This is a genomic window from Pseudomonas sp. RA_105y_Pfl2_P56, from assembly GCF_963970845.1.
Lineage (GTDB): Bacteria > Pseudomonadota > Gammaproteobacteria > Pseudomonadales > Pseudomonadaceae > Aquipseudomonas > Aquipseudomonas baetica_A.
Genome location: NZ_CAXAPL010000015.1, coordinates 56284 through 111842, shown reverse-complemented (window position 1 = coordinate 111842; position 55559 = coordinate 56284). Strand labels below are relative to the sequence as shown.

Here is a 55559-nt window from a genome sequence, read left to right as displayed (position 1 = left end):
TTGATGGCTGACGGCGACCACGGCGGTGGAGCCGATCTGCTTGCGCTGTTCTTCGCCAAACAGGAAGTCCAGCTCATGTTCACGCAGGGTGCCGCTGACACTTTTGCCTTCGGTGAGCAAGCCGCCGATGGCGGTTTGCGCGTCGGCGTGGCTGACCCAGCGGCCGACCGGGGCCGGGTTGTCGCCAAGCAGGATGAGGCTGACAAAAGGCACCTGAAAGTCCTGGCGCAGGCTATCTTCGACGCAGATGACCACGTCTTCGAGGCTGCTGGCGTCCATCAGGGCGAGGATCAGGCGGCGGGTCTTGTCAAACAGCCGGTCGTTGTCGCGGGCGACGTCCATCAACTGCGAAAGGCGATGACGCATCTCGATGTTGCGGTCGCGCAGAATGGTCATCTGGCGTTCGACCAGCGACACGGTGTCACCGCGTTGGTGGGGAATGCGCATCGCCGGCAGCAGTTCCTGGTGTTCGACGAAGAAGTCCGGATGAGCCTCAAGGTATGCGGCAACCGCTGCCGCCTCCAGGCTCTCGGACGCTGATTCGTCGGACTGTCGGGCGGGTACCTGAGGCTTATCGGTCATGGCTTCTGCTCACTCAAAGACGCACTTGTCCTTCGTATACACGTACTGCCGGACCGGTCATCAGCACCGGTTGGCCAGGGCCTGCCCATTCAATGGACAGACGCCCGCCGGGCAAGTCGATCAACAGCGGCGAATCCATCCACCCCTGACTGATTGCAGCAACCGCCGCGGCACAAGCGCCGGTGCCGCAGGCCTGGGTTTCCCCGGCGCCACGTTCCCAGACGCGCAACTGCGCGCGGTGGCGGTCGATGACCTGGAGGAAACCGACATTGACCCGCGCCGGGAAGCGCGGGTGGTGTTCGATTTTCGGCCCCAGTTCATGCACCGGTGCATTGTTGATGTCCTGCACACGCAGCACGGCGTGTGGGTTACCCATCGACACGGCGGCCAGTTCGACCGTGGTGCCGTCGACTTCGAGCTGATAGCTGATAGCCTGCGCCGGTGCTTCGAACGGAATGTCCGCCGGCACCAGGCGTGGAGCGCCCATGTTCACACCGATCTGGCCGTCGTTACGCACGTCCAGTTCGATGATGCCGCCCTTGGTCTCGACGCGGATCTGGCGTTTGGCGGTCAGACGCTTGTCGAGCACGAAGCGGGCGAAGCAGCGCGCACCGTTGCCGCACTGCTCAACTTCGGAGCCATCGGAATTGAAGATCCGGTAGCGGAAATCCACGTCCGGATTGCTCGGCGCTTCGACGATCAGCAACTGGTCGAAACCGATGCCGGTGTGCCTGTCGCCCCACTGCTTGGCGTGTTTGGGCTGAATGTGCGCGTGCTGGCTGACCAGGTCGAGAACCATGAAGTCATTGCCCAGGCCGTGCATTTTGGTAAAACGCAGCAGCATGGGTTACTCCGGCAGCAGGCTTTCGCCGGCAAACAGCTCGGCCACGGTTTCGCGGCGGCGCACTTCAAATACCTTGTCACCGTCTACCAACACTTCGGCGGCACGGCCACGGGTGTTGTAGTTGGAGCTCATCACGAAGCCGTAGGCACCGGCCGAATGCACGGTCAGCAAGTCGCCTTCTTCCAGCGCGAGCTCACGGTCCTTGGCGAGGAAGTCGCCGGTTTCGCAAATCGGGCCGACGATGTCGTACTTGCGCGCGGCCGTGTCGCGTGGTTTGACGGCGGTGACGTCCATCCAGGCCTGATACAGCGCCGGGCGGATCAGGTCGTTCATGGCCGCGTCGACGATGGCGAAGTCTTTGTGTTCGGTATGCTTGAGGTATTCGACCTGCGTCAGCAGCACGCCAGCGTTGGCGACGATGAAACGGCCCGGCTCGAACACCAGCGCCAGATCGCGACCGTCCAGGCGCTCGCGCACGGCTTTGATGTAGTCAGCGGCCAATGGCGGCTCTTCATCGCGATAACGCACACCCAAACCACCACCGAGATCGATGTGGCGCAGGTGAATGCCGCAATCGCCGAGACGGTCGACCAGAGCCAGCAAGCGATCGAGCGCGTCGATGAAGGGCGGCAGCGTCGTCAGTTGCGAGCCGATGTGGCAATCGACACCGATCACTTCCAGGTTCGGCAGATGCGCGGCGCGCACGTACACGTCTTCGGCGTCGGCAATGGCGATGCCGAACTTGTTCTCTTTGAGACCGGTGGAAATGTACGGGTGGGTGCCGGCGTCGACGTCCGGGTTCACACGCAATGAAACCGGGGCGCGAACGCCCAGCTCGGCGGCGACGACTTGCAGGCGTTCGAGTTCGTCAGTGGATTCGACGTTGAAGCAGTGCACGCCGACTTCCAGGGCACGACGCATGTCGTCACGGGTTTTGCCAACGCCGGAGAACACGATCTTGTCGGGGCTGCCGCCAGCGGCGAGTACGCGCTCCAGTTCCCCACGCGAAACGATGTCGAAACCGGCGCCGAGGCGGGCCAGGACATTCAGAACGCCGAGGTTGGAGTTGGCTTTGACGGCAAAGCAAACCAGGTGCGGCATGCCGGCCAGCGCATCGGCGAAGGCCAGATACTGGGCTTCGATGTGTGCGCGCGAATAAACGTAGGTGGGCGTACCGAAACGGTCGGCGATGGCGGACAGCGCCACACCTTCCGCGAACAGCTCCCCGCCACGGTAGTTAAAAGCGTCCATGGCGATCCCTTATTGGTAAACGTCGTGCTTGTGTGCTTTGGACGGCTGCTTTTGCGAAGACTGGGCTTGCTCGGCCGGGTCCTGATCGTCATCCGGCAGGTACAGCGGGCCTTTTTGACCACAGGCCGAAACGAGGCAGGCAACCGCGACGAGCGCAGCAAGGGAAGAGATCAGGCGCTTCATGGCGAAATCCTTGAAAATGCGTTAATTGCGCCGGAGTATACCGGCCACCCGGCAGCTTGCCTATGCGACGGGGTTCCCGTCCGGCGGGGGCACGGATACGCATCATGCCCTGTGGGAGTGGGCTCGCTCGCAAAAGCGGTGTGTCAGGCCGAGAACAGGTTGAACTTGCCGGCCTCTTCGCGAGCAAGCCCGCTCCCGCCGGTAGTGCGTTTGGTCCTTGGTCGTTATCCTTTGCAATCGGCCGGCGGCGTCCGTATCTTTCGGCGCTTGAGCCTGATCAGACATTTTTTGAGGTTGCCGCAATGAGTTTGTCCGAAGCCCGTTTCCACGATCTGGTCGATGAAACCCAGGAAAAACTGGAAGACATCTTTGATGAAAGTGACCTGGATATCGATCTGGAAAGTTCGGCCGGCGTGCTGAGCGTCAAGTTCGAAAACGGCTCGCAGCTGATCTTCAGTCGTCAGGAGCCATTGCGTCAGCTATGGCTGGCGGCCGTGTCCGGTGGTTTCCACTTCGACTACGACGAAGAGAGCGAGCGCTGGATGTGCGACAAGAGCGAAGAGCAGTTGGGCGAAATGCTCGAGCGCATCGTCAAGCAGCAGGCCGGTGCCGAATTCGACTTCGAAGGTCTGTGATTCCGTGACTGACACCGCTCCCGTTCGTCCGCCCAAGCCGCTCTACAGCAACATCAGTCCGGCGGTGCCTTCGCCGTGTAGCGGGGTGTGCCGGCTGGACGAACAAAAGGTCTGCCTCGGCTGTTTCCGGCATGTCGAAGATATTCGTGAGTGGCGTTCGGCAGACGATGAGCGGCGGCGGGTGATTTGCGCGCAGGCACAGCAACGTCGCGCCACAAGGGCGTGACTTGTATATTTTTTGAGCTGTGATAGTGTCCGAACACGCCTCAACCCATCGAGGCCTGATGAAAACCCCGTCTTTTTTTGGCGGGGTTTTGCTTTTTTTGTGTGCAGAAGAAAGGAGTCTGCTCGGATCATGACCGCACCTTCCATCACCCTTACTCGTCTGGACGTGCAGCGTCTGGAACGCCTGATCGACAGCCTGGACGACACGCTGCCGGGCGTTATCGCGCTGCAAACCGAACTGGATCGCGCCGATACCCTGGTCAGCCACGAAGAAGTGCCTGCCGATGTCGTCACGATGAACTCCCGCGTGCATTGCCGCGAAGAAAGCAGCGGCAAGGATTATCACCTGACGTTGGTTTATCCCAAGGATGCCAACGCCGATGAAGGCAAGATCTCGATTCTGGCGCCGGTTGGCAGTGCGCTGCTGGGCCTGAAGGTCGGTCAGCACATCGACTGGCCGGCACCCGGTGGCAAGACCCTGAAACTGACCTTGCTGGAAGTCGAATCGCAGCCGGCCAACGGCGGCGATTTCCGCGAATAAGCCTGCCTCAGACCTGTTCGAGCGCCTCGTTCAGGGCGCGCTCCAGATCCGCCTTGTAGCGTAGATACAGATTGCTTGAACTTTGCCCATCACCGAGCAGGCCCGACAGGTCCAGGTCGGTGATGTAGCAGCGATAGCGCTCGGTCTCGCGGCGCTGTTCGACGATTTCCCGGGCGACCACGCTGAACAGTTGGTCGCCATGTTCCAGCTCGCTGAATTCCCGTTGATTGCAATACAGCGTGACCTGCACTTGCCCCGGTGCGGCTTTGCCGACAATTGCCTGCACGTCGTAGAACGGTTTGTTGATCGGTGTCTGCGGTGCTGGCCGCGCTTCGACCCGCCGCGCCCGTCCCGGGCCAGACGGCAATAACTGGTAATACAACGTCTCGAAGCTGGCAGCGGAGCCGGCATCCATCGGCAGCACCGCTTCACGCCGGAACTGGATCGATTGCAGGAATCGTTGCAGCGGCACCAGCAGACTCTGTTCGTCGTGATACGGCAAATGTTGTTGCCACAATGCGTTGAACTCATCCAGCACGTACAACTCGGCCTGTTGCTCGGTGATCCGGTAGAACACCTGAATGGACTCGGGCTGACCCATCGGCAGGATCAGCGCCAGGTCATGTTCATCGAGCGCCATCGGGTCCAGATGCAACGGACTGTAGCTCGGCTGTTCTTCGCCGAGGTAGTCGAGCAAGGCGGGCAGGGTGGCAAGGGCGACATGGTTGACCTGGCCGGGCACCAACTCCAGAACGTGATAGTGCTGCTGCACCTGAATCAGGTAGCGGTGATTCAACTCGCTGAGCAACAGATGCTGTGCCGTGTCGACGATTTCTTCAACACGGCGGGCGATGAACTGCGCGCGGTTGTGGCAGAAACAACGCACCTTCAGCGACGGTTGCATCGGCCCGCGAGGCAGGTTGTTGAGATAGTCGCGCAGGCAATCAAGCAACGCATGAGGGCCGTCGAAGCGGTTGACCAGCACTTCGTTCCAGCTATTGAGCGTGACCTGATCGAGGGTCAGCACGAGGTTTTCGCGTACCCCGGCGTAGCTCAGCGAGTCGGTGCGTTCGGTGGTCATCACGATGTTCAGGTCACGGTGATGCTTGAGCGGGTCGACGCCGACATTGACCAGAATCAGCACTTCGCCGGGCACGGCGGCGCGCAGCAAGGGCTCTTCCGCCACCGTGGGCAAGGGCAGGGCGATGCTCTGTTGCAGGCTGCCGAGCAGGTTGAACAGCTCGAACTCGCTCAGGTCACTCGTGCCCGGGTGCAGGGCCAGTCGGGTACTGCTGTCAATCACGCCGTTGCGGTGGCACCAGGTCAGCAGTTCGAGTAGCTGGCGACTGCGCTTGATCGGCGCGAAGTGTTCCCACTCAAGTGCCGTGAGGCTGCCGTTGTACAACCCCCACTGGGTTTGCCCCGGCTCTTTTTTGTTCGGCGACTGCACCAGCGTCAGGGTGTCTTCGGCCAGATCGGGGGCGATGCCGGGGTTGATGAACTCGACCTTGTCAGCCTTGCGCTCGAAGGCTGCATATAGACGACGACCGAGAACGTTGAGGTCGCGTTTGTTGATCAGGCTGACGGTCTGTTCGGTACGGGCGAACTGGGTCAGGAAGCGATAGCTGTAATTCAACTCGTTGACCAGCGCCCGGCGTTCGGCGCTGACCTGACGGACTTTCCACTGGCTACGGCTATCGAGCAGCGCCAGTTGCCGTTGATCCCAATGCCACTCGCTGGCCAGACGTTCGAGCAAGGCGCGCTGCCAACTCTGAGTGCGGCTATTGCCAGTGAGTTTGCGGTTGACCTTCAGGTACAGCGCTCGGCGCACCAGTTCCAGGCGCTCTGGCTCGTTGCGGGCTGTAAGGTATTCCTCTATGCGCCGGTACACGACCATGTACGGGTCCAGTTCATCCAGATCCAGCCGGTTGGCGAACACCGCTTGCTTGAAGCGCAGGCTCAGGCAATGCACCTTGGGGTGTTCGCTGGCGTAGACCTCGGTCAGCAGCAGTTTGAGCACCGACTTGTAGGGTGACTCGATGCCCTTGAACAGCTGCCACAACCCGGCGCCGATGAACTCCCCCGGCGGAATCGTCGCCAGATGTCCGAGGTCGAGGGTCTCGTCGGCGCGGATGAAGCGCTTGGAAATCAGCGTGTGAGTGTAAGTATCGTAGGCCGTTTCTTGGTAAACCGGCACCAGCCACCAGATTGGCGTGCGCCCGGCCAGCCAGATTGCGGTGCGGTAGAACTCGTCCAGCAGCAGATAGTGCTGAGTGGTGCCGCAGTCTTCGGAACTGAGCTGGGTGTCGCGCTCACCTTTGACGAAGCGGACCGGATCGATCAGGAAAAAATGCGCCTCGGCGCCCTGGGTAGCCGCCCAGGTTTCCAGCAACTGACATTTTTTGCGCAACTCGGCGAGTTCGCTTTCGTTCAGGTCCGGCGCGTGGCAGACCCACACGTCCATGTCGCTCTGATCGGCCTGGGCCAGCGTGCCGAGGCTGCCCATCAGGAACAGGCCGTGAATCGGGCGCGGTGGATTACTGCCGTGGCGCGGCTTGTAGGAGAACGATCGGGTCAGGCGTTGGGCTTCGGCGAGGGCGTTGGCGTCTGGCTCGTAATTGGACAGGCCCGCCGGCGTGCTGCCTGAAACGTAGCCCGGCAGCAGCGGATGATTGACATGAAAGAACAGCGGCAACAGCGTCAGCACGCTTTGCTGGCGCGTCGACAGACCTTCCAGTGCGCGGCCCAGACGACCTTCATTGAGTTTGAGAAAACGCGCACGCAGTTGGCTGAGGACCTTGCGGTCAATTCCCTCGTCCAGGTCGGGGCGGATTTCGTGGGTGCGCGTCATGTCAGCTCAAACCGGCTCGCGGGCTCGGACGTTAAGGGGCTCGGAATGTGGGGCAGTTTAGCCTTTGCGCAGAGGGACTTTTAAGCTGAATTTGTTTTTTGACGTCAGATTTATATCGCGAGGTGATGGCTGGCGAACGGATGGGCCCGCGGAAATCCCGTGGCAGGAGTTCCCGTGGGCAAAGTCGGGAAGGGTCAGGCGGTTTCTTGCTCTCTCAGAATCGTCAGCACGGTTTGCACGTTTTGCGCAGCATCGCGACCCAGGCTGGTCAGATACCCGCCATCAGGCTGGTCGGTCAGTTCTTTTTCGAAGAGGCGTTTGGCAGCGGCGATGTGTTTCGGGGCAGCGGTCTGATGAATTTTCAAACCTTCCTGGGAACTGTCCAGGTTGAAGAGTGCGAGGACTTCCAGTTCGGCAACCAGCTCAGGGGTAAGCGACATAAGGACTCCAGACTTTCTAGGAATTGGACGACAGCGCCCCTAAGGTGAACCTGCCGGCGCGGACTGTCCAGTGTGCGCGTCAGGGTTTTTGTCTGGGGGCGAATTCCAGTGTAGTCAGGGGCTGGCAGAAGGCCGGATGGAGGGGTGAGAAATTGTGTGTGAGCGAGCCTGCTCGCGAATGCGGCGCGTCAGGCACCGCATATTTCCAATGGTTCGGCCTTTTCGCGAGCAGGCCCCCACAGGGCAAGCGGCGACTATTGCTTTTCGGGTGGCAACTCAGGCAGCGCACGCAACGCGGTCTCATACCATTCGGTATTGAAGGCGCGGTCGTCATCGAGCATGGCGTCGATTTCGTAGGCCAGAACGTGGGCCATCAAGTTGAGGATATCCTCACGCTCGTAACCGACCAGGGTCAACTTGTTGAAGGTTGCCTTGGCCGCAGGCGGGTTGTCGCTTTCGATCTGGTTTTCGATGGCTTCGATCAGCGTGGTCTCGGTGAACTCTTCGTCGTCGTCAGTATTGATGTCTGTCGGCTCGCTCATGGCAGGCTCCTCAAGGAAAGTCGCCAGTTTACCCGCATTCAGTGGCGTGATGCTGCTGGCGGGAATCGCGTATGCGATCTATAAACAGGCACTGCCCACTCCCCCCGCACGGCCTGGAGGCTATGTGATGTTCAAGCTTTATGGATTCTCTGTCAGTAACTACTACAACATGGTCAAGCTGGCGTTGATGGAAAAAGGCCTGCCGTTCGAAGAGGTCACGTTTTACCCCGCGCAGACCCCGGATTCGCTGGCGATCAGCCCGCGCGGCAAAGTGCCGGTGCTGGGCGTCGACGGCGGGTTCATCAATGAAACAGCGATCATTCTCGAATACCTCGAACAGACGCACAAAGGCACGCCGCTGCTGCCAAGCGATCCATTCGAGCGCGCGCAGGTGCTGGCGATTGCCAAAGAGATCGAGTTGTATATCGAGCTGCCGGGACGCGCCTGTTATGGCGAAGCCTTCTTCGGCATGACGCTGCCGGAGGCGATCAAGGAAAAGACCGGGACCGAGTTGCTGCTGGGTTTTGCGGCGCTGGGCCGACATGGCAAATTCGCCCCGTATGTGGCCGGCGACAGCCTGAGCATCGCGGATCTGTACTTCCTCTACAGCGTGCCGTTGTCCTGCGCAGTAGGGCAGAAGTTGTTCGGCATTGATTTGCTGGCAGAGATGCCGCAGGCGAAAGCGCTACTGGAGCGGCTTGAGCAGAATCCGCATGTGCAGAAAATTGCGGCGGATAAAGAGGCGGCGATGCCGGCGTTTTTGGCGATGATCGCGGCCAAGAAGTAGGTTCTGTAGCGTTTTCACGTCACCCTTCGCAAGCAAGCCCGCTCCCGCACAGAACCTGTGGTGAACACCCAATGTGTGAACACCATAAATTCCCTGCGGGAGCGGGCTTGCTCGCGAAGCTTTAGGCCTTTTGGCGGCTGGCGATCAGTGCCTGTCCGCGCGCAACCGCTGCCTTGACCTGCGCTGGCGCAGTGCCGCCGATGTGGTCACGGGCATTCACCGAGCCTTCCAGGGTCAGCACGGCAAACACGTCCTGCTCGATCTGATCGCTGAACTGACGCAGTTCTTCCAGGCTCATCTCGGCCAGATCCTTGCCGGTGTCGACGCCGTACTTCACGGCGTGGCCGACGATTTCGTGGCAATCACGGAACGGCAGGCCACGGCGTACGAGGTAGTCGGCCAGATCGGTTGCGGTGGAGAAACCGCGCAGCGCCGCTTCACGCATGATCGCGTGTTTCGGCTTGATCGCCGGGATCATGTCGGCGAACGCACGCAGCGAATCGCGCAGCGTGTCGGCGGCGTCGAACAGCGGCTCTTTGTCTTCCTGATTGTCCTTGTTGTAGGCCAGCGGCTGGCCTTTCATCAAGGTCAGCAAGCCCATCAGCGCACCGAACACACGGCCGGTCTTGCCGCGCACCAGTTCTGGCACGTCGGGGTTTTTCTTTTGCGGCATGATCGAACTGCCGGTGCAGAAACGATCCGGCAAATCGATGAACTGGAATTGCGCGCTGGTCCACAGCACCAGCTCTTCGGAGAAACGCGACAGGTGCATCATCGCGATGCTCGCGGCCGAACAGAATTCGATGGCGAAATCACGATCGGATACGTTGTCCAGCGAGTTGCCGCCCACGGCGTCGAAGCCCAGCAGTTGCGCGGTGTATTCGCGGTCGATCGGGTAGGTGGTGCCAGCGAGTGCGGCGCTGCCCAGGGGCATGCGGTTGGTGCGCTTGCGGCAGTCGACCAGGCGTTCGTAGTCGCGGCTGAGCATTTCGAACCAGGCCAGCATGTGGTGCCCGAAGGTCACTGGCTGTGCAGTCTGCAAATGGGTGAAGCCCGGCATGATGCTCGCGGCTTCGCGCTCGGCTTGCTCCAGCAGGCCTTTTTGCAGGCGGGTGATTTCGGCGAGGATCAGGTCGATCTCGTCACGCAGCCACAGGCGGATGTCGGTGGCGACCTGGTCGTTGCGGCTGCGCCCGGTATGCAACTTCTTGCCAGTGATACCGATGCGATCAGTCAGGCGCGCTTCGATGTTCATGTGCACGTCTTCGAGTTTGATGCGCCAGTCGAACTGGCCGGCTTCGATTTCGCCCTGAATGGTCTTCAGGCCGTCGATGATGCTGTCGCGCTCGGCATCTGTCAGCACACCGACCTTGGCCAGCATGGTGGCGTGGGCGATCGAGCCCATGATGTCGTGGCGATACAGGCGCTGGTCGAAAGTGACGGAGGCGGTGAAGCGGGCGACGAAGGCGTCGACGGGTTCACTGAAGCGGCCGCCCCAGGACTGATTGGTCTTGTCAGTGCTCATGAATTCGCTCGTATCGGCTTGAAGAAAAAGGCGTGAAACGCTGGCGCGGATAATAACAGGGTTGCCATTGCTGTCGCTGACACTGGTCGATACGTTTTTTTCTCATCTGCTCGTCCATAGTCGTCGCGGTCGCCGGGGGATTTGCGCAAGGATATTTTCCGATTGAGCAATATCGGCCCGACGAGCGTCTACAGTTGGACATAAGGGTCGGCGCGAGTGCAGATCGCGAAAGGGTCTGGCCGCCGACTGATAATAAGGGGGTGGGTGTATTGTCCTTGGACAAACGGCGTGAAAAACGCGGGAAACAGCGGGCTTTGAGCAGTACGACCCGGACACTGGCAAATATTGCTGGCCGACGTACGGCACTTTTTGGTGCTCGGACTAGTCTTAGCGTGGATCGCGGTGACGGACGTCACTCCACCTGTCTACGCTATCCTTGTGCGAGACTCACGCAGGAATCCAGCGCAATATGAATGTCCTGATCGTTGATGACGAACCACTGGCTCGCGAGCGCCTCAGCCGAATGGTGAGCGAGCTTGAGGGTTATACAGTCCTGGAGCCCAGCGCTACGAATGGCGAAGAGGCGTTGGCACTGATCGACAGCCACAAACCGGATATCGTGCTGATCGATATCCGCATGCCGGGCCTGGACGGCCTGCAGGTCGCTGCCCGTCTGTGCGAACGAGAAACGCCGCCGGCCGTGGTGTTTTGCACCAGTCCCGATGAATTTGCCGTGGAAGCCCTGCAGGCCAGCGCCGTGGGCTATGTGGTGAAACCTGTGCGAACCGAACACTTGCATGACGCCCTGAAACGGGCTGAGCGTCCCAGCCGGGCGCAACTCTCGGCCCTGACCCGTCCCGCTGCCGAAAGCGGCAACGGCCCGCGCAGTCACATCAGCGCTCGCACCCGCAAAGGTATCGAACTGATCCCGCTGGATCAGGTGGTCTACTTCATCGCCGACCATAAATACGTGACCTTGCGCCACGAGTCTGGCGAGGTGCTGCTGGACGAACCGCTCAAGGCCCTTGAAGACGAATTTGGTGAACGCTTTGTGCGCATCCACCGTAACGCGCTGGTCGCCCGCGACCGGATCGAACGTCTGCAACGCACGCCGCTGGGGCATTTCCAGCTCTTTCTGAAAGGGCTCAATGGCGACGCGTTGATTGTCAGCCGCCGGCATGTGGCGGGTGTGCGCAAAATGATGCAGGGCCTGTAACCTGGCCTTTCCGGGCGGTTCACATTTCTCTTTACCGGGCATCGCAGGCCAGGGAGGCCGCGCCGTTTCTGATTCAAGTCAAAGTGGATTTGACTGAGCTGTTATTATCCGCCGTATCTATTCAGTACGGATTGATCCATGTCTTCTCGCGAAATCCGCATCGCCACCCGAAAAAGTGCACTGGCCCTTTGGCAGGCCGAATACGTCAAAGCCCGTCTGGAAGCGGCCCATCCGGGTCTGCTGGTGACGCTGGTGCCCATGGTCAGTCGCGGCGACAAGCTGCTCGACTCGCCGCTGTCGAAGATCGGCGGCAAGGGCCTGTTCGTCAAGGAACTGGAAACCGCGCTGCTGGAAAACGAAGCCGACATCGCCGTCCATTCGATGAAAGACGTGCCGATGGACTTTCCTGAAGGTCTGGGACTGTTCTGTATCTGCGAGCGTGAAGATCCGCGCGACGCTTTCGTTTCCAATACCTATGCCAGTCTTGATGCCTTGCCAGCCGGTAGCATCGTCGGCACCTCCAGTCTGCGTCGTCAGGCGCAGTTGCTCACCCGCCGCCCGGATCTGGAAATCCGTTTCCTGCGCGGCAACGTCAACACTCGTCTGGCCAAGCTCGATGCCGGGGAGTATGACGCGATCATCCTCGCGGCGGCCGGGCTGATTCGCCTCGGTTTCGAAGACCGCATCACGTCGGCCATCAGTGTCGACGACAGCCTGCCGGCCGGTGGTCAGGGCGCGGTCGGCATCGAGTGCCGCAGCGCCGATACTGAAATTCACGCTTTGCTGGCGCCACTGCATCACGCCGATACCACTTCGCGTGTCACGGCCGAACGCGCACTCAACAAACATTTGAATGGCGGCTGCCAAGTGCCGATCGCCTGCTACGCCGTGCTCGAAGGCGAGCAATTGTGGTTGCGTGGTCTGGTGGGCGAACCGAGCGGCGGCAAGCTGCTCAGCGCCCAAGCCCGGGCGCCGCGCGCGGATGCCGAAACCTTGGGCGTGCGGGTCGCTGAAGACCTGCTCAGCCAGGGTGCCGCTGACATTCTCAAAGCGGTGTACGGCGAGGCAGGTCACGAGTGACCGGTTGGCGCCTGCTGCTGACGCGCCCTGCCGATGACTGTGCGGCGCTCGCCGAGACGTTGGCCGCGCAGGGGGTTTTCAGCAATTGCCTGCCGCTTTTGGAAATTGCACCACTGCCGGTCTCTGACAAAATACGTCAGGCGATTACGAGGCTGCCCGGTTGCAGCGCGGTGATCGTGGTGAGCAAACCGGCGGCAAGAATTGCAGTGGATCTGCTCAAGGCCCATGGCATGCAGTCTCTGGCGATGCCGTGGTTTAGCGTCGGTGCGGCGACTGCGCAGATTCTCAAGGATCACGGCCTCGATGTGAGCTTCCCGGCAGAAGGCGATGACAGCGAAGCCTTGCTGCAATTGCCGCGTCTGGGTGAAGCTGTGGCCCGGCCCGGTTCGCAGGTTTTGATCCTGCGTGGGGAGGGCGGCCGCGAGCTGCTCGCCGAGCGCTTGCGCGAGCTTGGTGCTAGTGTCGAGTACTTGGAGTTGTATCGACGCGATCTGCCAGCGTATGCGCCGCGAGAGTTGCCGTGGCGTATCGAAGCGGAACGCTTGAATGGGCTGGTGGTCAGCAGTGGACAGGGTTTTGAGCATCTGCGCCGGATGGCCGGTGATGCATGGCCTGCGATTGCGCAGTTGCCGTTGTTTGTTCCAAGCCCAAGGGTCGCCGAGCTGGCAGTTGCCGCCGGGGCCCAAACAGTTGTGGATTGTCGCGGCGCGAGTGCCGCGGCTTTGCTGACGGCGCTACGGGAGCATCCCGTGCCCGTTTTCTAATGCAAAGGATGGATACGTGAGCGAAACAGCCTTGCCTAAAGATGACGTCCAGCCTGTGCTTGAAAAGCAGGTTGAAACCCCACCGCCGGCCAAAGAGCCGCGCCGAGGCAATGGACTGGCCATCGTCGCCCTGTTGCTCGGTGCTGCCGGTGTTGCGATCGGTGGTTGGGGTGTCTGGCAGGTGCGTCACCTGCAAACCAACACTGAGCAGCAGTCGGGTCAGGTCCAGGCGTTGAATGATCAAGCGCAGAGCCTGAAGCTCAGCGAGCAGCGGCTGAGCGAGCGTCTCGCGCAGTTGCCGGGCGCCGACGAACTTGCTGATCGCCAGCGGCTGGTGGCTCAGCTTCAGGGTGATCAGCAACGACTGAGTCAACGTCTGGAAACCGTCCTTGGCGCCAGTCGCAAGGATTGGCGTCTGGCCGAGGCCGAACACCTGCTGCGTCTGGCCAGCCTGCGTCTTTCGGCGTTGCAGGACATCAGCAGCGCTCAAGCCCTGGTGCAGGGCGCCGACGAAATTCTTCGCGAGCAAAACGACCCCGGCTCTTTCGCTGCTCGTGAGCAAGTGGCCAAAACCCTCGTCGCATTGCGCAGCACCGAGCAGCCGGATCGCACCGGGTTGTTCCTGCGTCTGGGGGCGCTGCGTGATCAGGTCATCGGCCTTACCGAACTGGCGCCGGAGTACAAGGATCGCGGCGAGTCGCTGCTCGGCCTGACGGCCGATGGTGACGGCGCCAGTCGCTGGGCACAGTGGTGGGATGAGGTCTCTCGCTACATTCGTATTGATTTCAACGCTGACAAGAATGTGAAGCCACTGCTGGCCGGGCAGAGCCTGAGCCAGGTGCGCCTGGCGCTGAGCCTGGCGCTGGAACAGGCGCAGTGGGCGGCGCTCAATGGTCAGGCGCCGGTGTACAGCCAGGCGCTGACCGAGGCGCGGGACGTGTTGCATGGCAACTTCAACCCGGACAATCCGCAAAGCAAAGTGATGCTTGAGCAGGTTGCCGAGCTGAGCAAGGAGCCGGTCACGGTCAACACCCCGGATCTGACCGGCACCCTGAGTGCGGTGCAAGCCTATCTGGAGCGGCGCACTGTCAACGCCGAGGAATCGGTGAAACCCTTCGCCAAACCTGCCGCCAACACCGCGCAGGAGGCCACACCATGAAACGTCTGTATGTGATCGTGTTTCTGGTGATCGCCGCGACGGCAGCATTGGGCCTGGCGATTGCCGAGCATTCCGGTTACGTGCTGGTGGCCTACAAGTCCTTCCGCTACGAGTCGAGTCTGTGGGCGACGTTGGCGCTGATCGCGGTGTTGTGGTTGCTGGTCTGGGGCATCAAGGCGTTGGTCGAGTTGGTCATGACGTCCAGTGGCGTGGTCAATCCATGGTCGCGGCGCAACCGCAGTCGGCGGGTACAGGTGGCAATCGAGCATGGCCAACTGGATCTGGCAGAAGGTCGCTGGGCCAGTGCTCAGCGTCATTTGTATCGTGCTGCCGAAGCCGAGCGCCAGCCTCTCCTTTACTATCTCGGTGCTGCCCGCGCGGCCAACGAACAAGGCAATTACGAGGATTGTGATGGCCTGCTGGAGCGCGCTCTGGAGCGTCAGCCACAAGCTGAGCTGGCGATTGCTCTGAGTCATGCACAGTTGCAGACCGACCGCGGCGATACCGACGGCGCGCTGGTGACATTGCAAGCGATGCACGAGCGTCATCCACACAATGTGCAGACGCTGCGCCAGTTGCAGCGCCTGTATCAACAGCGCGGCGAATGGTCCGCGGTGATTCGATTGCTGCCTGAACTGCGCAAGGACAAAGTCCTGCCACGCGCCGAGCTGGCTGAACTGGAACGCCGTGCCTGGGGTGAGAACCTGTCGTTGGCTGCACAGCGCGAAGAGGATGGCTCCGTGGGCCTGCAGTCCCTCAATCGCGCCTGGCAGCAACTGACTTCGGCGCAGCGCCAGGAGTCGCCGCTGGTGTTGGCTTACGCCGAGCAATTGCGTCAGCTAGGTGCTCAGGTGGAGGCAGAAGAAGTGCTGCGTACGGCCCTCAAACGCAATTACGACAGCCATCTGGCACGTCTTTATGGCCTGGTTCGCGGCAGCGATCCGGCGCGTCAATTGCAAACCGCTGAAGGCTGGCTAAAGGATCATCCGAACGATCCAGGCCTGCTCTTGACGTTGGGGCGTCTGTGTCTGCAAACCAGTCTATGGGGCAAGGCGCGGGATTATCTGGAAAGCAGCCTGCGTGTGCAGCGCAATCCGGAAGCCTGTGCGGAACTGGCGCGCTTGCTCGCGCAACTGGGCGACACTGATCGCAGCAATCAGTTGTTTCAGGAAGGACTGGGGCTGCTGGACGAGCGCCTGCTGGCCGCGCCTCTGCCGGTCCCGGCGCACGTCTGAAGTCACGAGGGAGGTCGCTCCCTCGTTCCCGTTTGGCGACCGAAAATTTAACTTCAAGGCGCGTCAGGGGCAAAGTCCTACAGTGGACTACACCTATTCCTCTCGAACCTGTCGGGTTTTCCCTACACATCTGGTGAACTGTCGGCAGGGCGTTGCCTTGAAAGGCTGACACGCTTTCCTCTACCGTAACCGTCTGTCTCTACTGTTACGGAAAAGCCATGTCGTTGGCCTGCTCACGCTCCTTGTTCTTCATGGCTTTCACTGCGGGGGCCTTTGCTCTGGGAGCTTCCTATTATCTTGAATACGCGGTCGGCCTGACGCCGTGCAGCCTATGCCTGGTGCAGCGCCTGTTCCTCACGCTGCTGTGCGCCTCTTGTGGTCTGGCGGCGGTGCACGGTCCCAAACGTGTCGGTCTGTGGCTCTACTGGCTGTTTGCGCTGGGCGCGAGTCTGGGGGGCACCACAGCGGCCTGGCGGCAAGTATTGATTCAAAGTGATCCTGTGCTGCAAATGCTCAATTGTGCCCCGCCGCCGGAAACGATGTTCAGCGCTTTGCCGTGGATCTGCGCGTTGCAAAAGATGTTTAACGGCGGTGCCGATTGCGCCGAAATCTCCTGGACCCTGTTCGATCTGAGTATCCCGGAGTGGAGTTTGTTGTTCTTTGTAGCGGTGTCGATTCTTGCCGTTTATCAATTGTTGCGGCTGGTCTGGAGTGCTCTGCAACGACCGCCCGGCGGCGAAGCGTCGCACCGGAAGCTGATCAGGGATTAAACACTTGTATGAACTTTATCTCCTGCGTACCTTGAAGCCACAGGCGTGCGGGCATAATCTGGCCCCCACGTGTCATTGGATTTATGTTGCTCGATGACGCTCTGCCCGGCCGTCCCCCAAGCCAAAACCAAAAGCGGGACGCGGGTGTAGAGCAGCATGACCCACAAGGGAAGAGAGATCGCCATGCTCGAAAGTTGTCAGAATGCTCAGGAACGTTGGGGTGGAGTTCATCTGCTGATCGACCGCTGGTTGCAAGAGCGTGAGGAGCTGATTGGCGCCTACGACAAGCTCGGTGCGGAGCCTCAGGCGTTGTCCGAGAATCGCAAACCCTTGCAGGAGTTCTGCGGCGTGCTGGTCGACTACGTATCGGCTGGACACTTCGAAATCTACGAACAGTTGACCGGTGAGGCCAAGGCATTCGGCGACACTCGCGGTCTTGAACTCGCCGAAAGGATCTATCCGCGCATTGATGTCATCACTGAAAAACTCCTCGCGTTCAACGATCTTTGCGATGACGGTAAATGCGTTGCAGAGAAGTTCAAGGAACTCGGTGGACTGCTTCACGAACGCTTCGAGCTGGAAGACTGCCTGATTGAAGTGCTGCATACCGCACACAAAACAGAGGATCCGGTTCAGGCCTGATTGGCTTTTTCAATAAAAAACGGTGCGCCCAAAGCGCACCGTTTTTTTATGCCTGATCAACTCGTCGCACCGCGCAATTCGACTTCAAACACCAGTGGTGTGAATGGCGCGATCAAGTCGCCAGCACCATCGGCGCCATAGGCTTGATCCGATGGAATCACCAGTCGCCATTTGGCACCCACCGGCATGTTCTGCAAAGCGGTGCGCCAACCGGCAATCACGCTGTCGAGGTTGAACCATTGCGGCTGAGTGTTCTGATCGAACACCGTGCCGTCTGGCAAACGACCGATATACAACACCTGCACTTTTCCATCGGGACCAGCCTTGGCGCCGGTGCCGTGCGCAAGCTCGGTGAGCAGGATGCCGTCGGCGAGTTCCTTCACCCCCGGTTTGGCTTTTTCGGCGGTCAGAAAGCGCTGCTCGTTTTCCATCGCGGCGTCGCTCGTAGGCATCGCGGCGTGCTCGGCATTCTGCGATTCATGATCGGCCAGAATCTGTTCGATCCGCGCTTCACTCAACGCCAGCGGCTTGCCTTGATAGGCCTGTTGCAAGCCGTCCACCAGCGCCTGGATCTGCAACTGTGGGACTTCCTGGCGCAAGCGTTCGCCCAGGCTGGCACCGAGGCTGTAGGCCAGATCATGAGCGTCGTTCGCGGTGGTTTTTTCGTCGGCGTGGGCCGCTGAAAAAATCATGCAGAGGGATAAAAAAAGGTAGCGCGACATAGGCACTCTCCGACCTGAGATGCGGTGGATTATGCCAGCGCGAACGTCTGCAACGGTGAACTGCTTTTGACTTAACGCAGAACATTTTCACTTCGGTGCAACGCAGCGCTTTCCTTACTGTCAAGATGACCTAGCGGCGGTAGCAGCAGAGGTCTAGTATGAGCCGCACTCACGTCAGCCAGGAGGTAAACCATGTCGGCCACCAAGAAGCCTGTAAACACTCCGTTGCACTTACTCCAACAACTCTCGGGCAGCTTGCTCGAGCATCTGGAAAACGCTTGCTCCCAAGCCTTGGCTGATGCTGAAAAACTGCTCGCCAAACTGGAAAAGCAACGCGGCAAGGCGCAAGAAAAACTGCACAAGTCGCGCACCAAATTGCAGGACGCTGCTGCCGCCGGTAAAGCCAAGGCACAGACCAAAGCCAAAGGCGCAGTGAAAGAACTCGAAGAACTGCTCGATGCTCTGAAAGAACGTCAGTCCGACACTCGCAACTACATTCTGCAACTCAAGCGCGATGCTCAGGAAAGCCTGAAACTGGCCCAGGGTGTTGGCCGTGTGCAAGAAGCAGTGGCCAAGGTTCTGTCTTCCCGTGAAGCGAAGCCTGCTGCAGCACCTGCGAAGAAAGCAGCAGCCAAACCTGTCGCTGCCAAAGCACCGGCGAAAACGGCTGCAGCCAAACCCGCTGCAAAGCCGGTAGCTAAGCCGGTTGCAAAAGCACCTGTGAAAGCGGCTGCGAAACCTGCGGCGAAAAAACCGGCTGCGGCAAGCGCTGCAAAAACGACTGCTGCAAAACCAGTTGCGGCCAAAACCGTTGCTGCGAAAGCCGCTGTAAAACCAGCCGCTGCCAAAGCTGCTCCAGCTAAACCCACAGCAGCAAAACCAACCGCTAAACCGGCGGTAAAAACCGCTGCTAAACCGGCTGCCAGGACTGCCGCTAAACCGGTAGCCGCCAAACCAGTTGCCAAAGCTGCGGCGAAACCCGCCGCCAAGTCAGCTGCAAAACCAGCAGTTAAACCCGCCGCCAAACCGGCTACTGCTGCCGTCAAGCCAGCAGCCAAACCGGCTGCCAAGCCTGCCGTGAAAAAACCAGTTGCTGCCAAACCAGTCGCTGCAAAACCGGCAACCGCTGCGGCTGCCAAGCCTGCTGCGCCGACAGCCCCGGCCTCGTCGGCCGCCAGTGCTTCGACCACCACGACCGCACCAACGCCAGCCGCTGCATCGAGCAGCACCAGCAACCCGACCAGCGCTTCCTAAGTGCCGGCTGCCGCGACGCGCAGCCTTTGCAGCGCGTCGCGGTTCAGCCTGGCGGCGGTTGTCGCCAGGCTCTCCAGCCATTCTCCCGCCCCTGGGGCGTCATGCAACGGCCAGTCCTGCGCCGTTTGCTCCAACTGCCACAGCAGATGCCGTTCGGCTTCCAGCTCTAGCGCCTTCATTTGATCGCGCAGCCCCTTGAGCACCGGATCTTCCTTCGCCAGGCTTTTCCATTGAGTGCGCAATGCACGCAGTGGCTGCACCACCTCCGCGTCCCAAGGCTCCACCAGCATTTGCAGTTGCCGCACGCGTTGCTCACTGCAGGTCACCCCGCGTTGTTCCAGCCATAGGCCGCAAAGCAGCAAGCAGACATTGGTGCCCGCCGCTTGCATGTGCAGGCAGGTGTTTTCCACGCCCGGGCGGGCGTAGGTGGCAAGGGAAAAGCTCCACAGGTCAGAGGACATCGTGCTACTCGCGCCAGTTGTGAGCGAAGCTGGTAGACTCCGCCGCCATTATGATCCGACTTCAGAACCTGACTTTACAGCGTGGCCCGCAACGTCTGCTAGAAGACGCCGAGCTGACCCTGCACGCCGGCCACAAAGCCGGCCTCATCGGCGCCAACGGCGCCGGCAAATCCAGCCTGTTCGCCTTGCTGCGCGGCGAGTTGCACCCGGACTCGGGCGATTGCCTGCTGCCGGCCGACTGGCGGATCGCGCACATGCGTCAGGAGGTCGACACGCTCGAACGCCTGGCGGTCGACTATGTGCTCGATGGCGACCTGCGTCTACGCGAAGTGCAGCGTGACCTCGCCGCGGCCGAAGCGGCCCATGACGGCGTGGCGCTGGCCCGCCTGCACGCCGAGCTCGACAGCGCCGACGGCTACACCGCCGATGCCCGAGCCCGCAAGCTGCTGGCTGGCCTGGGGTTTACCAACGAACAGATGGATCGCCAGGTAGGCGATTTCTCCGGTGGCTGGCGGATGCGTCTGAATCTGGCGCAGGCTTTGATGTGTCCGTCGGATTTGCTGCTGCTCGACGAACCGACCAACCACTTGGACCTCGACGCCATCATTTGGCTCGAAGAGTGGCTGAAAAGTTACCCGGGCACCTTGCTGCTGATTTCCCACGACCGCGATTTCCTCGACGAAGTCGTCGACCATGTGGCTCACGTCGATCAGCGCAAACTGACCCTCTACCGTGGCGGCTACACCGCGTTCGAACGCGCCCGTGCCGAGCGTCTGGCCCAGCAGCAACAGGCCTACGAGAAGCAGCAGGCGCAACGTGCGCACATGGAAAGCTACATCGCCCGCTTCAAGGCCCAGGCCACCAAGGCCCGTCAGGCCCAGAGCCGGATCAAGGCGCTGGAGCGCATGGAGGAACTGTCGGCGGCCCACGTCGATTCGCCGTTCGATTTCGTGTTCCGCGAGTCGACGAAGATTTCCAGTCCGCTGATCGATCTGTCCGATGCGCGTCTGGGTTACGGCGACAAAGCCATCCTGGAGAAGGTCAAGCTGCAACTGACCCCGGGTGCGCGCATCGGCCTGCTTGGCCCGAACGGCGCCGGTAAATCGACCCTGATCAAGAACCTCGCCGGCGAGCTCGAACCGCTGGCCGGGCGTCTGACTCGTGGCGAGAACACCGTGGTTGGTTATTTCGCCCAGCACCAGCTCGACTCGCTCGATTCCAAGGCCAGCCCGTTGCTGCACTTGCAGCGTCTGGCGCCAACCGAGCGCGAGCAGACCCTGCGCGACTTCCTCGGTGGTTTCGACTTCCGTGGTGCGCGGATCGATGAGCCGGTGCTGAATTTCTCCGGTGGCGAAAAGGCCCGTCTGGCCCTGGCGTTGATCGCCTGGGAACGCCCGAACCTGTTGCTGCTCGACGAACCGACCAACCACCTCGACCTGGAAATGCGCCTGGCGCTGACCATGGCGTTGCAGGAATTCAGTGGCGCGGTACTGGTGGTGTCTCACGATCGGCATTTGCTCAAGAGCACCACCGATAACTTCTATCTGGTCGCGGACGGCAAGGTCGAGGAGTTCGATGGCGACCTCGAAGACTACGCCCGTTGGCTGGTCGAATACCGTCAGCGCAACGCGCCGGTCAGCAACAACCCGGTCAACCCGGACAAAACCGACAAGAAGGCCCAGCGCCAGGCCGCTGCTGCGTTGCGTCAGCAACTGGCACCGCACAAGCGTGAAGCCGACAAGCTTGAAGCCGAACTGGGCAAGCTCCACGAGAAACTGGCCAAGGTCGATGCCAGCCTCGGCGACAGCGACATCTACGAGCCCGCGCGCAAGAACGAATTGCGTGATCTGCTGGCCGAGCAGGCCAAACTGAAAGTGCGCGAAGCCGAGCTGGAAGAGGCGTGGATGCAAGCCCTGGAGACGCTGGAAAGCATGCAGGCGGAGCTGGAGGCGCTGTCCTGATGGACGCGTTCAGGCTGTCGCTTCCGGCCATGTGGGTCGAGCCGATCTGGCTCGGCGTGCAGATTCTGCTGATCCTGCTGGCCGGCTACCTCGCCCAGCGCTTTGTCGCCAAATGCCTGACCCGTCTGGGTGAGCGCTATCCGTTTCCGCCGCAGTTGCTGATGCCGCTGCGCGGTGGCTTGCGCTGGCTGATCATGGGCAGTGCGCTGATCTTCGTGCTTGAGCGCCTTGGCGTATCGGCCACGGTGTTGTGGACGGCGCTGTCGGGATTCGTCGCGGTGGCGGCGGTGGCGTTCTTCGCAATGTGGAGTGTGCTGTCGAATCTGCTCTGCGCGATTCTGATCTTTACCGTCGGGCCGTTTCGGCTCGGTGATGTGGTCGAGTTGGTGGACACCACCGACAAGCCCGGTGTCAAAGGCCGGGTGGTGGCGATCAATCTGCTCTACACCACGCTGATCGAGGCTGAGGAATTGGGCACGGGTAGCGCGATGGTGCAGGTGCCGAACAGTCTGTTCTTCCAGCGTTCCGTGCGGCGCTGGCGCGGCAGTGATGTGTTTGCTTCGAGCAGTTTCGAGAAGTAGCCCGCCAATACGGGGTTGCGTCCGTAACCTCCTACAAAAAAACGATAGTCATCCGCCTGAAACCACATTAATTTGCACGTTTGGTACGAGTCCGAGTCGAGGTGTGCGATGGAGCTTCAAACATGGCTGGCATTCTTTGCCGCCTGCTGGGTGATCAGTCTGTCCCCGGGCGCCGGCGCCATTGCGTCGATGTCCAGCGGTCTGCAATACGGTTTCTGGCGTGGTTACTGGAATGCCCTCGGCCTGCAAATCGGCCTCGCGGTGCAGATTGCGATTGTCGGCGCCGGTGTCGGCGCAGTCCTCACCGCCTCGGCTACGGCGTTCCATGCGATCAAATGGTTTGGTGTGGCCTACCTGGTTTATCTGGCGATCAAGCAATGGCGCGCGCTGCCCATGGACATGAGTGATGACGCGGCGGTGCGGCCGATCGGCAAGCCGCTGGCACTGGTGTTCCGTGGTTTTCTGGTGAACATCAGCAACCCCAAGGCACTGATTTTCATGCTGGCGGTGCTGCCGCAGTTCATCAATCCCCACGCACCGCTGCTGATCCAGTATCTGGTGATCGGCGCGACCATGATCTGCGTCGATCTGATCGTCATGGCCGGCTACACCGGTCTGGCGTCGAAAGTGCTGCGGTTGCTGCGCACGCCCAAACAGCAGAAACGCATGAACCGCACGTTTGCCGGGCTGTTCATCGGTGCGGCGGCGTTTATGGCGACGTTGCGCAAAGCAGCGGTTTAAAAACCCGCAGGCATAAAAAAGGCGACCTATTGAGGTCGCCTTTTTCATTTGTGGCAGGGGGTTTTAGCGCAAAATCACCGGCGCGGTATCACGCGGCAGATTGTTGCGCGGCTGCGGCTCGCGCGGCTGCTCGTAACCGCCACCGCCGAGCTGTTGGCTCAGTTGCCCGGCCACGTCCTCACCCAGCGCCTTCGACACCTCACGCACCACCCGTGGGCGGTTCAGCGAGACCTTGATGTCGCGGTGGTTCACCAGTTTGGTGTCCTGCGCTTCACCCATCGCCGTGAAGGCCGACGTGATCTCAAAGGTCTTGGTGTTGATCAGGCTGAAGTCCGCCACCAACGTCAGGCCCAGCACTGCCGAATAGCTGTCGGTGTGCGCCAGCTCGTTCATGTCCTGGGTGAAGTCGATGTCCGACACGGTACCGAACAGAACATAGTCGGCGCCCTTGAAGTTACCGGCCTTGATCCGCTTGATCACGTCGTAGATGTCACCCTTGGACGACGCGGTGTACGGCGTGCCTTGCACCAGCTGGAACATGCCGGTGCGCAGGATTTCACCTTTGATGTCGCCAGTGAATTTACGCAGTTCGGTTTGTTCGATGTAGCTGGTGGTCGCTTCGAGCTCGTTGTAGTTCGAAGAACCGCTGGAGCTGTAGTAACCCTCGCGGTAATTGCTCTGCGCCGAAACGATGTGGATGTATTGCTCCACACGTTCCTGGTACGCCAGATCCGTCACCGCGACTTTCGGGGCCGCTTGCACGCTGAGCGCGCAAGCCAGGGCCATCATGCCAATCCATGTGCGCATCGATTAACGCTCCGTGGTTTTGCGGATCTCTTTTTCGTCCATCCACTCGGCCAGACCGCTTTCAACGTCGATCAATTGCAGGCTGAATTTGTAGAAGACGTCCTTGTAATCGCTGCTGCGCTTGACGATCGAGCTGATCGAGCCTTCGATGCGGTACTTGGCGGCGATCATGTTACCGGTCTTGGCCACGGTGCTCTTCTTGTACAGGCCGCTCTGGTTTTGCAGCTTGAGCTGGTCAACCTGGCTCTGCATCGCGTTGTTGTCGCTGGCAAAGCGCGCAACGCCAGTCTTCATCAGTTGGGTCTTGATGCTGGTGGTGATTTCGCGGGTGTCGATGTACTCGCTGGTCTTGTTCTTCACGTCGTAGACCTGAACCACCGGACGGCCCTGCAGAATGCCGGACTGGGCCAGGGAGCGGGTCATCGACTCGGCGATCATTTGCAGGTCGGTCGAACCGAATTCGTTGGTCACGGTTTCAACCGCTTTGGTGTCGCCGTAGCTGATGTTCTTGCTGCCCAGGGTCGGCGAAGTATTGGCGCAACCGGAGGCCAGCAGGGCGATGACGGCGATGCAGGAAAAGCGTGCAAACATGGGAATGCTCTCTAAAACAGGAAGAGTGGGTCGGGCTTAAGGCGTCTTGAGTTCCAGACGGAAGTCCACGGCTTTCGGGGTCGGGGCGATGCCCTGGATGAAGCTGGTCTGCGCGCCGTACATCATCTGGCTTTTCCAGACTTCTTCCTCGGCAATCGGGAAACCTTCCGGGCCGAGCCAGGCGAAGCGGTAGTAGAACGTCTTGTTGCTGTTGAGGGTGTTGCTCAACTGCACGTTGACGGTCATGAAGCCGTTTTCGCGCGCGACGCGCATGGCGCCGACGACGATGTGTTTCTGCGGCCCCATGGCCACGACCTTGCTCGCGGCGCTGCCCGGCTCCGGTGGCGGCGGGGTAGCGCAGCCGGTGGCCAACAAGGCGAGGGCGGCAACGGCGATGAGTTTGAAGTGCATGCAAAGACTCCGTTCTTAAGGTTGTTTGATGCTGGCGACGTTGGTCGCGCCGGCGCTCGGGATCACGTGGGCGGCGAGACCGCCGGCGAACACCTGATTGCCCACGGCGCGCAGGCTGATCACCTGATAACGCTGATCAACAGTGACCTTGACCACTGAACCGCCTACGGCACTCGGCAGGGTGACTTGGTGTTCACCTTTCTTCAAGCGCAGACGCACCACTTGGGTGTTGTCCGGCAAGGTGCGCCACGTACGGGTATCGGCACCTTCGAGCACCGCTGAAGAGATACCGACGGCCAGACCGGCCAGCGGGTTGGTTTCGTTGATTTTCTTCTGCGCCACACCTTTGGTGATCGCACGCACGGTGGTGCGCAGGATGATCCCCGGCATGTCATCGCGCAGAGCACGGCGGGACATGGCGGTGGTGCTGTTGAGGGCCGTCAGGTTGACCTGCTGGCCGTCGACACCGATCTGTGCGAACGGCGCGGTGGAGGTGTCAGGTTTGATGATCGGGAACGACAAAGGCGTGATCACCACGTTGTTGGAGATTGGCAGTGGCAGCGGCACGCGGATGGAGTCGCGCGATGGCGCCAGACCGCTTTGCACCACGATCAGGATGTCGCTGTCGTCGCTCTTGGTCGGCTTGTCGAGGTTGACCAGCGCCTGTTCCAGCAGCGGGGTGTTCGGGCGCAGTTCGGCCGCTTTGCGGTAGCCCGGCGCAGCCAGGTCTTTTTCACCCAGGGCTTCGTAGACGAAACCGGCCAGGTAATGGCTGAACGCACTCTGGTAGCTGTTCTTCAGGCTGACCACTTCCGGTGCGTCGAGGCTGGCGACCGGGTAGCCTTGCAGGTCTTTGTACTGAGTCTTGATGCCTTCTTTCTCGGCCTCTTCCTCGCTCTTGAGGTATTCCTTGTCACGCAGGTCGGCGATCACCGCTTCACGTTCGTGGGTCCTCTTGATTGCAGTGCGTGCGCCGTCGAAGTCATTGACCGCCAGCAGGTTCAGGGCCATCTGCGTGGTCAGCATGACTTTTTCGTAGTCGTAGCCTTCGTAGCGGCGCACTTTGTCATTGACGATGAAGCTGCCGAACTGGGCCAGATATTTGCCAGTGTCGAGCTTGACCGAGTCTTCCCACTGACCAACCACCTGGTCGGCGCTGGTCCAGGCATTCTGGCTGCCGGACAGGTCGCCCTTGGCGCGCAGCAATTCACCTTTTTCGAAGTAATAGAGCAGGTCTTTGTCTGGGCCGGCGTTGTTCTTTTCCAGCAGGGTCAGCGCGGCATCGACGTTGCCGGAAGCTAGTTGCTGGTTGGTCTGGGCCAGTTCGGAGTCGTAGTTGCGAAACGCCGAACAGCCGGACAGCAGAGTGATAGCGCTGAGCGCGATCAGAGTAGGGGCGCGGAATGCCATGGGGGTACTTCTTCCCTGGAGTAGCTACAGCCGCGGATGCTGGTCGGGCTGGTGTGACCCATCGACAGTGGCGTTGGCCTCCTGCCAATTCCTCATAACCAGAGGAGCTTTAATGCCGCATCGCGATAGCGCGGGCGCGGCATTATAGGCGTGTGGTGCTGGCTATGTAATAGCTTTTTAATTTCACTGGTTAGTTAGGTGCCATTACTGCCCGGCGCTGGCAACGTTCGTAGGTGCTGGTGCTTCGGGTAGCACCAGCGTAGACCCCACGTAGTAGTTCTTGCCCATGAATACCCGCAGATTGAGCACTTGATGGTGCTGATCGACGCGCACGGTGAACCCGTCCTCTGCACGGAAGTACGGAAAGCGCACGCGATGCAGGCCTTTTTTCAGGCGTAGCCGGGCGACCAGGGTTTTGTCCGGCAGTGTGCGCCAGGTCCGCGTGTCAGCCTCTTCGAAAGGATCATGCTCGGTGACTACCAGCGAAGCCTTGGCCGGATTGCGTTCGTTCTCTTGAGCCTGGCTGATGGCGGCCATGTTGGCGCGGAACATGGCGCGAGAAATGATCGCCGGCATGTCATCGCGCAAGGTACGCATGGCCATGTCAGTAACGCTGTTGATCATCGTCAACGGGTATTGTTGTCCGTCGACGAGCACGCTCGGTACAGGAGGTGTGATGGTATCGGGCAGCATCACCGGAAACGAGATCGGCGCGACAATCGTCAGGTTTTCGTTCAACCGCACCGGGATCGGCACTTGCACCGAACTGCGCGCCGGAGCAAACCCGGCCTGGACAACGACCAGAACCTCGCTTTCATCTGCTGCCGGCGGGGGCTTGTCCAGATTGCGCAAGGCTTTTTCGAGAAACGGCACACCCGGACGCAATTCGATAGCCTGCCGATAACCGGGTGCCGCGAGGCCGCGTTCACCCAAGGCTTCATACGTGAAACCCGCCAGGTAATGGCTGAACGCACTCTGGTAGCCGTTCTTCAGTTCAACCACTTGCGGGGCGTCGAGGACGGCAACCGGATAGCCTTGCAGATCCTTGTAATGCAACGTGATTCCCTGGCTCTTGGCCTGCTCTTCAGCTTCTTCGTATTGCCGTTCCCGCTGACGCGCAATCAGGGTTTCGCGCTCGTGGGTGTTCTTGATGTCGGCACGCGCACCGTCGAAATCGTTTTCCGCCAGTTGGTTGAGGGCCATCTCTGTGGTCAGCATGACTTTTTCGTAGTCGTAGCCTTCGTAGCGCAGCAACTTGTCATTGACCAGCATCGTGCCCATTTCGTTGCCGAACCGGGTCAGCAGCTTCATGGCGCCGGATGGGTTGGCCTCTTCGCGCTGGAAAATCATCCGGTCAGCCGTGCGCCAGGCTTCCTGACTTTGCGGCAAGGCCGTACCGGCGCTGAGAATGGCGCCTCTTTCCAGGTAATACAGCAGATCCTTGTCTTCCCAGGGATTGTGCAGCTCCAACAGGTAGAGCGCTTCGTTGAGTTCGCCCTTGGCCATCTCATCGATGGTCTGCTGCATCTCCGAATCGTAATCGCGGTAAGCGGCGCAACCGCTCAGGTGCACGATGGCGCTGAACAACAGAAAAAACGGCAGGCAATGGCGCATCAAGACAGCATCTTCCTTGAACGTCGGGGCGGCGAGGTGACGCATTATAGTGGCGGTTTGCAGAGGCCGGGGCATATGACCAGCGACACTATTGCCCGCGGTATCCTCAAGCCCGGCATGTCGCGCTCAAAGTGCAGGTGGTTACGTTAAAAAACGACCGTAGCGCCGACAAAGCTTGAGTGAATCTCATTGGGAGTGAACAATGTGTTACTTCGTATTACCAATTGAGATTCGTTCATGACTGCGCCGTCCCGTTTTCTGGCCTGGCTGTTGTTCCCGTTGTGCGCTCTGAGTTGCTCCAACCTGCTGGCCGATACGGTGGAAGGCGCGCCGCAAGCCCTGCACATGCTCGATTACATCAGTGCCGACTATCCGCCGACGGTGGACGCGGGCAAGGTCATCGACGACGCCGAGTATCGCGAGCAGCTGGAATTCATTCAGGTGTTGCAGGGGCTGATCGCAGAGTTGCCTGGCAAACCGGAGAAGGCAGGACTGGAACAAGGCGTGATTGCCTTGCGTGCAGCCGTCACCGCACGGCAGAACGGCGCGGACGTTGCCCGTCAGGCGCGGCAGTTGGGTGCGAAGCTGGCCGCGGCCTATGAAGTCAGCCAGGCACCGGTCATCACCCCCGATCCGGCGCGTGCAGCACCGCTCTTCGCCCAGCATTGCTCGGTGTGCCACGGTGAAACCGGTGCCGGCGATGGTCCGGCCGGTGTTGGTCTGGTGCCGCCCCCGGCTAACCTGCGCGATGCCGCACGTCTGGACCACCTGAGTCTGTACGCGATCTACAGCACCCTCGGTCAAGGCGTCGAAGGCACCGACATGCCGTCCTTTGCCGATCAATTGGACGACCGCCAGCGTTGGGACATGGCGACCTATGTCGCCGGGCTCAGCGCCGATGCCTCGGCCGCCAAAGCCGAGAAAACCTATAACATCGCCGACCTGGCCCGCCAGACTCCGGCCGAAGTGCAGATCGCTGAAGGCCCGCAAGCCGCCGCGACGTTCCGCGCCCAGCGTGCGCAGCCGCCGCAGGTCAAGCGTGGCCCGGCGCAGTTGCTCGACTACACCGCAGCGACGCTGGACAAGAGCCTCGCGGCCTACCGCGCTGGCGAACACGATCAGGCCTACGATCTGTCGGTGGCGGCGTATCTGGAAGGTTTCGAACTGGTCGAGAGTTCGCTGGATAACGTCGATGCCAACGTGCGCAAGGACACTGAAAAATCCCTGATGGCTTATCGGCAGTCGTTGCAGGACGGTTTGCCGGTGGCACAGGCCGAACAGCGTCTCGACGCGGCCAAGGCCAAGCTCAAGGAGTCTGCCGGCCTGTTGGGTAACGATGGCCTGAGCTGGTCGCTGAGTTTCATTTCCGGCCTGCTGATCCTGCTGCGTGAAGGCCTGGAAGCGATTCTGGTGCTGGCGGCGATTCTCGCGTTCCTGCGCAATACCGGCCAGCAATCGGCGGTGCGTAGCGTCAATGTCGGTTGGGGCCTGGCATTGCTGGCCGGCCTCGGTACCTGGGCGTTAGCGGCGTATGTGATTGATGTCAGCGGCTCGCAACGCGAATTGCTTGAGGGCGCTACGGCGCTGTTCGCCAGCGTGATGGTGTTGTGGCTCGGCGTGTGGATGCACGATCGCCGCCACGCAGCGGCCTGGCAGGATTACATCAAGAGCAGTCTGGTCGGTGGGGGCGGGCGTTTCGGCTTTGCGATCCTGGCGTTCTTCTCGGTGTATCGCGAGCTGTTCGAAGTGATCCTGTTTTACGAAACCCTGTGGCTGCAAGCCGGCCCGGCCGGACACAACGCGGTACTGGCCGGTGGCGCGACAGCGTTGGTGCTGCTGGTCGGTCTGGCGTGGGTAATCCTGCGTGGTTCGGCGAAGTTGCCGTTGGCGTTGTTCTTCAGCATCAATGCTGCGCTGCTGTGCGCGCTGTCGGTGGTGTTTGCCGGGCATGGCGTCAAGGCGTTGCAGGAGGCTGGGATCTTCGGTACGCGGCCGGTGGCGTTCTTTGATTTCGACTGGCTGGGCATTCATGCCGATGCGTATTCGCTGACCGCGCAGGCGGTGGCGATGGTCGCGATTGTTGTGCTGTACAGCCGCAGTCGCAGGGCTGAGAGCAAGCGTGTAGCCGCTTAACAGCATTCGCTGCGCTCACACTCGCGGGATGAGGAATAGATGATGCGTGTTTGGATCGATGCCGACGCCTGTCCACGGGCGGCGAAGGATCTGGTGGTGAAGTTCGCGCTCAAGCGCCAGTTCGAAGTGGTGCTGGTGGCCGGGCAACCGCAGATTAAACCGGGGTTGGCCATCGTCAAATTGATCGTGGTGCCGAGCGGCCCGGACGCGGCGGACGATTATCTGGTCGAGCACGCCGTGCCCGGTGAGCTGGTGATCTGCAGCGACATTCCGCTGGCCGATCGGCTGGTGAAAAAGGGCGTGGCGGCGCTGGACCCGCGGGGCAAGGAGTTCGATGCACAGAACATGGGCGAGCGGTTGGCGGTGCGCAACCTGTTCACCGATCTGCGTGAACAGGGCCAGATGAGCGGCGGCCCGGCGCCATTTGGTGATCGCGAGAAGCAGGCGTTTGCCAATGCATTGGACCGGATTCTGACCCGGCTCACCCGCAAAACCTGAGTCCTGCACTGACCCGGTGGGAGCGGGCTCGCTCGCGAAAGCGCTGAGTCATTCAACTCAAAGTTGGCTGATACGACACCTTCGCGAGCAAGCCCGCTCCCACACAGGTTTTGTTTGCAGTCAGGCTCAGACGTCGTTTTCGTGGGTCAACTCAAGTACGCGGTCAACGAGTTTGTTGATCCCGGACGCCGCTTCACTGATGTTCTGCGCCAGCATGTAAGCCGGGGTGGTCACCAGTTTGCGCGCCTTGTCTTCGATGATGTCGCCCACCGCGCACTCTTCGTGGCTGGCGCCCATCTTGTTCATCGCTGTGGCGGTGTCGGCATCGTTGCCGATGGTGCAGGTCACGCCAGGGCCATAGATTTTTGCGGCCAGTGCCGGCGAGATGCAGATCAGCCCTACCGGTTTGCCCGCTTCTGCAAATGCCTCGGCCAAGGCCAGCACGTCGGGCTGCACGGTGCAGCCGGCGCCTTCGATGGCGAAGTTAGACAGGTTTTTCGCCGCACCAAAACCACCCGGCACGATCAGGGCATCGAAGTCTTCAACGTCGGCCTGGCGGATGTCCTTGATGTTGCCGCGGGCGATGCGCGCCGATTCGACCAGCACATTGCGCGACTCGGGCATTTCTTCGCCGGTCAGGTGATTGATCACATGCAATTGCGCAATGTCGGGGGCGAAGCACTGCACCTGCGCGCCGCGTTGATCGAGGCGCAGCAGGGTGATGACGCTTTCATGGATTTCGGCGCCGTCGTACACGCCGCTGCCGGACAGGATCACTGCAACTTTTTTGCTCATGGGTTTCTCTCCAGATTCATGGCGCTAAATGTCCACTAATTTGTCGCGCGTTGCCATAGGGTTAATGGGCGGCCAAGCCTAGGATCTGTCCTAAGGTTTCCCGTCAGGACGCGTCATGGACTTCATTCTCTATGCGGTGCCGTTTTTCTTCGTGTTGATCGTGGTTGAACTCATCGCTGACCGTTGGCGTGGGGTCAGCCACTATCGCCTGGCCGATGCGGTAAACAGCATCAGCACCGGCGTGCTGTCCACCACCACCGGCCTGCTGACCAAGGGCGTGGGGCTGTTGACCTATGCCTTTGCCCTGGAACATCTGGCGCTGCTCAGGCTGCCGGCGGACAGCGTTTGGGTCTGGGTGCTGGCCTTCGTCCTTTACGACTTTTGCTATTACTGGCTGCACCGCATGGGCCATGAGCGAAACATCCTCTGGGCCGCGCATTCGGTGCATCACCAGAGCGAGGAGTACAACCTCTCGACGGCGTTGCGCCAGACCAGCACCGGTTTTCTGCTGAGCTGGATCTTCTACCTGCCGATGGCCGTGTTCGGCGTGCCGCTGCTGGTGTTCGTCAGCGTTGCGGCGCTGAATCTGCTTTATCAATTCTGGGTGCACACCCGGCACATCCCCAAGCTCGGATGGTTCGAGTGGTTCTTCGTCACGCCGTCCAATCATCGGGCTCACCATGCACAGAATGCTCTCTACATGGATCGCAACTACGGTGGGGTGTTCATTCTTTGGGATCGGTTGTTCGGCACGTTTCAGGAAGAGGACGACAACGAACCGGTGATTTTTGGCGTGACCACGCCGCTGGCGAGCTGGAATCCGCTGTGGGCCAATCTGCAGTTTTATGCGCAGTTGTGGAACGACGCGCGCCGTGCCGAGCGCAAATGGGACAAGCTGCGGATCTGGTTCATGCGCACCGGGTGGCGGCCAGCGGATGTCGCGGCCAGGTACCCGATGAACAAGCCGGACTTGAGCCAGTTCCGCAAGTTTGAAGTGTCGATCGACAGCCGCCAGCAGTGGTATGTGGTGGCTCAGTTTGGCGTCTATATCGCGCTGGGCAGTTATTTGATGAATCTGGAACGCAGCTTGCCGGTCGCCGCGTTGATACTCGGCTGGGGGGCTGTGGCGTTCGGTGTGTTTGCGTTGGGCGTGGCCCTGGAGAATCGGCCGTGGGCGCTGAAGGTCGAGCTGCTGCGGCTGGCATCGAACCTGGCGTTGGTGTGGCTGGCGCCGTTGGTTGGGCTTTGGCCGGCCAGCCCGGTGGCGTGGGCTGGCGTGCTCAGTTACAGCCTGCTCAGTGGCATCGGGCTGTACGTGTGTCGCCTGCGACTTACTCGGCTGGCGTCTTAGGCTCCGCTGATTTGGCCAATTGAGCTTTCTGGAGTTGCTCGTCTTCGTAGATCTTCTTCGCCAGACGAGCATTCTTGAAGCGGCGACGCAGCCACAGGCCAACGCCCAGTATCAGCAATGCACCCAGTACCCACAGCTCGTATTTCTTGATGCTGCCGAGCATGCCTTCCAGTACCGCTCCGAAGTGGTAAGCCGCCGCGGCCAGCGCAGTGGCCCAGATCGCCGCGCCAATGCCGTTGAGCAGCAAGTAACGGCCCGGCGGATACCCCGACAGGCCGATCGCCACCGGCATCACTGTGCGCAAGCCGTAAACAAAGCGGAAGCTCAGGACCCAGATATCAGGATGCTTGCGAATGTGCTCCAGCGCGCGGTCACCCATCAGTTGCCAGCGCGGTTTGCGCGCCAGTAATTTGCGCCCATGCTTGCGGCCGAGGAAGTACCACAGCTGATCGCCGGCATAGCTGCCCAGGAACGCCACGACCACCACGATGTTGATGTCCATGTAACCGCGGAACGCGAGGAAGCCTGCGAGCACCAGGATGGTTTCGCCTTCGAAGAACGTGCCTAGAAAAAGGGCAAAGTAGCCGAAGTCATGCAGAAATTGTTGGAGCATTGTCTGGGTGCTGGCGAAATGAACGCGCAGCCTACCCCTTCGGACACATTCAGGAAAGTATCGAGATGTGTCTCGACGTGAACAATTCCTACACTGAGAATGGAATACGCCTACCTGTCACAGGTCTCACACAACTGTCATCTGTTGGTCATAATGGCCGTCTATAACTGTCACGCTCGCCCGTTTGCGCGGGCTCAGGAGTCTGCCGTGAGCTTTACCCCTGCCAACCGTTTGTTCCCCGCCACCCGCCTGCGTCGCAATCGCCGCGATGATTTTTCGCGTCGGCTGGTGCGGGAAAATGTGCTGACGGTCGATGATCTGATCCTGCCAGTCTTTGTGCTTGACGGTGAAAATCGTCGCGAAGCAGTGGCCTCGATGCCGGGTGTAGAGCGCTTGACCATCGACCTGTTGCTTGAAGAAGCCGCCCAATGGGTCGAACTGGGCATTCCGGCAGTGGCGTTATTCCCGGTTACACCCGCAGAACTCAAATCCCTCGACGCCGCCCAAGCCTGGAACCCTGAAGGTATCGCCCAGCGCGCCACTCGCGCTCTGCGTGCTCGTTTCCCGGAACTGGGCGTGATCACCGACGTGGCGCTCGATCCGTTCACCACCCACGGTCAGGACGGCATTCTCGACGAAGAAGGCTACGTGCAGAACGACATCACCGTCGACGCACTGGTGCGCCAGGCCTTGTCGCACGCCGAGGCCGGCGCTCAGGTAGTCGCGCCATCGGACATGATGGACGGGCGCATTCAGGCGATCCGCGAAGCGCTGGAAATCGCCGGCCACGTCAACGTGCGGATCATGGCCTACTCGGCCAAGTACGCCAGCGCCTATTACGGCCCGTTCCGCGATGCCGTGGGTTCGGCCTCGAACCTGGGCAAGGCGAACAAAGCCTCTTATCAGATGGACCCGGCCAACAGCGACGAAGCGCTGCACGAAGTCGGTGCGGACTTGTCTGAAGGCGCGGACATGGTCATGGTCAAACCCGGCATGCCGTACCTGGACATTCTTTTGCGGGTAAAAGATGCCTTCAAAGTGCCGACCTTCGTCTATCAGGTTAGCGGCGAATACGCCATGCACATGGCGGCGATCCAGAATGGCTGGTTGAGCGAGGCGGTGATTCTTGAATCACTGACCGCCTTTAAACGTGCCGGCGCTGATGGCATCCTGACTTACTTTGCTGTCCGCGCCGCTCAATTGTTACGAGAGCAGAAATAGCCCTCCCAGGAACATTCAATGAATACCGAAGGACTCACTGAAGTTGCAGTAAAAGAAGCTCAGCCGGTGGTGGAGCAGATCACCGAAACCCCACCGGAACTCGAGCCTGCGCCGCCCGCGCCGGTCGCCGAACCCGCTGCGGCAGCGCCGGTGATCGCTATTCCGGGCCTGGATGACAGCAGCCTGTACATCCACCGCGAGCTCTCGCAATTGCAGTTCAACATCCGCGTGCTGGAGCAGGCGCTGGACGAGTCCTACCCGTTGCTGGAGCGATTGAAGTTCCTGCTGATCTTCTCCAGCAACCTCGACGAATTCTTCGAAATTCGCGTCGCTGGCCTCAAGAAGCAAATCACCTTCGCCCGTGAACAGGCCGGCGCCGATGGTCTGCAACCGCATCAGGCGCTGGCGCGGATCAGTGAGCTGGTACACGGTCACGTTGACCGTCAGTACGCGATCCTCAATGACATCCTGTTGCCTGAGCTGGAAAAGCACCAGGTGCGCTTCATCCGTCGCCGCCACTGGACGACCAAGATCAAAACCTGGGTGCGCCGTTATTTCCGCGACGAGATCGCGCCGATCATCACCCCGATCGGCCTCGACCCGACGCACCCGTTTCCGTTGCTGGTGAACAAGAGCCTGAACTTCATCGTCGAGCTCGAAGGCATTGACGCCTTCGGTCGTGACTCCGGTCTGGCGATTATCCCGGCGCCGCGTTTGCTGCCGCGAATCATCAAGGTGCCGGAAGAAGTCGGCGGCGCTGGCGACAACTATGTGTTCCTGTCGTCGATGATCCATGCTCACGCCGATGACCTGTTCCAGGGCATGAAGGTCAAGGGCTGCTACCAGTTCCGCCTGACCCGGAACGCCGACCTGGCGCTCGATTCCGAAGACGTCGAAGACCTTGCCCGCGCCCTGCGTGGCGAGCTGTTCTCGCGGCGTTACGGCGATGCGGTGCGTCTGGAAGTTGCCGATACTTGCCCGAAACACCTGTCGGACTACCTGCTCAAGCAATTCAACCTGAGCGAGACCGAGCTGTACCAGGTCAACGGCCCGGTCAACCTGACGCGTCTGTTCAGCATCACCGGTCTGGACAGCCACCCCGAGCTGCAATACACGCCGTTTACGCCGCAGATCCCGAAACTGCTGCAAAACAGCGAGAACATTTTCAGCGTGGTCAGCAAGCAGGATATTTTGCTGCTGCACCCGTTCGAGTCGTTTACCCCGGTGGTCGACCTGCTGCGCCAAGCGGCGAAAGACCCGCACGTTCTGGCCGTGCGCCAAACGTTGTACCGCTCCGGCGCCAACTCCGAGATTGTTGATGCGCTGGTGGATGCCGCGCGTAACGGCAAGGAAGTGACGGCGGTCATCGAGTTGCGAGCGCGCTTTGACGAAGAGTCCAACCTGCAACTGGCCAGTCGTCTGCAAGCGGCCGGTGCGGTGGTGATCTACGGCGTGGTCGGCTTCAAGACCCACGCCAAGATGATGCTCATTCTGCGGCGTGAGGCCGGCGAGATCGTGCGTTACGCGCACCTCGGCACCGGTAACTACCATGCCGGTAACGCCCGTCTGTACACCGACTACAGCCTGCTGACTTCCGATGACGCCTTGTGCGAAGACGTTGGCAAACTGTTCAGCCAGTTGATCGGCATGGGTAAAACGCTGCGCATGAAAAAACTGCTGCACGCGCCGTTCACCCTCAAGAAGGGCATGCTCGACATGATCGCCCGCGAGACGCAGTTTGCGCTCGACGGCAAACCGGCGCACATCATCGCCAAGTTCAACTCGCTGACCGATCCGAAGATCATCCGCGCGCTGTACAAGGCCAGCCAGTCAGGCGTGCGCATCGACCTGGTGGTGCGCGGCATGTGCTGCCTGCGTCCGGGCATCGCCGGGGTTTCGCACAACATTCATGTGCGCTCGATCATTGGTCGCTTCCTTGAGCACACCCGCGTGTTCTACTTCCTCAACGGTGGCGAGGAGCAGATGTACCTTTCCAGCGCCGACTGGATGGAGCGCAATCTCGACAAGCGTGTCGAGACTTGCTTCCCGGTGGAAGGCAAGAAGCTGCTGACTCGCGTGAAGAAAGAGCTGGAGCTGTACCTGACCGACAACACCCACAGCTGGAGCCTGCAGTCGGATGGCCGCTACATCCGCAACACGCCAACCGGCAACCAGAACCCGCGCAGTGCGCAGGCGACGTTGCTGGATCGGTTGGGCAGCCCGATTTTGCCGGTGAGCAGCTAAGCTTCGGCTCAAGCGCAATAAAAAAGGCGATCCCTCGGGATCGCCTTTTTTGTATCTGCTCAATGTGTCAGTGCACGGTGAGGACAATCCCGACCCGGGCCAGCCAATCCGCCTCAAGCCCGAAATCCGCCTGTGTCAGTTGGTTCTCGTCCAGCCAGTGTTCCGGGAACTCCACTTCCAGACTGTCGCCATTGGCATGCAGCACCACCTGCGGCATCGCCTGAGTGCCACGAATGTGGTGGAACAGAATCGCAAAGCGCAGCAGCACGCACAGGCGGATCAGCTTGATACCGTCATCGCCGAACTCGGCGAATTTGTCCTTGGGAATGTTGCGGCGGTGGCCGCGAACCAGCAGTGCGAGCATTTGCTGGTCTTCACGGGAGAACCCGGCCAGATCCGAGTGCTCGATCAGGTAGGCGCCGTGCTTGTGGTAGTGATAGTGGGCGATGTCCAGGCCGACTTCGTGCACTTTCGCCGCCCAACCGAGCAGTTCGCGCCAGATACCGTCATCCAGTTCCCAATCCACAGCGACCTGATCGAAGGCGTGCAGGGCTTTGCGTTCGACCCGTGCCGCTTGCTCCAGGTCGACGTGATAGCGCTCCATCAGCGAGGTCAGGGTGCGTTCGCGCACGTCTTCGTGATGATGACGGCCGAGCAGGTCGTAGAGCACGCCTTCACGCAGCGCGCCGTCGCAATGATCCATGCGTTGCAGTTCGAGGGCGTCGAAGATCGCCTCGAGAATCGCCAGACCTGCCGGGAAAATCGCCCGACGGTCAGGTTTGATGCCGTCGAAATCGATCTTGTCGACATCGCCGAGCTTGAACAAACGGCGTTTGAGCCAGGCCAGGCCTTCGGCATTCACCTCGCCAGTGCCATGCCCGCCGGCCTTCAGCGCCAGGCCGATGGCGCGGATGGTGCCCGAGGAGCCGATGGCTTCATCCCAGGTCAGGCGATGCAGGGCGTGTTCGATGCTCATGATCTCCAGCCGCGCCGCCGTGTACGCCTGAGCGTAACGGGCCGGGGTGATCTTGCCGTCCTTGAAATAGCGCTGGGTGAAGCTGACGCAGCCCATTTGCAGGCTTTCACGCAGCAGCGGTTCGAAGCGCTGCCCGATGATGAATTCGGTACTGCCGCCGCCGATGTCGGCGACCAGACGCTTGCCCGGGGTGTCGGCGAGGGTGTGCGACACACCCAGATAGATCAGGCGCGCTTCTTCACGGCCGGAGATGACTTCCACCGGATGGCCGAGGATTTCTTCGGCGCGATGAATGAATTCCAGGCGGTTACGCGCTTCGCGCAGGGCGTTGGTACCGACGATGCGCACGGCGCCCAGTGGCATGCCGTTGATCAGTTGGGCAAAGCGCTTGAGGCAATCGAGGCCACGCTGCATCGATTCTTCGTTGAGTTGGCGTTCATCGTTGATGCCAGCGGCCAACTGTACCTTCTCCCCGAGGCGTTCGAGAATGCGGATCTCGCCGTTCTGGGCCTTGGCCACGACCATGTGAAAGCTGTTGGAGCCCAGGTCGATAGCGGCGATCAGGGACAGATTCTTGGCTTGGGATTGCGGCATGGTCAGGGGGTCTCGGTCGATAACCCCGACATCGTGCCACGATCAAACGCTGACGCCAACGCGCAAGGTACAAACCGTTGATTCAGCGCATAAAAGCTTGAGACCGCGGCGTGGCCATTCGCGAGCAAGCCCGTTCCCACAGGTGACCGCGTTCCAATGTGGGAGCGGGCTTGCTCGCGAACAGGGCATCACAGGCAATGAGGATCCATCAGGCAGTCGCTTCGACGGTACCAATGAAATTCGCCAGCTCCGCCGTCTGCGGATTGGCAAACAACACCTTCGGATCGCCCACCTCATGCACCTTGCCGTGGTGCATGAACACCAGTTTGTCGCCGACCTCGCGGGCAAAGCGCATTTCGTGGGTGACCATGATCAGCGTCATGCCTTCTTTCGCCAGTTGGCGCACCACGCTGAGCACTTCGTTGACCAGTTCCGGGTCCAGCGCCGAGGTGATTTCGTCGCACAGCAGCACCTTCGGCGACATCGCCAAAGCACGGGCAATCGCCACCCGTTGCTGTTGCCCGCCGGACAGCCGATCGGGGAACGCATCGAACTTCTCGCCCAGACCCACGCGCTCGAGCATCTTGCGCGCCAGTTCCGCTGCTTTGGCCTTCGGCACTTTTTGCACCACTTGTGGCGCAAGCATCACGTTCTCACCGACGGTCAGGTGTGGGAACAGGTTGAATTGCTGAAACACCATGCCGACTTTCTGTCGCAAGCTGCGCAGGTCGGCGCGGGCGGCGTCGAGGTATTCGCCGTCGACTTCGATCACGCCGTCGTTGATCGACTCCAGGCCATTGAGGGTGCGCAGCAAAGTGGATTTGCCCGAGCCGCTGCGACCGATGATCGCCACCACCTGGCCTTCCTCGACGCTGAGGTCGATGCCTTTGAGGACGTGGTGATCGCCGTAGTATTTATGCAGGGCGGAAATTCTAAGCAGAGGCATGCAGTCTCCTTTCCAGGTAGCGCGCACTGAGGGACAAGGGGTAACAAAGCAGGAAGTAGCCGAGGGCGACGAGGCCGTAGACCATGAACGGTTCGAACGTGGCATTGGCGAGCATGCCGCCGGTTTTGGTCAGCTCGGTAAAACCGATGATCGAGGTTACAGCGGTGCCTTTGACCACCTGCACCGAGAAACCCACGGTCGGCGCCACGGCGATGCGCAGCGCTTGCGGCAGGATCACATAGCGCAGTTGCTCCAGAGGATTGAGCGCCAGACTCGACGAAGCTTCCCACTGACCGCTGGGAATCGCCTCGACACAACCGCGCCAGATCTCTGCCAGATAGGCGCTGGTGAACAGCGTCAGGGCAATCGCGGCGGCCATCCACGGCGAGATTTCAATCCCGGCCAGCGCCACGCCGAAAAACACCAGAAATAGCTGCATCAGCAGCGGCGTGCCCTGGAACAACTCGATCCAGGTGCGGGCGATGCTGCTCGGCAAGGTGTTTTTCGAGATGCGCATGATCAGGATCAGCAGCCCGACAATGCCGCCACCAATAAATGCCACCAGCGAAAGCGCCAGCGTCCATTGCAGGCCGATGAGCAGGTTGCGCAGGATGTCCCAGAACGTGAAATCGCTCATTGGCTGCTCCTCGAAATGTAGCGCCGACCGATCCAGTTCAGCAGTTGGCGGATCAGCAGCGCCATGCACAGGTAGATCAGCGTGGTCAGCGCGTAGGTTTCAAAGGCGCGAAAGTTGCGCGACTGAATGAAGTTGGCAGCAAAGCTCAACTCTTCGGTGGCGATCTGCGAGCACACGGCCGAGCCGAGCATGACGATGATGATCTGGCTGCTCAGCGCCGGCCAGACCTTGCCCAGCGCCGGCAGCAGCACCACATGACGAAACGCCTCGAAGCGACTCATCGCCAGCGCCGCCGCCGCTTCCAGTTGCCCGCGAGGGATTGCCTGGATGCCGGCGCGGATAATCTCGGTCGAATAGGCCCCGAGATTGATCACCATCGCCAGCACCGCCGCTTGCCACTCGGAAATCTGCACGCCCAGCGACGGCAGGCCGAAGAAGATGAAGAACAGTTGCACCAGAAAGGGCGTGTTGCGGATCAACTCGACGTAGACGCCGAAGATCGCCGAGAACGGGCGGATGTTCCACGCCCGCACCAGCGCCCCTACGATGCCCACGCCCACCCCGAGTACCGCGCCGATGGCTGTCAGCTCAAGGGTAAACAGCGCCCCGCGCAACAGCAGGTCGGTGTTCTGCACCACCGGCATGAAATCGAACTGATAAGCCATGAAGGTCTCCCGCGCAGTCGATCAGAGATCGGCCGGCAGCGGCTCTTTCAGCCAGGTTTTTGAGTTCTTTTCCAGCGCGCCGTCAGCCTTGGCTGTGGTCAGGATGTCGTTGACCTTGGTCAGCAGCGCCGCTTCGTTCTTGTTCACGCCGACGTAGACCGGCGAATCCTTGAGCTTCACTTTCAGGGCCGGAACGCGTTTCGGGTTCTTCTCGCTGATGGCGACCATCACCACGTTGCCGCTGGCGATCAGGTCAACTTGCCCGGCCAGGTAGGCGGCGATGGTCGAGTTGTTGTCTTCAAAGCGCTTGATGGTCACGCCTGCCGGGGCAACCTTGGTCAGCTCGATGTCTTCGATGGAGCCACGGGTCACGCTGATGGTTTTGCCCTTGAGGTCATCGAGGTTGGTGATCGCCGCGTCCGGTGGGCCGAATACGGCGAGGTAGAACGGCGCGTAGGCGCGGGAGAAGTCGATGACTTTTTCGCGCTCGGGGTTCTTGCCCAGGCTGGAAATCACCAGATCGACCTTGCCGGTGGTCAGGAACGGGATGCGGTTGGTGCTGTTGACCGGCGTCAGTTCAAGTTTGACCTTCAACTGATCGGCCAGCAGTTTTGCCGTGTCGATGTCCAGTCCGCGGGGCTTCATGTCGGGGCCGACCGAGCCGAACGGCGGGAAGTCCTGGGGCACCGCGACTTTCAGTGTGCCGCGTTTGATTACGTCGTCCAGACCGTCGGCGTGGGCGGGGACCTGGCTGAGCAGCAGGCTGGAAAACAAGGCGGCGAGGAGGGCGCTGTAACGCTTGGTCATGGACAATCTCCGGATCGGCGGGAAGTGATTTCTGCGATCTGCCACAGCACGGGCCATGCCAATACGCAGGTTTCGTCCCGCAAGACCGCATTTTCAGTGGGTTTGCTCGGTCTTACTGGTCTGAACAGTCAGGATGTTTTTCGCACTCCGATGGCGCATCGGCGCTCAGCACCGAACCCTGCTGGGGCACGACTTGCCGGACTCGGTGAATAGCTTTACAACTAGCCGCACATTGGCCTGGCTCGTCTGAAAAACCATGAACTCGATCTCTCGCGCCGTACCTGAAGTGGCGCTTCAAGCGATTCGCAAACTGATCACCGAGCAGGGCTTCGGCCCGGGCGATGCCCTGCCGTCGCAACGGGATCTGGCATTGCAACTGGGCGTCAGTCGGGCGTCGTTGCGTGAAGCGCTGTCGTCACTGAGCGCGCTGGGCGTGGTCACTATTCAGCCGGGCAAGGGCGTCTTCGTGCAGTCGCCGGTAGAGCTGTCGCGTGGTGAGCATGCACCGGGCTGGTCGTTCGCCGCGCAGGCTTCGCCACTGGATATCTTCCAGTTGCGCTACGCGCTGGAGGGATTTGCGGCGGGGCTGGCGGCGGTGACGTTGAGCACGTTCGATCTGGATGCGCTGGAGGACAATGTCGCGGCGATGCGTGAACAACTGCGTACCGGCGACTTTGAAGCGGCGGCGAAGCTGGATTTCGAATTTCACCGGCGGATCCTGCTGGCCAGCGGTAATCAGGCGATGCTGAGTATTCTCACGGCCAGTGCGGAGATCTTTCTGGAAAGCCAGAAGCTACCGTTCATCCGCGCAGAACGTGCCATGGAAACCTGGCAGGAACACCGCAAGATCCTTCGTGCGCTTGCCCGTCGGGCTTCTGGTGCGGCGCAAAAAGCCATGCAGGAACATGTGCGCAATGCCGCGCTGCGTACTGGAATCGCCTTCATCGCCCCCGCCACGGCGTGACTTGAGCTATACCCAAACTCATGGGGCACCATAGCAAGACTCAATCATCTGCGGCTTCCTGAACGGAGGAAGGGCGGATATGATGGGCCACGTTTTTTTGCTTACAACCTGGAGAATTCCATGAGCAGCGATCTTATCAAACACGTTAGCGACGCTAGCTTCGAAGCCGACGTACTCAAGGCCGAAGGCGCTGTATTGGTCGACTACTGGGCTGAATGGTGCGGCCCATGCAAAATGATCGCTCCGGTTCTGGACGAGATTGCCGAGACTTACAAAGGCAAGCTGACCGTTGCCAAACTGAACATCGACGAAAACCAGGAAACCCCGGCCAAGCACGGCGTGCGTGGTATCCCGACGCTGATGCTGTTCAAGAACGGCAACGTTGAAGCGACCAAAGTCGGCGCCCTGTCGAAGTCGCAACTGGCTGCTTTCCTCGACGCCAACATTTAAGCGTCGCCGTAAAAGGCCAAAAAAAGCCTCGCATTTTGCGGGGCTTTTTGCGTATTCAGGGCTAGACGCTCCGAAACTCAGGTGGTACATTCGGCCCCGCAATGGTTTCTCCACTGCCCCCTGCTAGCCGTCGCCGACGCACTCCTTTTCGAATAAGTACGCGATCCTGTCGCCTTCTCCGCGGCGCGGCCTCATTAAGCCAAAAGCTTAATTTCCCCCCCCTCCATAAATGATTACGTCATTCCTATATGAATCTGACTGAACTCAAGCAAAAGCCGATTACCGAACTGCTCGAATTGGCCGAACAGATGGGCATAGAAAATATGGCCCGTTCGCGCAAGCAGGACGTGATTTTCTCCCTGCTCAAAAAGCACGCGAAAAGCGGCGAGGAAATCTCCGGTGATGGCGTGCTGGAGATTCTCCAGGACGGCTTCGGCTTCCTGCGCTCCGCTGACGCCTCCTATCTCGCCGGCCCAGACGATATTTACGTCTCGCCGAGCCAGATCCGCCGCTTCAACTTGCGCACCGGTGACACCATCGTTGGCAAGATCCGCCCTCCGAAAGAAGGCGAGCGGTATTTCGCCCTGCTCAAGGTCGACACGATCAACTTCGATCGTCCAGAGAACGCGAAAAACAAGATTCTCTTCGAGAACCTGACCCCGCTGTTCCCGACCGTGCGCATGAAGATGGAAGCCGGTAACGGTTCCACCGAAGACCTGACCGGTCGTGTGATCGACCTGTGTGCGCCGATCGGCAAAGGCCAGCGTGGTCTGATCGTGGCACCGCCGAAAGCCGGCAAGACGATCATGCTGCAAAACATCGCAGCGAACATCGCCCGTAACAACCCTGAAGTTCACCTGATCGTATTGCTGATCGACGAACGTCCGGAAGAAGTGACCGAAATGCAGCGCACCGTGCGCGGCGAAGTGGTTGCCTCGACCTTCGACGAGCCGCCGACCCGTCACGTCCAGGTGGCCGAAATGGTGATCGAGAAGGCCAAGCGCCTGGTCGAGCACAAGAAAGACGTGGTGATCCTGCTCGACTCCATCACCCGTCTGGCCCGCGCCTACAACACCGTGATCCCGAGCTCCGGCAAGGTGCTGACCGGTGGTGTTGACGCCCACGCCCTGGAGAAACCGAAGCGTTTCTTCGGTGCTGCGCGCAACATCGAAGAAGGCGGCTCGCTGACCATTATCGCCACCGCACTGGTTGAAACCGGTTCGAAGATGGACGAAGTGATCTACGAAGAGTTCAAAGGTACCGGCAACATGGAACTGCCGCTGGATCGCAAGATTGCGGAAAAGCGCGTGTTCCCTGCGATCAACATCAACCGCTCCGGCACCCGCCGCGAAGAGTTGCTGACCGCCGACGACGAACTGCAGCGTATGTGGATCCTGCGCAAACTGCTGCACCCGATGGACGAAGTGGCTGCCATCGAGTTCCTGATCGACAAGCTGAAAACGACCAAGACCAACGACGAGTTCTTCTTGTCGATGAAGCGCAAGTAAGACGAAGCTGTTTAAAAAGAGCGCTCCCGGAAGGGGGCGTTTTTTTTTGCGCTGGATTATCGGTGTACGGGATTGAATTTTACGCGGCTGATAACGGTCTCCCTTTCTGGGTTTGTATCCAAAACAAAGAAAGGGCTTTCATGCATACGTTTGGCAATCGCCGTGATATCGACGGATTACGGGCTCTGGCGGTTATTCCCGTCGTACTGTTTCATTTCGGATTCAATACATTCAGCGGCGGCTTTGTCGGTGTTGATGTGTTTTTCGTCATTTCCGGGTTCCTGATCACGACTATCCTGTTCCGCGAAATCAGCGCTCAGCGCTTCAGCTTCATCGATTTCTGGGCGCGCCGTGCCCGCCGCATCATTCCTGCCCTGACCGTGGTCATGCTGGTGACGCTGGCGCTGGGCTGGTTGTTGCTGACGGCCAAGGACTTCTCCGAGCTGGGCCGAACGGTGCGCTATCAGTCTCTGTTCATCTCCAACATTCTGTTCATGCGTGAGGACGGCTACTTCCAGCCCGCCTCTGATCTCAAACCGCTGCTGCATACCTGGTCGCTGGCGGTGGAAGAGCAGTACTACATCTTCTTTCCACTGCTGATGGCTGCGCTGATCCGTTATGTCCGGCATTGGCGCTGGATGTTGTTCGCGGTGCTGCTGGTGTCGTTTGGCTTGAACATCACCTACATCGAACAAAAGCCGGACTTCGCGTTCTTTTCACTGCCGACTCGCGCTTGGGAGTTGTTGTGCGGCGCGATGCTCGCGGTGATGCCAGCGCCCAAACATGCTGTGCGTCCCTGGCTGTATCAGACAGTGGGTCTCGCCGGTCTGGCAGCGGTTTTGGGCGCGGTGTTCACCTTTGACAAGGCCACGGTTTTCCCGGGCTGGGCGGCGTTGTTGCCGGTGCTGGGCACAACGGCGTTGATCTGGTCGGGCGCGCAAGGGGCTAGTTGGACCGCACGGTTGTTGAGCCTGCCAGCATTGGTTTGGGTCGGGTTGCTCTCTTATTCCCTGTATCTGTGGCACTGGCCGGTGTATGTCTACGCCAACGCTATTTCGATCGACGGCATTCAGCCATTGGAGGCGATTGCCTGGATAGCCTTGGCGCTGGGCCTTGCGTGGCTGAGTTTGCGCTATGTCGAGTTGCCTTTGCGGGAAAAACGCCTGCTTGTCTCTCGCAATGCGGTGCTGGCGGGAGGTCTTGCGGCCATCGTTGTGCTCGTGGCAACGGGATCGGCGATCCGTTCGGCCGATGGTGTTCCTCAGCGCCTGACCGGTAAGGCGCTGGAGTACGCGCAGTCCCGTGAGTGGCATGCAGGGCAGATGAAATGCATGTTGGTCACCCAGGACAAGTCGCTGGACAAGGCCTGTCTGGTGGGTGGCAAGGCGAATGTCCCGGCCACTCAGTTGTTCTGGGGTGACAGCCATGCCGCCGCCTTGCTGCCGGCCATCGAGAGCAATGCCCGTCGCGAGGGGCGTCCGGTATGGCTGTACAGCATGAGCGCCTGTCCGCCGATTCTCAGTGATGACCCGCGTCAGCGCTGCAAGGATTTCAACGAACAGACCATGGAGCGGGTGCGCAGCCTTGGCATCAAGGATGTGGTACTGGCTTCCAACTGGAGCCTTTATGTGTACGGCCGCGAAGACGGTGACAAGAAGGTGCTGCTCAATTCACACGACGATACTGCCCAGGCCGAGCAACGCATGGCCGCTGCGCTGAAGGCGCGCGTGGCTGCGCTGCGAGAGGCGGGGGCGCAAGTCTGGTTGTTCAAGGAAGTGCCGCTGCAGCGCAAAGGCAGCATCAATCGACTGACCAGCCTGGCGCGGATTGGGCGTTCGACCGAGGGGCTTGGTCGTCCGCTGGAGGAGCATCTGGCGCGCCAGCATTTCATCGGTGCCTTGTTCAACGCCATGAGTGCCGCCGACCCAGGGGTGCATGTGATCGATCCAACGCCGCTGATGTGCGCCAGCGGCATCTGCAGCATTGAGGTCAACGGCCACTCCCAGTACAAGGATGAGGATCACCTGTCTGATGTGGGCAGCGCCAGACTGAGTCCCCTGTTTGCGCCATTGCTGCTGGGTACGAGCCACAATTGAGTGATGCCAGACGCTGACGGGCTGCTGTTTGCCCGTCAGAGCAGGTAGGATGTACGCCTATTTTGAGGGTGCCATCGTCAATGAAATTCAAGGATCTTCGGGATTTCGTGCAGCAGCTTGAGCAGCGCGGAGAGTTGAAACGCATCCAGATTCCCGTCTCGCCGGTGCTGGAAATGACCGAGGTGTGCGACCGTACGCTACGGGCCAAGGGCCCGGCGCTGCTGTTCGAGAAACCCACCGGCTACGATATCCCGGTGCTCGGCAACCTGTTCGGCACCCCTGAGCGGGTGGCGATGGGCATGGGCGCCGAGTCGGTCAGCGAGCTGCGCGAAATCGGCAAGCTGCTGGCGTTCCTCAAGGAGCCGGAGCCACCGAAGGGCTTGAAAGACGCATGGTCGAAACTGCCGATCTTCCGCAAGATCATCTCGATGGCGCCGAAAGTCGTCAAAGACGCGGTGTGCCAGGAAGTGGTCATCGAAGGCGACGACGTCGACCTGGCCATGCTGCCCGTGCAAACCTGCTGGCCCGGCGATGTCGGCCCGCTGATCACCTGGGGCCTGACCGTCACCAAAGGCCCGAACAAGGACCGCCAGAACCTCGGCATCTACCGCCAACAAGTGATCGGCCGCAACAAGGTCATCATGCGTTGGCTCAGCCACCGTGGCGGCGCGCTGGATTACCGCGAATGGTGCGAGAAACACCCGGGCCAGCCGTTCCCGGTGTCCGTGGCCCTTGGCGCTGATCCGGCGACCATTCTCGGCGCCGTGACCCCCGTGCCGGACAGCCTCTCCGAATACGCTTTCGCCGGTCTGCTGCGTGGCAACCGCACTGAGTTGGTGAAGTGCCGCGGCAACGACCTGCAAGTGCCGGCCAGTGCCGAGATCATCCTTGAAGGCGTGATCCATCCCGGCGAGATGGCCGACGAAGGTCCGTACGGCGACCATACCGGCTACTACAACGAAGTCGACAGCTTCCCGGTGTTCACCGTTGAGCGCATCACCCACCGGATCAAGCCGATCTACCACAGCACCTACACCGGCCGTCCGCCGGATGAGCCGGCCATTCTCGGCGTGGCGCTGAATGAAGTGTTCGTGCCGATCCTGCAGAAGCAGTTCCCGGAGATCACCGACTTCTACCTGCCGCCCGAAGGCTGTTCGTACCGCATGGCCGTGGTGACGATGAAGAAGTCGTATCCGGGGCATGCCAAGCGCGTGATGCTCGGTGTCTGGTCGTTTTTGCGACAGTTCATGTACACCAAGTTCGTTATCGTCACCGACGACGATATCAACGCCCGGGACTGGAACGACGTGATCTGGGCCATCACCACGCGCATGGACCCCAAGCGCGACACGGTGATGATCGATAACACGCCGATCGACTACCTGGACTTCGCCTCGCCGGTCTCCGGCCTGGGTTCAAAAATGGGCCTGGATGCCACCCACAAGTGGCCGGGCGAAACCACTCGTGAGTGGGGCCGCGTGATCGTCAAGGACGACGCCGTCACTCAGCGGATCGATGCCATCTGGAATCAGTTAGGAATAGATTGATGCGTGTAACCCTGCAGCCCTCCGGAGCGGTGCTTGAGATACAGCCCGGTGAGCGGATTCTCGATGGAGCGCGGCGCCTGGGCTACGACTGCCCGCAAAGCTGCCGCAATGGTAATTGCCACGTGTGTGCGGCGCTGCTGGTGGAAGGCCGTGTCGAACAGGCCGGCAAGGTGCACGATCATGGCGAGTTCTACACTTGCATAGCCGAGCCGCTGGAAGACTGCGTCCTGTTGTGGGATGGCGTGCTCGCGCTGGGAGAGTTGCCGGTGCGCAGCCTGTCGTGTCAGGTCATCGAATGCCGGGACGTCGGTGGCGACACCTGGCGTGTGCGCCTGCGCGCGCCGGCCGGTAAACCGCCGCGCTATCACGCCGGACAATATTTGATGATCGAGCGCGAGAACGGCGAAAAATCGGCGTTCTCCATGGCCTCGGCACCGCACGGCGGACGTGATCTGGAAATCCACGTACTGGCGCGCGAAGCCAGTGCGTTGAGCCTGATCGAGCAACTGCAACGCAACGCGATGGTGCGCGTCGAGCTGCCAATGGGCGACACCCACCTCGCCGAACTGCCCGACGGGCCGCTGGTGTTGATCGCCGCCGGTACCGGCATGGGCCAGATTCACAGCTTGATCGAACATTGCCGCGCCAATGGCTTCAAGCATCCCGTGCATCTGTACTGGGGCGTGCGCCGTCCGGAAGATTTTTATGACATCGAACATTGGGACGAATGGCTGAAGCTGCCCAATCTGTTTCTGCACAAAGTCGTCAGCGACCAATGCGGCTGGGAAGGGCGCTGCGGGATGCTGCACGAGGCGGTCTGTGAAGACTTTCCGGATCTCAAGCCTCTGCACGTCTACGCCAGCGGCTCACCTGCCATGGTCTACGGCACGCTCGACGCTTTGGTCGAGGCGGGGATGGATGCCCATCAGATGCGCGCTGATGTGTTTGCCTACGCCCCACGTGCCTGAGTCGTTATAACTCGCTATATAGCTGATCGGTATTTATGCAATTACATAAATACCGGTAGGTTATATATCCACCAGGCAATTAATTAAGAACCGTGCCATGGCACTTAAATTGCCTTTAAACATATGTGCCTTATTGTTTCAGCGGTGCGTTCTATTAAGTAATTCATCACCCGCGGGGAGCTGAACGCTATTCGCCATGAGCGCCATTGAAAACGCTTTTCTGAACCTGGCTTACCCTCCGCGGCTCGATCTTGGGCCGCCGCTGACGCACGAACAACTTCTCGCCTCCATGCAATCGACCATGGCGCGCCACAAGGGTGGGCCGGTGTGGCTGTTCGCCTACGGATCGTTGATCTGGCGGCCGGAATGCACAGCGGTGGAGCGCGTGCGCGGGCGTGTGCATGGCTACCATCGTGGCTTGTACCTGTGGTCGCACGAACACCGGGGTACGCCGGAAATGCCCGGATTGGTCTTTGGTCTGGATCGTGGCGGCTCGTGCAGCGGCTTCGCCTATCGGCTGCCGGAAGACAATCTCGACGCGGCGCTGTATGCGCTGTGGAAACGCGAGATGCCGTTCCCGTCTTATCGGCCACACTGGCTCAACTGCCGGCTCGAAGATGGCAGCCAGGTTCAGGCGTTGGGATTTGTTCTGGAGCGACACCTGCCCAGCTATGCCGGCAACTTGCCGGATCATGTGCTGAGCCAGGTGTTTGAAAGCGCTTGCGGACGTTACGGCACGACTCGCGATTATGTCGAGCAGACCGCCCACGCCCTGCGCAGCCACGCCATGCCAGACCGGAATCTGGAGGCGCGGCTCAAGCGCTGTCGATTAAAAGCCGATCAGGCGATGGCTTCGCGGCTCTGACTGGCGACTTGCTTGTGCCAGAGCGTTGGGGCCAGGAAGGCCATCGCCAACAGGCAAGCGCCGACCAGCAGGACGAAACCGCCGTCCCAGCCGAAGTGGTCCACGGTGTAGCCCATCGCGGCACTGGCCGCGACCGACCCCCCCAGATAACCGAACAGACCGGTGAAGCCCGCAGCGGTACCGGCAGCTTTCTTCGGCGCCAGTTCCAGCGCCTGTAAGCCGATCAGCATCACCGGGCCGTAGATCAGGAAGCCGATCGAGAACAGGGCGATCATGTCGACGGTCGGGTTGCCGGCCGGGTTGAGCCAGTAAACCAGCGTCGCGACAGTCACCATCGCCATGAACACCATGCCGGTCAGGCCGCGGTTGCCACGGAAGATCTTGTCCGACATCCAGCCGCACAGCAGCGTGCCCGGAATACCGGCCCACTCGTAGAAAAAATAGGCCCACGAGGTTTTATCCACGGTGAAACCCTTGGCTTCCTTGAGGTAGGTCGGTGCCCAGTCGAGTACGCCGTAGCGCAGCAGGTAGACGAAGACGTTGGCCATGGCGATGTACCAGAGCATTTTGTTGCGCAGCACGTATTTGACGAAAATTTCCTTGGCGCTGAATTCGTCTTCGTGGCTGGAATCGTAGCCTTCCGGGTAATCGTTCTTGTACTTCTCGATCGGCGGCAGGCCGACCGATTGCGGGGTGTCGCGCATGGTAATGAAGGCAAACACCGCCACGCCCAGCGCTACCGCTGCCGGTACATAGAACGCTGCGTGCCAGTCGTTGAACAGGCCCATGCCGATCAGGAACAGCGGGCCGATCAGGCCACCGCCGACGTTGTGCGCCACGTTCCACACCGAGACCACGCCGCCGCGTTCCTTCTGCGACCACCAGTGCACCATGGTGCGTCCGCTCGGCGGCCAGCCCATGCCCTGGGCCCAGCCGTTGATGAACAGAAGAATGAACATCATGGTCACGCTGGACGTCGCCCAAGGCGCGAAACCGAAAACGAACATCACCCCCGCCGACACCAGCAAGCCGAACGGCAGGAAGAAGCGCGGGTTGGAACGGTCGGACACCAGGCCCATGAGGAACTTCGACAAGCCATACGCAATGGCAATCGCCGACATCGCCAGACCCAGATCGCCACGGCTGTAGCCTTCGTCGATCAGGTACGGCATGGCCAGGGAGAAGTTTTTGCGCAGCAGGTAATAACCCGCGTAGCCGATGAAAATACCGGCGAAAATCTGCCAGCGCAGGCGTCGGTAGGTGCTGTCTATTTTTTCTTCAGGCAATGGAGCCTGATGTGCGGCAGGACGAAAGAAAGCAAACATTCAAGAGCTCCAGATTTCTTGTTTTGACTGCGGATGCGAATGTTACAGTTTCGTTACCGAAAATAGCACCGGTTCGCATTGGCAAAACAGCGGAAAATGTTGGAAGTCGCATGTTCTTTTACGAACCTGTCGCTCAGCTGTAAAAACAGGGCGTTTTTGTCGCGTCCAATACGTTGTGTCTTAGACTCGCCGTCAGTAACCCCCACTGCTTCAGCAGAGTTGAATGATGGCCCTGAAAATTCGCAGGTTGGTGCCCCGATTGTTAGTCGCGATAGCGCTCACTGTTTCGGTGCTGGCGCTGAGTTTCGCGCAGTACCCGGTTGCGCCGGGATTGCGCAACGTCACCGTGCTGATCGTTCGCCACGCCGAAAAGCCTGATGTGGGCAGACAACTCAATGCTCGAGGCGAGCAACGCGCGGTTGCCTATGCCGACTATTTCACCCCGTTGAAACTGGCGGGCGAAATACTTACGCCCCAGCGCCTGATCGCGGCCGGCGATACCGCTGAGAGTGCCCGCTCGCGCTTGACCCTGACCCCGCTGGCCGAGCGCCTGCAGTTGCCCATCGAGCAGCCTTACGACAATGGCGACTTTGAGCAACTGGTCAAAACGCTGCGCAAGAGCAATCAGGCGCATACGCTGTTGATCGCCTGGCATCACGGTCACATCAATAAGCTGATCGCGGAGTTCGGCGGCGATGGCCCGGCACTCACTGGCCGGCCAAAGTGGCCGGATAACGTCTACGACTGGCTTATCGTGCTGAGCTTCGATGACAAGGGGCGTCTGATCCAGTCGCAAAGTCAGAAAATTCAGGAGCATCTGCTGCCGGGCGACCTCCAAGGCGCGTCCGGCGGCTGACGTCTGCGCAACAGCGTTTAGCGCACCTGCACCACCACCTTGCCCACCGCTTTTCGCTGGCCAAGATCATTGATCGCCTGCGCCGCATTGCTCAGCGGATACACCTGCGACACCAACGGTTTTAACTTGCCTTCGGCAAACCAGCCGAACAACTGCTGGAAGTTCGCTGCGTTGTCTTGCGGCTGGCGCTGGGCGAAGGAGCCCCAGAACACGCCGACCACCGCTGCGCCCTTGAGCAGGGCGAGGTTGACTGGCAGTTCGGGAATGCGGCCGCTGGCGAAGCCGACGACCAAGAGGCGGCCGTTCCAGGCGATGGCGCGCACGGCTTGATCAAAGAGATTGCCGCCGACCGGGTCATAGATCACGTCAGCGCCTTGGCCGTCGGTGAGGCGTTTGATTTCGTCCTTGAGGCTGGTTTCGCTGTAGTTGATCAGTTCATCGGCGCCGGCTGCCTTGGCCACCGCGAGTTTTTCCGCGCTGCTGGCGGCGGCGATGACGCGGGCGCCCATGGCTTTGCCGATTTCCACGGCAGCCAGACCGACACCGCCGGATGCACCGAGCACCAGCAGGGTTTCGCCCGGTTGCAGGTTGGCGCGTTGCTTGAGCGCGTGCATCGAGGTGCCGTAGGTCATGCTGAACGCGGCGGCAGTGTTGAAGTCCATCGACGGCGGAATCGGCAGCACGTTGTAGCCCGGCACCGCCACTTGCTCGGCGAAACTGCCCCAGCCGGTCAGGGCCATGACCCGGTCGCCCACCTTCAGATGGCTGACCTTTTCACCGACGGCGCTGACCACGCCGGCCGCTTCACTGCCCGGGGAGAACGGGAAGGGCGGCTTGAATTGATATTTGCCCTCAATGATCAGCGTGTCCGGGAAGTTGACCCCGGCGGCGTGCACGTCCAGCAGGATTTCGTTCTTCTTGGCGACAGGACTGGCGACGTCTTCCAGCACCAGCGACTCGGCAGGGCCGAAGGCTTTGCACAGCACGGCTTTCATCAGGGCTATTCCTTTGGGAGTGATGGCCGATAAGTGTAGGTGTGTCAGTCAACGGGTCAACGAGCATACCCGGCCCTGATAGTCAGCCATAAGCTTGTGCTTGCGCGGCGGGCCGTTATGCTAGGCCGCAAACCGGATAAGGAGCGAATTGTGAAAGCGTGGATCATGTTGTTGCTGGCCCTGTCTCTGCCTGTGGCAGCGCTGGCCGAAGAAGCCAAAGAAGGTGAGGCGCCGAAGGTCAACTACATCACCCTGAGCCCGCCGTTCGTGGGCAACTACGGGTTGGACGGCACGCCGAAACTGAAGGTCTACAAGGCCGATGTGGCGCTGCGCGTAACGGGCGAAGAGGCGACCAAGCTGGTCAAGGCCAACGAGCCGCTGATCCGCAATCAACTGGTGGCGCTGTTCGCCCAGCAAACCACCGAGGCGATGGGCAGCATCGATGGCAAGGAAAAACTGCGTCAGGAAGCGCTGAAGCAGACTCAGCAAGTGATGAATGACGAGACCGGTAAACCGGTGGTTGAGGATCTGTTGTTCAACAACCTGATCATTCAGTAAACCATCGCCTCGCCGCTGTTCAAGACGCCAGGCTCTTGCGGAATCGCAGCAGGGCAATGACGAAGAACAGCAGGCCGATGGCCGTCAGCGCCAGTAAGTCCGGCGAGACCACGCTCAGCCCGGCGTCGCGAAACAGTATCGCGGCGCTGAGGCTGACAAAATGCGTGGAGGGCGACCCCTGCATGACCCACTGCAACCACTGCGGCATGCTGTCCAGCGGCGTGCTGCCGCCCGACAGCAGCAACATCGGGATAATCACCGGAATGGCCAACAGGCCGAACTGTGGCGTCGAGCGCGCCAGCGTTGCCAGGAAGATGCCCAGCGCGGTACTGGCAAACAGATAAACCGCAGTCACCAGCAAAAACAGGCTCATCGAGCCCGACAAAGGCACGCCCAGTGCCCCTTTGACGACCACCTCCAGCGACAGCCAGGTGCACAGCACCACCACCAGCAGGTTGCTCCATATTTTCGCCAGCATGATTTCCATCGCCGTCAGCGGCAGCACCAGCAAGTGGTCGAGGGTGCCGTGTTCGCGTTCGCGCAGCAGTGCCGTGCCGGTCAGGATGATGGCCAGAATGGTGATGTTGTTGACGATCTGGATCACCGCCAGAAACCAGCCACCCTCAAGATTGGTGTTGAACAGGGCGCGACTGACCAGTTTCACCGGGGCTTTGGCCGCGGCCTCGCTCTGCCCGCCATAGGCCTGCAGTTCACGCTGGAATATCCGGCTGATGTAGCCGGCGCCCATGAACGCCTGGCTCATGGCCGTGGCGTCGACATTGACTTGAATGGCCGGTTGGCGTCCGGCGAGCAGATCGGTCTGAAAGCGCGCCGGGATGTTGATGACGAACGTGTACTGGCCGCTGTCCATGACCGGGTCCAGTTGCGCATAGGGCAGCAGCTCCGGTGTCTGGAACTCCGGCGGTTGCAACGCCTGAGCCAGTTGGCGCGAAAGGGCGCTGTGGTCTTCGTCGACGATGGCCACGCTGGCGTTGTGTACGCCGATCACCGAGCCGGCGGCGGGCATGTAGATCGCCACGGTGAAGGCGTAGAACAGGAACAGCAGCAACACGCTGTCGTGGCGCAGACTGGTCAGCTCTTTGAGCCCCAGGCGCAGGATGTGCGCAAACTTGTGCATCAAACCTCCTGCTTCTTCAGCATGACCAGGCTCAGCCCGGTGAACCCGACAAAGAATCCGAACAAGGCCAGGCATTGCGGCCAGAGCTGGCGCAGATTCAGCGCTTTGGTAAACGTGCCCACCGCGATGTCGAGGAAATGGCCGGCCGGAAACAGCATGCCCATGACCGCCGCCGCCCCTTCGAGCGAAGAGCGCGGCACGATCAGCCCGGAAAACTGGATGGTCGGCAGGCTGGTGATGATCATGGTGCCGAGGATCGCGGCGATTTGCGTGCGAGTGAAGGCCGAGATCAGCAGGCCCATGCTGGTGGTCGCCAACACGTACAGCAAACCACCGAACGCCAGGGTCAGCAGGCTGCCCTTGAACGGCACGCCGAACAGCCAGCGGTTCATCGCCACCAGCACGGCGAGGTTGACCAGACTGATCAGCAGATACGGTGCCTGTTTGCCCAACAGAAATTCCAGACGGGTCAGGGGCGTGGCGTAGAAGTTGGTGATCGACCCCAGCTCTTTCTCACGCACGATACCCAGCGCGGTCAGCATGGCCGGAATGAACGCCAGGATCAGCGCCATGACCCCGGGGCCGATGGCATTGACGCTGACCACATCCTGGTTATAGCGAAAGCGGGTTTGCAGGCTGGCGGCCGGCGGGCGGCTTAACGCCGGACTGCTCTGTTCGGCCAGTTGTTGAAGATTGGCCAGATGCACGGCTTCGACGTAGTTGCGGCTGGTTTCGGCGCGAAACGGCATGCCGCCATCCAGCCACGCTGCCACTTCGGGCTGGCGCCCGGCGTAGAGGTCACGGCCGAAGCCGGGCGGGATCTCAAGCGCCAGTTTGATTTCCGAGCGTTGCAATCGTCGATGCAGCGCTTGGGCGTCGTGAATGGTTGGCTGTTCCTCGAAGTAGCGCGAGCCGCGAAAGGCTTCCAGATAAGCCCGGCTCTGCGGCGTTTGATCCTGGTCATAAACGGCGAACGCGAGGTTT

55 protein-coding genes and 1 pseudogene (2 of these 56 only partly in view) are annotated in these 55559 nt (G+C 60.5%); 30 read left to right on the top strand and 26 right to left on the bottom strand.

Annotation, left to right across the window (positions count from 1 at the left end; genetic code table 11):
• The 4 genes in view from AACY11_RS12890 to lptM are tightly spaced (at most 13 nt apart) and all read right to left on the bottom strand, a layout consistent with a single transcriptional unit that may run on beyond the window.
• Positions 1 to 582, bottom strand: partial view of a DUF484 family protein gene (locus tag AACY11_RS12890; RefSeq protein WP_221730839.1) — the 5' portion only. Its footprint begins 144 nt before the window's first position; only the first 582 of its 726 coding nucleotides appear in the window; its start codon is at positions 580 to 582; the stop codon falls past the left edge of the window.
• Between the two features lie 13 nt (positions 583 to 595).
• Positions 596 to 1426: a diaminopimelate epimerase gene (gene dapF, locus AACY11_RS12885; RefSeq protein ID WP_339430480.1), complete on the bottom strand. Its 831-nt coding sequence runs from the start codon at positions 1424 to 1426 to the stop codon at positions 596 to 598.
• A 3-nt stretch (positions 1427 to 1429) separates the two neighbouring features.
• Entirely contained in the window at positions 1430 to 2677 is a 1248-nt protein-coding gene (gene lysA, locus AACY11_RS12880; RefSeq protein WP_339430479.1) for a diaminopimelate decarboxylase, read from the bottom strand.
• 9 nt (positions 2678 to 2686) lie between these two features.
• A complete protein-coding gene (lptM, locus tag AACY11_RS12875; protein ID WP_007911098.1) occupies positions 2687 to 2860 on the bottom strand; it encodes an LPS translocon maturation chaperone LptM in 174 nt (57 codons plus the stop codon).
• A 302-nt stretch (positions 2861 to 3162) separates the two neighbouring features.
• Here lptM and cyaY point away from each other — a divergent pair, with 302 nt between their 5' ends.
• From cyaY to rnk, 3 genes are all read left to right on the top strand, one after another.
• On the top strand, positions 3163 to 3495 hold the full coding sequence (gene cyaY / locus AACY11_RS12870) for an iron donor protein CyaY (RefSeq protein WP_339430478.1): 333 nt from the start codon (positions 3163 to 3165) through the stop codon (positions 3493 to 3495).
• Between the two features lie 4 nt (positions 3496 to 3499).
• Positions 3500 to 3721 carry a DUF1289 domain-containing protein gene (locus AACY11_RS12865; protein ID WP_339430477.1) on the top strand — a complete coding sequence of 74 codons (222 nt, stop codon included), beginning with the start codon at positions 3500 to 3502 and terminating at the stop codon, positions 3719 to 3721.
• Positions 3722 to 3850: 129 nt separating this feature from the next.
• A complete protein-coding gene (gene rnk, locus AACY11_RS12860) occupies positions 3851 to 4261 on the top strand; it encodes a nucleoside diphosphate kinase regulator (RefSeq protein WP_221730835.1) in 411 nt (136 codons plus the stop codon).
• A gap of 7 nt (positions 4262 to 4268) precedes the next feature.
• Here the strand turns inward: rnk and AACY11_RS12855 are convergent, their stop codons facing one another.
• The 3 genes from AACY11_RS12855 to AACY11_RS12845 form a co-directional block, all read right to left on the bottom strand.
• A complete protein-coding gene (locus AACY11_RS12855) occupies positions 4269 to 7112 on the bottom strand; it encodes a class I adenylate cyclase (RefSeq protein ID WP_339494926.1) in 2844 nt (947 codons plus the stop codon).
• Positions 7113 to 7306: 194 nt separating this feature from the next.
• Positions 7307 to 7552 (bottom strand): TIGR02647 family protein, encoded by a 246-nt coding sequence (locus AACY11_RS12850; protein ID WP_003229392.1) that lies wholly within the window; start codon positions 7550 to 7552, stop codon positions 7307 to 7309.
• 254 nt (positions 7553 to 7806) lie between these two features.
• Positions 7807 to 8094, bottom strand: a complete 288-nt coding sequence (locus AACY11_RS12845; RefSeq protein ID WP_339494924.1) for a hypothetical protein — start codon at positions 8092 to 8094, stop codon at positions 7807 to 7809.
• A gap of 127 nt (positions 8095 to 8221) precedes the next feature.
• Here AACY11_RS12845 and AACY11_RS12840 point away from each other — a divergent pair, with 127 nt between their 5' ends.
• Positions 8222 to 8881 carry a glutathione S-transferase family protein gene (locus tag AACY11_RS12840; RefSeq protein WP_339494922.1) on the top strand — a complete coding sequence of 220 codons (660 nt, stop codon included), beginning with the start codon at positions 8222 to 8224 and terminating at the stop codon, positions 8879 to 8881.
• A 121-nt stretch (positions 8882 to 9002) separates the two neighbouring features.
• On the opposite strand, the gene argH is transcribed toward AACY11_RS12840, so the two are convergent.
• Positions 9003 to 10406 carry an argininosuccinate lyase gene (gene argH, locus AACY11_RS12835; protein ID WP_339494920.1) on the bottom strand — a complete coding sequence of 468 codons (1404 nt, stop codon included), beginning with the start codon at positions 10404 to 10406 and terminating at the stop codon, positions 9003 to 9005.
• 332 nt (positions 10407 to 10738) lie between these two features.
• Here argH and AACY11_RS28400 point away from each other — a divergent pair.
• From AACY11_RS28400 to rsd, 8 genes and pseudogenes are all read left to right on the top strand, one after another.
• Positions 10739 to 10879 (top strand): annotated as a pseudogene (locus AACY11_RS28400) (sensor histidine kinase); the annotation flags it as partial.
• Entirely contained in the window at positions 10876 to 11622 is a 747-nt protein-coding gene (locus AACY11_RS12830) for a LytR/AlgR family response regulator transcription factor (RefSeq protein WP_339430472.1), read from the top strand. The pseudogene AACY11_RS28400 and the gene AACY11_RS12830, both read left to right, overlap by 4 nt.
• Before the next feature lie 138 nt (positions 11623 to 11760).
• Positions 11761 to 12702, top strand: coding sequence for a hydroxymethylbilane synthase (gene hemC, locus AACY11_RS12825; RefSeq protein WP_339494919.1), 942 nt, complete (start codon positions 11761 to 11763; stop codon positions 12700 to 12702).
• A complete protein-coding gene (locus AACY11_RS12820; protein ID WP_339430470.1) occupies positions 12699 to 13466 on the top strand; it encodes a uroporphyrinogen-III synthase in 768 nt (255 codons plus the stop codon). The genes hemC and AACY11_RS12820 overlap by 4 nt, the downstream gene beginning before the upstream one ends.
• A gap of 16 nt (positions 13467 to 13482) precedes the next feature.
• A complete protein-coding gene (locus AACY11_RS12815) occupies positions 13483 to 14625 on the top strand; it encodes a uroporphyrinogen-III C-methyltransferase (RefSeq protein WP_339430469.1) in 1143 nt (380 codons plus the stop codon).
• Complete coding sequence (locus AACY11_RS12810; RefSeq protein ID WP_339430468.1) at positions 14622 to 15860, top strand: heme biosynthesis protein HemY; 1239 nt, start codon at positions 14622 to 14624, stop codon at positions 15858 to 15860. Before AACY11_RS12815 ends, AACY11_RS12810 begins: the two co-directional genes overlap by 4 nt.
• Before the next feature lie 218 nt (positions 15861 to 16078).
• Positions 16079 to 16630, top strand: a complete 552-nt coding sequence (locus tag AACY11_RS12805) for a disulfide bond formation protein B (RefSeq protein ID WP_339430467.1) — start codon at positions 16079 to 16081, stop codon at positions 16628 to 16630.
• A 183-nt stretch (positions 16631 to 16813) separates the two neighbouring features.
• Complete coding sequence (gene rsd / locus AACY11_RS12800) at positions 16814 to 17272, top strand: sigma D regulator (RefSeq protein ID WP_339430466.1); 459 nt, start codon at positions 16814 to 16816, stop codon at positions 17270 to 17272.
• A 56-nt stretch (positions 17273 to 17328) separates the two neighbouring features.
• Here rsd and AACY11_RS12795 read toward each other — a convergent pair whose 3' ends face one another.
• Positions 17329 to 17994 carry an FKBP-type peptidyl-prolyl cis-trans isomerase gene (locus AACY11_RS12795; protein ID WP_339430465.1) on the bottom strand — a complete coding sequence of 222 codons (666 nt, stop codon included), beginning with the start codon at positions 17992 to 17994 and terminating at the stop codon, positions 17329 to 17331.
• Between the two features lie 192 nt (positions 17995 to 18186).
• Between AACY11_RS12795 and AACY11_RS12790 the strand changes: the two genes are divergently transcribed.
• Positions 18187 to 19248 carry an AlgP family protein gene (locus AACY11_RS12790; protein WP_339430464.1) on the top strand — a complete coding sequence of 354 codons (1062 nt, stop codon included), beginning with the start codon at positions 18187 to 18189 and terminating at the stop codon, positions 19246 to 19248.
• Here AACY11_RS12790 and AACY11_RS12785 read toward each other — a convergent pair.
• On the bottom strand, positions 19245 to 19709 hold the full coding sequence (locus AACY11_RS12785) for a TIGR02444 family protein (protein WP_339430463.1): 465 nt from the start codon (positions 19707 to 19709) through the stop codon (positions 19245 to 19247). The two genes, AACY11_RS12790 and AACY11_RS12785, sit on opposite strands and share 4 nt — an antisense overlap.
• 50 nt (positions 19710 to 19759) lie before the next feature.
• On the opposite strand from AACY11_RS12785, the gene AACY11_RS12780 reads away from it, so the two are divergent.
• The 3 genes from AACY11_RS12780 (at position 19760) to AACY11_RS12770 (ending at position 22992) form a co-directional block, all read left to right on the top strand.
• A complete protein-coding gene (locus AACY11_RS12780) occupies positions 19760 to 21670 on the top strand; it encodes an ATP-binding cassette domain-containing protein (RefSeq protein WP_339430462.1) in 1911 nt (636 codons plus the stop codon).
• Entirely contained in the window at positions 21670 to 22251 is a 582-nt protein-coding gene (locus tag AACY11_RS12775) for a mechanosensitive ion channel family protein (RefSeq protein ID WP_339430461.1), read from the top strand. The genes AACY11_RS12780 and AACY11_RS12775 overlap by 1 nt, the downstream gene beginning before the upstream one ends.
• 108 nt (positions 22252 to 22359) lie before the next feature.
• Positions 22360 to 22992, top strand: coding sequence for a LysE family transporter (locus AACY11_RS12770; RefSeq protein ID WP_221730819.1), 633 nt, complete (start codon positions 22360 to 22362; stop codon positions 22990 to 22992).
• Between the two features lie 63 nt (positions 22993 to 23055).
• Here the strand turns inward: AACY11_RS12770 and AACY11_RS12765 are convergent, their stop codons facing one another.
• The 5 genes from AACY11_RS12765 to AACY11_RS12745 form a co-directional block, all read right to left on the bottom strand.
• A complete protein-coding gene (locus tag AACY11_RS12765) occupies positions 23056 to 23799 on the bottom strand; it encodes a penicillin-binding protein activator LpoB (RefSeq protein ID WP_339430460.1) in 744 nt (247 codons plus the stop codon).
• A gap of 3 nt (positions 23800 to 23802) precedes the next feature.
• On the bottom strand, positions 23803 to 24390 hold the full coding sequence (lpoB, locus tag AACY11_RS12760) for a penicillin-binding protein activator LpoB (protein WP_039757415.1): 588 nt from the start codon (positions 24388 to 24390) through the stop codon (positions 23803 to 23805).
• Between the two features lie 36 nt (positions 24391 to 24426).
• The gene (locus AACY11_RS12755; RefSeq protein ID WP_339430459.1) at positions 24427 to 24801 is read right to left on the bottom strand and encodes a YcfL family protein; all 375 of its coding nucleotides are present in this window, start codon (positions 24799 to 24801) and stop codon (positions 24427 to 24429) included.
• A 15-nt stretch (positions 24802 to 24816) separates the two neighbouring features.
• The gene (locus tag AACY11_RS12750; protein ID WP_339430458.1) at positions 24817 to 26211 is read right to left on the bottom strand and encodes a COG3014 family protein; all 1395 of its coding nucleotides are present in this window, start codon (positions 26209 to 26211) and stop codon (positions 24817 to 24819) included.
• Between the two features lie 204 nt (positions 26212 to 26415).
• Complete coding sequence (locus tag AACY11_RS12745; RefSeq protein WP_339494931.1) at positions 26416 to 27825, bottom strand: COG3014 family protein; 1410 nt, start codon at positions 27823 to 27825, stop codon at positions 26416 to 26418.
• A gap of 237 nt (positions 27826 to 28062) precedes the next feature.
• On the opposite strand from AACY11_RS12745, the gene AACY11_RS12740 reads away from it, so the two are divergent.
• Positions 28063 to 29958, top strand: coding sequence for a cytochrome c/FTR1 family iron permease (locus AACY11_RS12740; protein ID WP_339430457.1), 1896 nt, complete (start codon positions 28063 to 28065; stop codon positions 29956 to 29958).
• Positions 29959 to 30000: 42 nt separating this feature from the next.
• A complete protein-coding gene (locus AACY11_RS12735) occupies positions 30001 to 30456 on the top strand; it encodes a YaiI/YqxD family protein (protein WP_221730814.1) in 456 nt (151 codons plus the stop codon).
• Positions 30457 to 30582: 126 nt separating this feature from the next.
• Here the strand turns inward: AACY11_RS12735 and elbB are convergent, their stop codons facing one another.
• Positions 30583 to 31251: an isoprenoid biosynthesis glyoxalase ElbB gene (elbB, locus tag AACY11_RS12730; protein ID WP_339430455.1), complete on the bottom strand. Its 669-nt coding sequence runs from the start codon at positions 31249 to 31251 to the stop codon at positions 30583 to 30585.
• Between the two features lie 115 nt (positions 31252 to 31366).
• Here elbB and AACY11_RS12725 point away from each other — a divergent pair, with 115 nt between their 5' ends.
• Positions 31367 to 32602 (top strand): sterol desaturase family protein, encoded by a 1236-nt coding sequence (locus tag AACY11_RS12725; RefSeq protein WP_339464648.1) that lies wholly within the window; start codon positions 31367 to 31369, stop codon positions 32600 to 32602.
• Here the strand turns inward: AACY11_RS12725 and AACY11_RS12720 are convergent.
• The gene (locus tag AACY11_RS12720) at positions 32583 to 33215 is read right to left on the bottom strand and encodes a DedA family protein (protein ID WP_339430453.1); all 633 of its coding nucleotides are present in this window, start codon (positions 33213 to 33215) and stop codon (positions 32583 to 32585) included. The genes AACY11_RS12725 and AACY11_RS12720 overlap by 20 nt on opposite strands.
• 207 nt (positions 33216 to 33422) lie before the next feature.
• Between AACY11_RS12720 and hemB the strand changes: the two genes are divergently transcribed.
• Positions 33423 to 34436: a porphobilinogen synthase gene (hemB, locus tag AACY11_RS12715; RefSeq protein ID WP_339430452.1), complete on the top strand. Its 1014-nt coding sequence runs from the start codon at positions 33423 to 33425 to the stop codon at positions 34434 to 34436.
• A gap of 18 nt (positions 34437 to 34454) precedes the next feature.
• Entirely contained in the window at positions 34455 to 36680 is a 2226-nt protein-coding gene (ppk1, locus tag AACY11_RS12710; RefSeq protein ID WP_339430451.1) for a polyphosphate kinase 1, read from the top strand.
• A gap of 67 nt (positions 36681 to 36747) precedes the next feature.
• On the opposite strand, the gene ppx is transcribed toward ppk1, so the two are convergent.
• From ppx to AACY11_RS12685, 5 genes are all read right to left on the bottom strand, one after another.
• Positions 36748 to 38250 (bottom strand): exopolyphosphatase, encoded by a 1503-nt coding sequence (gene ppx / locus AACY11_RS12705; protein ID WP_339430450.1) that lies wholly within the window; start codon positions 38248 to 38250, stop codon positions 36748 to 36750.
• Between the two features lie 208 nt (positions 38251 to 38458).
• The gene (locus AACY11_RS12700; RefSeq protein WP_095186877.1) at positions 38459 to 39196 is read right to left on the bottom strand and encodes an amino acid ABC transporter ATP-binding protein; all 738 of its coding nucleotides are present in this window, start codon (positions 39194 to 39196) and stop codon (positions 38459 to 38461) included.
• Positions 39183 to 39833 (bottom strand): amino acid ABC transporter permease, encoded by a 651-nt coding sequence (locus AACY11_RS12695; RefSeq protein ID WP_221730806.1) that lies wholly within the window; start codon positions 39831 to 39833, stop codon positions 39183 to 39185. The genes AACY11_RS12700 and AACY11_RS12695 overlap by 14 nt, the downstream gene beginning before the upstream one ends.
• On the bottom strand, positions 39830 to 40498 hold the full coding sequence (locus tag AACY11_RS12690) for an amino acid ABC transporter permease (protein WP_221730805.1): 669 nt from the start codon (positions 40496 to 40498) through the stop codon (positions 39830 to 39832). The genes AACY11_RS12695 and AACY11_RS12690 overlap by 4 nt, the downstream gene beginning before the upstream one ends.
• A 21-nt stretch (positions 40499 to 40519) precedes the next feature.
• Complete coding sequence (locus AACY11_RS12685) at positions 40520 to 41305, bottom strand: transporter substrate-binding domain-containing protein (RefSeq protein ID WP_339464653.1); 786 nt, start codon at positions 41303 to 41305, stop codon at positions 40520 to 40522.
• Between the two features lie 256 nt (positions 41306 to 41561).
• On the opposite strand from AACY11_RS12685, the gene AACY11_RS12680 reads away from it, so the two are divergent.
• From AACY11_RS12680 to AACY11_RS12650, 7 genes are all read left to right on the top strand, one after another.
• A complete protein-coding gene (locus tag AACY11_RS12680; RefSeq protein ID WP_339494917.1) occupies positions 41562 to 42269 on the top strand; it encodes a FadR/GntR family transcriptional regulator in 708 nt (235 codons plus the stop codon).
• A gap of 120 nt (positions 42270 to 42389) precedes the next feature.
• Entirely contained in the window at positions 42390 to 42719 is a 330-nt protein-coding gene (trxA, locus tag AACY11_RS12675) for a thioredoxin TrxA (RefSeq protein WP_003206727.1), read from the top strand.
• Between the two features lie 248 nt (positions 42720 to 42967).
• Entirely contained in the window at positions 42968 to 44227 is a 1260-nt protein-coding gene (rho, locus tag AACY11_RS12670) for a transcription termination factor Rho (protein ID WP_042561678.1), read from the top strand.
• A gap of 140 nt (positions 44228 to 44367) precedes the next feature.
• Positions 44368 to 46323 carry an acyltransferase family protein gene (locus tag AACY11_RS12665; protein ID WP_339494916.1) on the top strand — a complete coding sequence of 652 codons (1956 nt, stop codon included), beginning with the start codon at positions 44368 to 44370 and terminating at the stop codon, positions 46321 to 46323.
• Between the two features lie 80 nt (positions 46324 to 46403).
• Positions 46404 to 47870 (top strand): 4-hydroxy-3-polyprenylbenzoate decarboxylase, encoded by a 1467-nt coding sequence (ubiD, locus tag AACY11_RS12660; RefSeq protein ID WP_339430445.1) that lies wholly within the window; start codon positions 46404 to 46406, stop codon positions 47868 to 47870.
• On the top strand, positions 47870 to 48838 hold the full coding sequence (locus tag AACY11_RS12655) for a CDP-6-deoxy-delta-3,4-glucoseen reductase (protein ID WP_339430444.1): 969 nt from the start codon (positions 47870 to 47872) through the stop codon (positions 48836 to 48838). The genes ubiD and AACY11_RS12655 overlap by 1 nt, the downstream gene beginning before the upstream one ends.
• Positions 48839 to 49034: 196 nt before the next feature.
• On the top strand, positions 49035 to 49703 hold the full coding sequence (locus AACY11_RS12650) for a gamma-glutamylcyclotransferase (RefSeq protein ID WP_339430443.1): 669 nt from the start codon (positions 49035 to 49037) through the stop codon (positions 49701 to 49703).
• Here the strand turns inward: AACY11_RS12650 and glpT are convergent.
• A complete protein-coding gene (gene glpT, locus AACY11_RS12645; protein WP_339430442.1) occupies positions 49679 to 51028 on the bottom strand; it encodes a glycerol-3-phosphate transporter in 1350 nt (449 codons plus the stop codon). The two genes, AACY11_RS12650 and glpT, sit on opposite strands and share 25 nt — an antisense overlap.
• A gap of 226 nt (positions 51029 to 51254) precedes the next feature.
• On the opposite strand from glpT, the gene AACY11_RS12640 reads away from it, so the two are divergent.
• Positions 51255 to 51884 carry a flagellar basal body-associated protein FliL gene (locus AACY11_RS12640; RefSeq protein ID WP_339494930.1) on the top strand — a complete coding sequence of 210 codons (630 nt, stop codon included), beginning with the start codon at positions 51255 to 51257 and terminating at the stop codon, positions 51882 to 51884.
• Between the two features lie 17 nt (positions 51885 to 51901).
• On the opposite strand, the gene AACY11_RS12635 is transcribed toward AACY11_RS12640, so the two are convergent.
• Positions 51902 to 52879 (bottom strand): NADPH:quinone oxidoreductase family protein, encoded by a 978-nt coding sequence (locus AACY11_RS12635; RefSeq protein WP_339494915.1) that lies wholly within the window; start codon positions 52877 to 52879, stop codon positions 51902 to 51904.
• 150 nt (positions 52880 to 53029) lie between these two features.
• On the opposite strand from AACY11_RS12635, the gene AACY11_RS12630 reads away from it, so the two are divergent.
• The gene (locus tag AACY11_RS12630) at positions 53030 to 53437 is read left to right on the top strand and encodes a flagellar basal body-associated protein FliL (RefSeq protein WP_221730796.1); all 408 of its coding nucleotides are present in this window, start codon (positions 53030 to 53032) and stop codon (positions 53435 to 53437) included.
• Positions 53438 to 53456: 19 nt separating this feature from the next.
• On the opposite strand, the gene AACY11_RS12625 is transcribed toward AACY11_RS12630, so the two are convergent.
• Both AACY11_RS12625 and rbbA read right to left on the bottom strand, forming a co-directional pair.
• Positions 53457 to 54575 (bottom strand): ABC transporter permease, encoded by a 1119-nt coding sequence (locus tag AACY11_RS12625; protein WP_339494914.1) that lies wholly within the window; start codon positions 54573 to 54575, stop codon positions 53457 to 53459.
• On the bottom strand, positions 54575 to 55559 hold the end of the coding sequence (gene rbbA / locus AACY11_RS12620; protein WP_339494912.1) for a ribosome-associated ATPase/putative transporter RbbA. It continues 1739 nt past the right edge of the window; 985 of the gene's 2724 nt are visible here — the last part of the coding sequence; its start codon lies off the right edge, out of view; its stop codon occupies positions 54575 to 54577. The genes AACY11_RS12625 and rbbA overlap by 1 nt, the downstream gene beginning before the upstream one ends.

Bases quoted from the DNA above. Each gene is read 5' to 3' on its own strand.
- AACY11_RS12655 (WP_339430444.1), top strand. From the start codon at position 47,870: ATGCGTGTAACCCTGCAGCCCTCCGGAGCGGTGCTTGAGATACAGCCC.
- AACY11_RS12695 (WP_221730806.1), bottom strand. From the start codon at position 39,833: ATGAGCGATTTCACGTTCTGGGACATCCTGCGCAACCTGCTCATCGGC.
- AACY11_RS12755 (WP_339430459.1), bottom strand. From the start codon at position 24,801: ATGCACTTCAAACTCATCGCCGTTGCCGCCCTCGCCTTGTTGGCCACC.
- rho (WP_042561678.1), top strand. From the start codon at position 42,968: ATGAATCTGACTGAACTCAAGCAAAAGCCGATTACCGAACTGCTCGAA.
- argH (WP_339494920.1), bottom strand. From the start codon at position 10,406: ATGAGCACTGACAAGACCAATCAGTCCTGGGGCGGCCGCTTCAGTGAA.
- AACY11_RS12665 (WP_339494916.1), top strand. From the start codon at position 44,368: ATGCATACGTTTGGCAATCGCCGTGATATCGACGGATTACGGGCTCTG.
- AACY11_RS12845 (WP_339494924.1), bottom strand. From the start codon at position 8,094: ATGAGCGAGCCGACAGACATCAATACTGACGACGACGAAGAGTTCACC.
- AACY11_RS12765 (WP_339430460.1), bottom strand. From the start codon at position 23,799: ATGCGCACATGGATTGGCATGATGGCCCTGGCTTGCGCGCTCAGCGTG.
- AACY11_RS12680 (WP_339494917.1), top strand. From the start codon at position 41,562: ATGAACTCGATCTCTCGCGCCGTACCTGAAGTGGCGCTTCAAGCGATT.
- AACY11_RS12690 (WP_221730805.1), bottom strand. From the start codon at position 40,498: ATGGCTTATCAGTTCGATTTCATGCCGGTGGTGCAGAACACCGACCTG.
- glpT (WP_339430442.1), bottom strand. From the start codon at position 51,028: ATGTTTGCTTTCTTTCGTCCTGCCGCACATCAGGCTCCATTGCCTGAA.
- AACY11_RS12830 (WP_339430472.1), top strand. From the start codon at position 10,876: ATGAATGTCCTGATCGTTGATGACGAACCACTGGCTCGCGAGCGCCTC.
- cyaY (WP_339430478.1), top strand. From the start codon at position 3,163: ATGAGTTTGTCCGAAGCCCGTTTCCACGATCTGGTCGATGAAACCCAG.
- AACY11_RS12635 (WP_339494915.1), bottom strand. From the start codon at position 52,879: ATGAAAGCCGTGCTGTGCAAAGCCTTCGGCCCTGCCGAGTCGCTGGTG.
- AACY11_RS12735 (WP_221730814.1), top strand. From the start codon at position 30,001: ATGCGTGTTTGGATCGATGCCGACGCCTGTCCACGGGCGGCGAAGGAT.
- lpoB (WP_039757415.1), bottom strand. From the start codon at position 24,390: ATGTTTGCACGCTTTTCCTGCATCGCCGTCATCGCCCTGCTGGCCTCC.
- AACY11_RS12840 (WP_339494922.1), top strand. From the start codon at position 8,222: ATGTTCAAGCTTTATGGATTCTCTGTCAGTAACTACTACAACATGGTC.
- ppk1 (WP_339430451.1), top strand. From the start codon at position 34,455: ATGAATACCGAAGGACTCACTGAAGTTGCAGTAAAAGAAGCTCAGCCG.
- elbB (WP_339430455.1), bottom strand. From the start codon at position 31,251: ATGAGCAAAAAAGTTGCAGTGATCCTGTCCGGCAGCGGCGTGTACGAC.
- rnk (WP_221730835.1), top strand. From the start codon at position 3,851: ATGACCGCACCTTCCATCACCCTTACTCGTCTGGACGTGCAGCGTCTG.
- rsd (WP_339430466.1), top strand. From the start codon at position 16,814: ATGCTCGAAAGTTGTCAGAATGCTCAGGAACGTTGGGGTGGAGTTCAT.
- AACY11_RS12810 (WP_339430468.1), top strand. From the start codon at position 14,622: ATGAAACGTCTGTATGTGATCGTGTTTCTGGTGATCGCCGCGACGGCA.
- AACY11_RS12740 (WP_339430457.1), top strand. From the start codon at position 28,063: ATGACTGCGCCGTCCCGTTTTCTGGCCTGGCTGTTGTTCCCGTTGTGC.
- AACY11_RS12720 (WP_339430453.1), bottom strand. From the start codon at position 33,215: ATGCTCCAACAATTTCTGCATGACTTCGGCTACTTTGCCCTTTTTCTA.
- AACY11_RS12785 (WP_339430463.1), bottom strand. From the start codon at position 19,709: ATGTCCTCTGACCTGTGGAGCTTTTCCCTTGCCACCTACGCCCGCCCG.
- AACY11_RS12795 (WP_339430465.1), bottom strand. From the start codon at position 17,994: ATGTCGCGCTACCTTTTTTTATCCCTCTGCATGATTTTTTCAGCGGCC.
- AACY11_RS12745 (WP_339494931.1), bottom strand. From the start codon at position 27,825: ATGCGCCATTGCCTGCCGTTTTTTCTGTTGTTCAGCGCCATCGTGCAC.
- AACY11_RS12640 (WP_339494930.1), top strand. From the start codon at position 51,255: ATGGCCCTGAAAATTCGCAGGTTGGTGCCCCGATTGTTAGTCGCGATA.
- trxA (WP_003206727.1), top strand. From the start codon at position 42,390: ATGAGCAGCGATCTTATCAAACACGTTAGCGACGCTAGCTTCGAAGCC.
- AACY11_RS12790 (WP_339430464.1), top strand. From the start codon at position 18,187: ATGTCGGCCACCAAGAAGCCTGTAAACACTCCGTTGCACTTACTCCAA.
- ubiD (WP_339430445.1), top strand. From the start codon at position 46,404: ATGAAATTCAAGGATCTTCGGGATTTCGTGCAGCAGCTTGAGCAGCGC.
- AACY11_RS12780 (WP_339430462.1), top strand. From the start codon at position 19,760: ATGATCCGACTTCAGAACCTGACTTTACAGCGTGGCCCGCAACGTCTG.
- lptM (WP_007911098.1), bottom strand. From the start codon at position 2,860: ATGAAGCGCCTGATCTCTTCCCTTGCTGCGCTCGTCGCGGTTGCCTGC.
- AACY11_RS12685 (WP_339464653.1), bottom strand. From the start codon at position 41,305: ATGACCAAGCGTTACAGCGCCCTCCTCGCCGCCTTGTTTTCCAGCCTG.
- AACY11_RS12700 (WP_095186877.1), bottom strand. From the start codon at position 39,196: ATGCCTCTGCTTAGAATTTCCGCCCTGCATAAATACTACGGCGATCAC.
- AACY11_RS12850 (WP_003229392.1), bottom strand. From the start codon at position 7,552: ATGTCGCTTACCCCTGAGCTGGTTGCCGAACTGGAAGTCCTCGCACTC.
- AACY11_RS12775 (WP_339430461.1), top strand. From the start codon at position 21,670: ATGGACGCGTTCAGGCTGTCGCTTCCGGCCATGTGGGTCGAGCCGATC.
- AACY11_RS12750 (WP_339430458.1), bottom strand. From the start codon at position 26,211: ATGGCATTCCGCGCCCCTACTCTGATCGCGCTCAGCGCTATCACTCTG.
- AACY11_RS12625 (WP_339494914.1), bottom strand. From the start codon at position 54,575: ATGCACAAGTTTGCGCACATCCTGCGCCTGGGGCTCAAAGAGCTGACC.
- lysA (WP_339430479.1), bottom strand. From the start codon at position 2,677: ATGGACGCTTTTAACTACCGTGGCGGGGAGCTGTTCGCGGAAGGTGTG.
- AACY11_RS12725 (WP_339464648.1), top strand. From the start codon at position 31,367: ATGGACTTCATTCTCTATGCGGTGCCGTTTTTCTTCGTGTTGATCGTG.
- AACY11_RS12650 (WP_339430443.1), top strand. From the start codon at position 49,035: ATGAGCGCCATTGAAAACGCTTTTCTGAACCTGGCTTACCCTCCGCGG.
- AACY11_RS12805 (WP_339430467.1), top strand. From the start codon at position 16,079: ATGTCGTTGGCCTGCTCACGCTCCTTGTTCTTCATGGCTTTCACTGCG.
- AACY11_RS12855 (WP_339494926.1), bottom strand. From the start codon at position 7,112: ATGACGCGCACCCACGAAATCCGCCCCGACCTGGACGAGGGAATTGAC.
- dapF (WP_339430480.1), bottom strand. From the start codon at position 1,426: ATGCTGCTGCGTTTTACCAAAATGCACGGCCTGGGCAATGACTTCATG.
- AACY11_RS12770 (WP_221730819.1), top strand. From the start codon at position 22,360: ATGGAGCTTCAAACATGGCTGGCATTCTTTGCCGCCTGCTGGGTGATC.
- hemC (WP_339494919.1), top strand. From the start codon at position 11,761: ATGTCTTCTCGCGAAATCCGCATCGCCACCCGAAAAAGTGCACTGGCC.
- ppx (WP_339430450.1), bottom strand. From the start codon at position 38,250: ATGCCGCAATCCCAAGCCAAGAATCTGTCCCTGATCGCCGCTATCGAC.